The sequence below is a fragment of the uncultured Nocardioides sp. genome (assembly GCF_947488025.1).
GTDB lineage: Bacteria > Actinomycetota > Actinomycetes > Propionibacteriales > Nocardioidaceae > Nocardioides.
The window spans coordinates 511,612-567,778 of sequence record NZ_CANKYS010000002.1 but is presented as its reverse complement, the minus strand read 5'-3'; the positions used below and the strand labels follow the sequence as shown (position 1 = coordinate 567,778).

Annotated in this window: 52 protein-coding genes and 1 riboswitch (2 of these 53 running past the window's edge); of the genes, 36 read left to right on the top strand and 16 right to left on the bottom strand. The window is 72.9% G+C overall.

What is annotated here, in order from left to right; genetic code table 11:
- From rpmA to proB, 3 genes are all read left to right on the top strand, one after another.
- Positions 1-48, top strand: partial view of a 50S ribosomal protein L27 gene (gene rpmA, locus Q1B24_RS06105; protein ID WP_056908627.1) — the final stretch only. Its footprint begins 207 nt before the window's first position; the window shows 48 of its 255 coding nt (coding positions 208-255); its start codon lies off the left edge, out of view; its stop codon occupies positions 46-48.
- Between the two features lie 158 nt (positions 49-206).
- Complete coding sequence (gene obgE, locus Q1B24_RS06100; RefSeq protein WP_299924774.1) at positions 207-1,772, top strand: GTPase ObgE; 1,566 nt, start codon at positions 207-209, stop codon at positions 1,770-1,772.
- Positions 1,762-2,895 (top strand): glutamate 5-kinase, encoded by a 1,134-nt coding sequence (gene proB / locus Q1B24_RS06095; RefSeq protein WP_299924771.1) that lies wholly within the window; start codon positions 1,762-1,764, stop codon positions 2,893-2,895. The genes obgE and proB overlap by 11 nt, the downstream gene beginning before the upstream one ends.
- On the opposite strand, the gene Q1B24_RS06090 is transcribed toward proB, so the two are convergent.
- Positions 2,892-3,212 carry a MazG nucleotide pyrophosphohydrolase domain-containing protein gene (locus Q1B24_RS06090; protein ID WP_299924768.1) on the bottom strand — a complete coding sequence of 107 codons (321 nt, stop codon included), beginning with the start codon at positions 3,210-3,212 and terminating at the stop codon, positions 2,892-2,894. The two genes, proB and Q1B24_RS06090, sit on opposite strands and share 4 nt — an antisense overlap.
- A 25-nt stretch (positions 3,213-3,237) precedes the next feature.
- Complete coding sequence (locus Q1B24_RS06085; protein WP_299924763.1) at positions 3,238-3,714, bottom strand: HIT domain-containing protein; 477 nt, start codon at positions 3,712-3,714, stop codon at positions 3,238-3,240.
- A 92-nt stretch (positions 3,715-3,806) separates the two neighbouring features.
- Here Q1B24_RS06085 and Q1B24_RS06080 point away from each other — a divergent pair, with 92 nt between their 5' ends.
- Genes Q1B24_RS06080 through Q1B24_RS06070 form a run of 3 tightly spaced genes read left to right on the top strand, consistent with a single transcriptional unit; the run spans position 3,807 to position 7,088 of the window.
- Positions 3,807-4,988: a cysteine desulfurase family protein gene (locus Q1B24_RS06080; protein ID WP_299924760.1), complete on the top strand. Its 1,182-nt coding sequence runs from the start codon at positions 3,807-3,809 to the stop codon at positions 4,986-4,988.
- Positions 4,989-4,998: 10 nt separating this feature from the next.
- Positions 4,999-6,102 carry a tRNA 2-thiouridine(34) synthase MnmA gene (gene mnmA, locus Q1B24_RS06075; protein WP_299924757.1) on the top strand — a complete coding sequence of 368 codons (1,104 nt, stop codon included), beginning with the start codon at positions 4,999-5,001 and terminating at the stop codon, positions 6,100-6,102.
- A complete protein-coding gene (locus Q1B24_RS06070) occupies positions 6,099-7,088 on the top strand; it encodes a methionine synthase (protein WP_299924754.1) in 990 nt (329 codons plus the stop codon). The genes mnmA and Q1B24_RS06070 overlap by 4 nt, the downstream gene beginning before the upstream one ends.
- Positions 7,089-7,105: 17 nt before the next feature.
- On the opposite strand, the gene Q1B24_RS06065 is transcribed toward Q1B24_RS06070, so the two are convergent.
- The 3 genes from Q1B24_RS06065 to Q1B24_RS06055 form a co-directional block, all read right to left on the bottom strand.
- Positions 7,106-7,744, bottom strand: a complete 639-nt coding sequence (locus Q1B24_RS06065) for an alpha/beta hydrolase (protein ID WP_299924750.1) — start codon at positions 7,742-7,744, stop codon at positions 7,106-7,108.
- Between the two features lie 55 nt (positions 7,745-7,799).
- On the bottom strand, positions 7,800-9,419 hold the full coding sequence (locus Q1B24_RS06060; protein WP_299924747.1) for an MFS transporter: 1,620 nt from the start codon (positions 9,417-9,419) through the stop codon (positions 7,800-7,802).
- Between the two features lie 72 nt (positions 9,420-9,491).
- Positions 9,492-10,100 (bottom strand): TetR/AcrR family transcriptional regulator, encoded by a 609-nt coding sequence (locus Q1B24_RS06055; protein ID WP_299924744.1) that lies wholly within the window; start codon positions 10,098-10,100, stop codon positions 9,492-9,494.
- A 165-nt stretch (positions 10,101-10,265) separates the two neighbouring features.
- Here Q1B24_RS06055 and ligA point away from each other — a divergent pair, with 165 nt between their 5' ends.
- Genes ligA through Q1B24_RS06035 form a run of 4 tightly spaced genes read left to right on the top strand, consistent with a single transcriptional unit; the run spans position 10,266 to position 16,721 of the window.
- Positions 10,266-12,458: an NAD-dependent DNA ligase LigA gene (gene ligA / locus Q1B24_RS06050; RefSeq protein WP_299924741.1), complete on the top strand. Its 2,193-nt coding sequence runs from the start codon at positions 10,266-10,268 to the stop codon at positions 12,456-12,458.
- 54 nt (positions 12,459-12,512) lie between these two features.
- The gene (locus Q1B24_RS06045; RefSeq protein ID WP_299924738.1) at positions 12,513-13,760 is read left to right on the top strand and encodes a calcium-binding protein; all 1,248 of its coding nucleotides are present in this window, start codon (positions 12,513-12,515) and stop codon (positions 13,758-13,760) included.
- Positions 13,761-13,817: 57 nt separating this feature from the next.
- Positions 13,818-16,046: a sensor histidine kinase gene (locus tag Q1B24_RS06040; protein ID WP_299924736.1), complete on the top strand. Its 2,229-nt coding sequence runs from the start codon at positions 13,818-13,820 to the stop codon at positions 16,044-16,046.
- Between the two features lie 30 nt (positions 16,047-16,076).
- Positions 16,077-16,721 (top strand): response regulator transcription factor, encoded by a 645-nt coding sequence (locus tag Q1B24_RS06035; protein ID WP_299924733.1) that lies wholly within the window; start codon positions 16,077-16,079, stop codon positions 16,719-16,721.
- A gap of 34 nt (positions 16,722-16,755) precedes the next feature.
- Here Q1B24_RS06035 and Q1B24_RS06030 read toward each other — a convergent pair whose 3' ends face one another.
- The 3 genes from Q1B24_RS06030 to Q1B24_RS06020 are packed head-to-tail and all read right to left on the bottom strand — an operon-like array spanning position 16,756 to position 19,887.
- On the bottom strand, positions 16,756-17,667 hold the full coding sequence (locus tag Q1B24_RS06030; protein ID WP_299924730.1) for an LCP family protein: 912 nt from the start codon (positions 17,665-17,667) through the stop codon (positions 16,756-16,758).
- Entirely contained in the window at positions 17,664-18,281 is a 618-nt protein-coding gene (locus Q1B24_RS06025; RefSeq protein WP_299924727.1) for a hypothetical protein, read from the bottom strand. Before Q1B24_RS06025 ends, Q1B24_RS06030 begins: the two co-directional genes overlap by 4 nt.
- Before the next feature lie 34 nt (positions 18,282-18,315).
- A complete protein-coding gene (locus Q1B24_RS06020) occupies positions 18,316-19,887 on the bottom strand; it encodes a N,N-dimethylformamidase beta subunit family domain-containing protein (RefSeq protein WP_299924724.1) in 1,572 nt (523 codons plus the stop codon).
- 126 nt (positions 19,888-20,013) lie between these two features.
- On the opposite strand from Q1B24_RS06020, the gene gatC reads away from it, so the two are divergent.
- The 9 genes from gatC (at position 20,014) to Q1B24_RS05975 (ending at position 31,804) form a co-directional block, all read left to right on the top strand.
- Positions 20,014-20,313, top strand: coding sequence for an Asp-tRNA(Asn)/Glu-tRNA(Gln) amidotransferase subunit GatC (gatC, locus tag Q1B24_RS06015; protein ID WP_268112728.1), 300 nt, complete (start codon positions 20,014-20,016; stop codon positions 20,311-20,313).
- Positions 20,313-21,824 (top strand): Asp-tRNA(Asn)/Glu-tRNA(Gln) amidotransferase subunit GatA, encoded by a 1,512-nt coding sequence (gene gatA, locus Q1B24_RS06010; protein ID WP_299924716.1) that lies wholly within the window; start codon positions 20,313-20,315, stop codon positions 21,822-21,824. Before gatC ends, gatA begins: the two co-directional genes overlap by 1 nt.
- A complete protein-coding gene (gatB, locus tag Q1B24_RS06005) occupies positions 21,824-23,329 on the top strand; it encodes an Asp-tRNA(Asn)/Glu-tRNA(Gln) amidotransferase subunit GatB (protein ID WP_299924713.1) in 1,506 nt (501 codons plus the stop codon). Before gatA ends, gatB begins: the two co-directional genes overlap by 1 nt.
- A 165-nt stretch (positions 23,330-23,494) precedes the next feature.
- On the top strand, positions 23,495-24,904 hold the full coding sequence (locus Q1B24_RS06000) for a prenyltransferase/squalene oxidase repeat-containing protein (protein WP_299924710.1): 1,410 nt from the start codon (positions 23,495-23,497) through the stop codon (positions 24,902-24,904).
- 108 nt (positions 24,905-25,012) lie between these two features.
- A riboswitch (cobalamin riboswitch) is annotated at positions 25,013-25,152 on the top strand.
- 76 nt (positions 25,153-25,228) lie between these two features.
- Positions 25,229-27,124, top strand: a complete 1,896-nt coding sequence (locus Q1B24_RS05995) for a hypothetical protein (protein ID WP_299924707.1) — start codon at positions 25,229-25,231, stop codon at positions 27,122-27,124.
- The gene (locus tag Q1B24_RS05990) at positions 27,121-28,248 is read left to right on the top strand and encodes a hypothetical protein (protein ID WP_299924704.1); all 1,128 of its coding nucleotides are present in this window, start codon (positions 27,121-27,123) and stop codon (positions 28,246-28,248) included. The genes Q1B24_RS05995 and Q1B24_RS05990 overlap by 4 nt, the downstream gene beginning before the upstream one ends.
- A 6-nt stretch (positions 28,249-28,254) precedes the next feature.
- On the top strand, positions 28,255-29,355 hold the full coding sequence (locus Q1B24_RS05985; protein ID WP_299924701.1) for an energy-coupling factor transporter transmembrane component T: 1,101 nt from the start codon (positions 28,255-28,257) through the stop codon (positions 29,353-29,355).
- Positions 29,352-30,971, top strand: a complete 1,620-nt coding sequence (locus tag Q1B24_RS05980) for an ABC transporter ATP-binding protein (RefSeq protein WP_299924698.1) — start codon at positions 29,352-29,354, stop codon at positions 30,969-30,971. Before Q1B24_RS05985 ends, Q1B24_RS05980 begins: the two co-directional genes overlap by 4 nt.
- Positions 30,968-31,804 (top strand): ECF transporter S component, encoded by an 837-nt coding sequence (locus Q1B24_RS05975; RefSeq protein ID WP_299924696.1) that lies wholly within the window; start codon positions 30,968-30,970, stop codon positions 31,802-31,804. Before Q1B24_RS05980 ends, Q1B24_RS05975 begins: the two co-directional genes overlap by 4 nt.
- Before the next feature lie 24 nt (positions 31,805-31,828).
- On the opposite strand, the gene Q1B24_RS05970 is transcribed toward Q1B24_RS05975, so the two are convergent.
- Genes Q1B24_RS05970 through Q1B24_RS05960 form a run of 3 tightly spaced genes read right to left on the bottom strand, consistent with a single transcriptional unit; the run spans position 31,829 to position 34,513 of the window.
- Positions 31,829-33,013 (bottom strand): PQQ-dependent sugar dehydrogenase, encoded by a 1,185-nt coding sequence (locus Q1B24_RS05970; RefSeq protein WP_299924693.1) that lies wholly within the window; start codon positions 33,011-33,013, stop codon positions 31,829-31,831.
- Complete coding sequence (locus tag Q1B24_RS05965) at positions 33,010-33,921, bottom strand: EamA family transporter (RefSeq protein WP_299924690.1); 912 nt, start codon at positions 33,919-33,921, stop codon at positions 33,010-33,012. The genes Q1B24_RS05970 and Q1B24_RS05965 overlap by 4 nt, the downstream gene beginning before the upstream one ends.
- Before the next feature lie 13 nt (positions 33,922-33,934).
- Positions 33,935-34,513: a PadR family transcriptional regulator gene (locus Q1B24_RS05960; protein ID WP_299924687.1), complete on the bottom strand. Its 579-nt coding sequence runs from the start codon at positions 34,511-34,513 to the stop codon at positions 33,935-33,937.
- 64 nt (positions 34,514-34,577) lie between these two features.
- Here Q1B24_RS05960 and Q1B24_RS05955 point away from each other — a divergent pair, with 64 nt between their 5' ends.
- The 8 genes from Q1B24_RS05955 (at position 34,578) to Q1B24_RS05920 (ending at position 41,789) form a co-directional block, all read left to right on the top strand.
- A complete protein-coding gene (locus Q1B24_RS05955; RefSeq protein WP_299924684.1) occupies positions 34,578-35,681 on the top strand; it encodes an exo-alpha-sialidase in 1,104 nt (367 codons plus the stop codon).
- Positions 35,682-35,709: 28 nt separating this feature from the next.
- Entirely contained in the window at positions 35,710-36,168 is a 459-nt protein-coding gene (locus tag Q1B24_RS05950; protein WP_299924681.1) for an SRPBCC family protein, read from the top strand.
- Between the two features lie 312 nt (positions 36,169-36,480).
- Entirely contained in the window at positions 36,481-37,131 is a 651-nt protein-coding gene (locus tag Q1B24_RS05945) for a helix-turn-helix transcriptional regulator (protein ID WP_299924678.1), read from the top strand.
- A gap of 65 nt (positions 37,132-37,196) precedes the next feature.
- Positions 37,197-38,888: a dihydroxy-acid dehydratase gene (gene ilvD, locus Q1B24_RS05940; RefSeq protein ID WP_299924675.1), complete on the top strand. Its 1,692-nt coding sequence runs from the start codon at positions 37,197-37,199 to the stop codon at positions 38,886-38,888.
- A gap of 43 nt (positions 38,889-38,931) precedes the next feature.
- Positions 38,932-40,137 carry a kynureninase gene (gene kynU, locus Q1B24_RS05935; RefSeq protein WP_299924673.1) on the top strand — a complete coding sequence of 402 codons (1,206 nt, stop codon included), beginning with the start codon at positions 38,932-38,934 and terminating at the stop codon, positions 40,135-40,137.
- Positions 40,134-40,913: a GNAT family protein gene (locus Q1B24_RS05930; RefSeq protein WP_299924670.1), complete on the top strand. Its 780-nt coding sequence runs from the start codon at positions 40,134-40,136 to the stop codon at positions 40,911-40,913. The genes kynU and Q1B24_RS05930 overlap by 4 nt, the downstream gene beginning before the upstream one ends.
- 1 nt (position 40,914) lies before the next feature.
- The gene (locus Q1B24_RS05925; RefSeq protein ID WP_299924667.1) at positions 40,915-41,331 is read left to right on the top strand and encodes a VOC family protein; all 417 of its coding nucleotides are present in this window, start codon (positions 40,915-40,917) and stop codon (positions 41,329-41,331) included.
- Positions 41,328-41,789: a deaminase gene (locus tag Q1B24_RS05920; RefSeq protein WP_299924664.1), complete on the top strand. Its 462-nt coding sequence runs from the start codon at positions 41,328-41,330 to the stop codon at positions 41,787-41,789. The genes Q1B24_RS05925 and Q1B24_RS05920 overlap by 4 nt, the downstream gene beginning before the upstream one ends.
- Here Q1B24_RS05920 and Q1B24_RS05915 read toward each other — a convergent pair.
- Positions 41,773-42,225, bottom strand: coding sequence for a hypothetical protein (locus Q1B24_RS05915; protein WP_299924661.1), 453 nt, complete (start codon positions 42,223-42,225; stop codon positions 41,773-41,775). The genes Q1B24_RS05920 and Q1B24_RS05915 overlap by 17 nt on opposite strands.
- Before the next feature lie 25 nt (positions 42,226-42,250).
- On the opposite strand from Q1B24_RS05915, the gene Q1B24_RS05910 reads away from it, so the two are divergent.
- The 7 genes from Q1B24_RS05910 to Q1B24_RS05880 all read left to right on the top strand — a co-directional run bounded on the left by Q1B24_RS05910 (position 42,251) and on the right by Q1B24_RS05880 (position 50,016).
- Positions 42,251-43,267 carry a S66 peptidase family protein gene (locus Q1B24_RS05910; RefSeq protein ID WP_299924658.1) on the top strand — a complete coding sequence of 339 codons (1,017 nt, stop codon included), beginning with the start codon at positions 42,251-42,253 and terminating at the stop codon, positions 43,265-43,267.
- 57 nt (positions 43,268-43,324) lie between these two features.
- Positions 43,325-44,008, top strand: a complete 684-nt coding sequence (locus Q1B24_RS05905; protein ID WP_299924655.1) for a 4a-hydroxytetrahydrobiopterin dehydratase — start codon at positions 43,325-43,327, stop codon at positions 44,006-44,008.
- A gap of 247 nt (positions 44,009-44,255) precedes the next feature.
- Entirely contained in the window at positions 44,256-46,013 is a 1,758-nt protein-coding gene (locus Q1B24_RS05900; protein WP_299925121.1) for an acetolactate synthase large subunit, read from the top strand.
- Positions 46,013-46,570, top strand: coding sequence for an acetolactate synthase small subunit (gene ilvN, locus Q1B24_RS05895; protein ID WP_299924652.1), 558 nt, complete (start codon positions 46,013-46,015; stop codon positions 46,568-46,570). Before Q1B24_RS05900 ends, ilvN begins: the two co-directional genes overlap by 1 nt.
- 44 nt (positions 46,571-46,614) lie before the next feature.
- Positions 46,615-47,643: a ketol-acid reductoisomerase gene (gene ilvC / locus Q1B24_RS05890; protein WP_299924649.1), complete on the top strand. Its 1,029-nt coding sequence runs from the start codon at positions 46,615-46,617 to the stop codon at positions 47,641-47,643.
- 93 nt (positions 47,644-47,736) lie between these two features.
- Positions 47,737-49,236 (top strand): cytosine permease, encoded by a 1,500-nt coding sequence (locus tag Q1B24_RS05885; protein WP_299924646.1) that lies wholly within the window; start codon positions 47,737-47,739, stop codon positions 49,234-49,236.
- 63 nt (positions 49,237-49,299) lie between these two features.
- Positions 49,300-50,016, top strand: coding sequence for a DsbA family oxidoreductase (locus Q1B24_RS05880; RefSeq protein WP_299924643.1), 717 nt, complete (start codon positions 49,300-49,302; stop codon positions 50,014-50,016).
- Positions 50,017-50,019: 3 nt separating this feature from the next.
- Here the strand turns inward: Q1B24_RS05880 and Q1B24_RS05875 are convergent, their stop codons facing one another.
- Positions 50,020-50,592: a YdeI/OmpD-associated family protein gene (locus Q1B24_RS05875; RefSeq protein WP_299924640.1), complete on the bottom strand. Its 573-nt coding sequence runs from the start codon at positions 50,590-50,592 to the stop codon at positions 50,020-50,022.
- A gap of 167 nt (positions 50,593-50,759) precedes the next feature.
- Between Q1B24_RS05875 and serA the strand changes: the two genes are divergently transcribed.
- Positions 50,760-52,370, top strand: coding sequence for a phosphoglycerate dehydrogenase (serA, locus tag Q1B24_RS05870; RefSeq protein ID WP_299924637.1), 1,611 nt, complete (start codon positions 50,760-50,762; stop codon positions 52,368-52,370).
- 6 nt (positions 52,371-52,376) lie between these two features.
- Here serA and Q1B24_RS05865 read toward each other — a convergent pair whose 3' ends face one another.
- Complete coding sequence (locus Q1B24_RS05865) at positions 52,377-53,828, bottom strand: PLP-dependent aminotransferase family protein (RefSeq protein WP_299924634.1); 1,452 nt, start codon at positions 53,826-53,828, stop codon at positions 52,377-52,379.
- 61 nt (positions 53,829-53,889) lie between these two features.
- On the opposite strand from Q1B24_RS05865, the gene Q1B24_RS05860 reads away from it, so the two are divergent.
- Positions 53,890-54,585, top strand: coding sequence for a hypothetical protein (locus Q1B24_RS05860; protein WP_299924631.1), 696 nt, complete (start codon positions 53,890-53,892; stop codon positions 54,583-54,585).
- Here Q1B24_RS05860 and Q1B24_RS05855 read toward each other — a convergent pair.
- Both Q1B24_RS05855 and Q1B24_RS05850 read right to left on the bottom strand, forming a co-directional pair.
- Positions 54,551-56,074: a gamma-glutamyltransferase gene (locus Q1B24_RS05855; protein WP_299924628.1), complete on the bottom strand. Its 1,524-nt coding sequence runs from the start codon at positions 56,072-56,074 to the stop codon at positions 54,551-54,553. The genes Q1B24_RS05860 and Q1B24_RS05855 overlap by 35 nt on opposite strands.
- 49 nt (positions 56,075-56,123) lie before the next feature.
- Positions 56,124-56,167, bottom strand: partial view of a class I SAM-dependent methyltransferase gene (locus tag Q1B24_RS05850; protein ID WP_299924626.1) — the final stretch only. Its footprint extends 523 nt past the window's final position; 44 of the gene's 567 nt are visible here — the last part of the coding sequence; its start codon lies off the right edge, out of view — the gene reads right to left on this strand; its stop codon occupies positions 56,124-56,126.

The following is a 56,167-nucleotide window of genomic DNA, read 5'->3' as shown; positions in this document are numbered from 1 at the left end:
GGCACCCGCCGCGGTCGCAAGGTCGTCAACATCACGCCCGTCGACTGAGCCTGCGAAGTCGACACAGGGCGGGAGATTGAGGAGAGCTCGGCTCAGGTCCGAGCTTGCGAGGAGCTGAGCGACTCGTCTCGAAATCCGTCTCACCACTGGGCGTCCCACCTGGGGCGCCTTTTGTGGTTTCAGCACCACTGACAGCAAGGAATCTGATGGCCATCCCCACGTTCGTCGACCAGGTCACGCTGCACCTCGCGGCCGGACGAGGTGGCAACGGCGTGGCCTCGGTCAAGCGGGAGAAGTTCAAGCCGCTCGGCGGCCCCGACGGCGGCAACGGCGGCCAGGGCGGGTCGATCATCCTGCAGGTCGACACGAGCGTCACGACGCTCGTCGACTACCACCACAGCCCGAAGCGGCGGGCCGACAACGGCGGCCAGGGCGCGGGTGACCACAAGAACGGCGGCAACGGCAAGGACCTGGTCCTGGCCGTCCCCGACGGCACCCTCGTCAAGGACGCCGACGGCTCCGTGCTGGCCGACATGGTCGGCCACGGCACGACCCTCGTCGTCGCTGCTGGCGGCCGCGGGGGCCTCGGCAACGCCGCCCTCGCCTCCTCCAAGCGCAAGGCCCCCGGGTTCGCCCTGCTGGGCGAGCCCGGCGACGAGCTCGTCGTACGTCTCGAGCTCAAGGTCGTCGCCGACATCGGCCTGGTCGGGTTCCCGAGCGCCGGCAAGTCGTCGCTGATCGCGGCGATCTCCCGGGCGCGGCCCAAGATCGCCGACTACCCGTTCACCACCCTGATCCCCAACCTCGGTGTGGTCACCGCGGGCGAGACGACCTTCGTGGTCGCCGACGTGCCCGGCCTGATCGAGGGCGCCGCGGAGGGGCGCGGCCTCGGCCACGACTTCCTGCGCCACATCGAGCGCTGCGCGGCGCTGGTCCACGTCGTCGACACGGCCTCGATCGAGCCCGGCCGCAACCCGCTCGACGACCTGGAGGTCATCGAGGGCGAGCTCGCCCGCTACGGCGGGCTGGAGGACCGGCCCCGGCTGGTCGCCCTCAACAAGGTCGACGTCCCGGACGGCCAGGACATCGCCGACATGGTGGTCGAGGAGCTGCGCGGCCGCGGGATGCGGGTCTTCGAGGTCAGCGCCGCCTCCGGCGCCGGGCTCCGGGAGCTCACCTTCGCCATGGCCGAGATCGTCGTCGCGTCCCGCGAGGTCGCGCCCGCTGCCGAGCCCGAGCGGATCGTGCTGCGACCGAAGGCTGTCGACGGCGGGGACGACTTCCAGGTCGTCGAGACCGAGGACGGTTGGCGGGTGCGTGGCACCAAGCCCGAGCGCTGGGTGCGGCAGACCGACTTCAGCAACGAGGAGGCCGTGGGCTTCCTGGCCGACCGTCTCAACCGGCTGGGCGTGGAGATCAAGCTGGCGCAGATGGGGGCGCAGGAGGGCGACGCCGTCATCATCGGGCCGGAGAACAACTCGGTCGTCTTCGACTTCAAGCCCAGCATCGAGGCCGGTGCCGAGATGCTCGGCCGTCGCGGTGAGGACGAGCGGCTTCGCGAGAACCGACCGGCCCGCGACCGACGACGCGACATCGCCGAGGCGATGGAGACGAAGTCGGAGGAGGAGGCCCGCGCCGACGTGGCCCGCCGCCTCGACGAGGAGCGCCGGAAGAAGGGACCCAACCGCAGCACCGGCAGCTCCGGCGTCGGTCCGATGGCCTACGAGATCGGCAGCAAGGACGACCCCGACTGGGACGGCAGTGACGACTGACCGCTCGGCCACCCGGCTGAGCCTGGTGGACGGTGCCCGTCGCATCGTCGTCAAGGTCGGCTCGTCGTCGCTGACCACCGCCGCCGGCGGCATCGACCCGGCACGCGTACGTCAGCTGGTGGAGGTCCTCGCTGCCGCACGCGGCAGCGGTGCCGAGGTCGTGCTCGTCTCGTCGGGCGCCATCGCCGCCGGCCTGGCCCCCCTCGGGCTGACCCGGCGCCCGCGCAGCCTCGCCGCACAGCAGGCCGCGGCGTCGGTCGGTCAGGGGCTCCTCGCGCACCGCTACCAGGAGGAGTTCGCCCGGCACGGCATCGTCACGGGCCAGGTGCTGCTCACCGTCGACGACGTCACGCGGCGCGCGCACTACCGCAACGCCCACCAGACCTTCGCCAAGCTGCTCGAGCTCGGTGTCGTGCCGATCGTCAACGAGAACGACACGGTCGCGACCTCCGAGATCCGCTTCGGCGACAACGACCGGCTGGCGGCGCTCGTCGCCCACCTCGTGCACGCCGACCTGCTGGTGCTGCTCTCCGACGTCGACGGCCTCTACGACGGTCCTCCGTCGCGCCAGGGCACGCAGCTGGTCCCGGTCGTCCGCTCCGAGGACGACCTGGCGGCGGTGACCATCGGGTCGGCCGGCGCCGCCGGTGTCGGCACCGGCGGCATGACCACGAAGGTCGACGCGGCGCGGATCGCGACCGGCGCCGGCATCGACGTCGTGCTGACCTCCGCAGACCAGGCAGCCGCCGCGCTGTCAGGTGCGGTGGTCGGCACCCACTTCGAGGCCACCGGCAAGCGCCGTCCCACCCGGCTGCTGTGGCTGGCGCACGCGACGTCCGGGCAGGGCACGCTGTCCCTCGACGAGGGCGCCGTGCGCGCGGTCGTCGAGCGGCGCGCGTCCCTGCTCCCGGCGGGCATCACGGCCGTCGACGGCACGTTCGTCGCCGGTGACGCGGTCGACCTGCTCGACCCCGACGGCACGGTGGTGGGCCGCGGGCTCGTGAACTTCGACGCCGACGAGCTGCCCGCCCTCCTCGGCCGCTCGACCCGGGAGCTGAAGCACGCGCTGGGGACGGCGTACGAGCGCGAGGTCATCCACCGCGACGACCTCGTCGTGCTCTAGGGTTCCTCGGCCAGGACCTCGTCGAGCTCGTCCATCGTGCTGGTGAAGGCGGCGGCGAGGTCGACGTCGTACGCGTCGGCGAGGGTCAGGACGCTCCACAGGCAGTCTGCCAGCTCATGTGCCAGCGCCTCGTCGAGGTCGTCGCGAGGGCGCACCCCGGCCTTGCCCTGCACGAGCTTGGCCAGGTCGCCGACGTCGCCGAGGAAGCCGAGCATGACCTCCTCGACCGTCCACGACCGGCCGTAGGTGGAGGCCTCGACCTCGGCGTAGCGGGCCCGGACCTGTCGGGCGCGCTCCTGCATCTGCTGGAAGTCCATGCGGTGATCCTGCCGCAGGGTCCGGTCAGGCGAAGTGGCGCGGGAGGTCGAGGGCGGCGGCGAGGCGCTCGGCGTACGGCGCACGCTCGGCGGCCGTCGCCCACCGCGTCGACCGGTGCTGCTCGTAGAGGCGGTCGTCGGCGTGCCGGGGGAAGACGTGGACGTGCAGGTGCCAGACGTCCTGGTTGCCCGACGGCTCGTTGTGCTGCCGGGTCGAGATCCCCTCGCAGTCGTACGCCGCGCGCATCGCGACCGCGACCCGCTGGGTGAGGTCCCACACGGCGTGCCCGACGACGGCGGGGATGTCGTACAGGTTCTCGTGGTGCCCGCGCGGGATGACGAGCGCGGCGCCCGGATTGGCCGACCACCACTTCGGCGAGATGCGCGCGTAGGCGAGCTCGGTCACGGCGACGACGTCCCCGGGCTGGTTGTGCTCGTTGTGCACGCCTCGCTGCAGGCGGCAGAACGGGCAGTCGTATCCGGCGGGCTCGTGGGTGTGCACGGGCACACCCTTCCACCGGCCCGGGGCCTCCGGTGTGAAGGTGGCCACGCGGGGCGGGTGGGCGAAGGTCGGCCCCGTAGGCTTGGCAGGTCATGAACCAGCCGCTCGTCTACCTCGACCACGCCGCGACCACGCCGATGCTCCCGGTCGCGGTCGAGGCGATGACACGCCAGCTCACCGGCGTCGGCAACGCCAGCTCGCTGCACGCCTCGGGGCGCGGCGCCCGGCGGGTGGTCGAGGAGTCCCGCGAGACCATCGCGCGCGTGATCGGCGCCCGGCCGGGCGACGTCGTCTTCACCTCCGGCGGCACGGAGTCCGACAACCTCGCGTTGAAGGGGATCTTCTGGGCCCGGCGCGCCGAGGACCCCCGTCGTACGCGCATCCTCGCCACCGCCGTCGAGCACCACGCGGTGCTCGACCCGCTCCACTGGCTGGCGGAGTCCGACGGAGCCGAGGTGGAGCTGCTGCCCGTCTCGTCCGAGGGTGTCCTCGACCTCGACGCCCTGCGGGACTCGATCGCGCGCGACCCGGCGTCCGTGGCCCTGGTGTCGGTGATGTGGGCCAACAACGAGGTCGGCTCGCTGCAGCCGATCGCCGACGTGGTCGCCATCGCCGCCGAGCACCAGGTCCCCGTGCACACCGACGCCGTGCAGGCCCTCGGACAGGTGCCGGTCGACTTCGCCGCCTCGGGTGTCGACGCGCTGACCTTCACCGGCCACAAGGTGGGTGGCCCCTACGGTGTGGGAGCGCTCGTCGTACGACGTGACCTGGCCGTCAGCGCGCTGGTGCACGGCGGTGGCCAGGAGCGCGACATCCGCAGCGGCACGCTCGACGTGCCCGCCATCGCCAGCCTCGCCGCGGCCGTCGAGGAGTCGGTCAAGCACCAGCACGAGCACGCGGTGCGGGTCGCCGCCCTGCGCGACGACCTCGTGCGCCGCGTCATCGAGGTCGTGCCGGACGCCCACCTGCACGGTGCGCCGGCGGGACCGCTGCGGCTGCCCGGCAACGCCCACATCGGCTTCCCCGGCTGCGAGGGCGACTCCCTGCTGATGCTGCTCGACGCCCGCGGCATCGAGTGCTCCACCGGATCCGCGTGCTCGGCAGGCGTCCCGCAGCCCTCGCACGTGCTGCTCGCGATGGGCTGCGACCCTGACCAGGCGCGGCACTCGCTCCGCTTCTCGCTCGGCCACACCACCACGCCGGCCGACATCGACGCCGTCGTCGAGGCCATCGGACCCGTCGTGGAGCGCGCCCGCGCTGCCCGGGCTCGCTGAGGAGCCGGGGATGAAGGTCGTCGCCGCCATGTCGGGCGGGGTGGACTCCGCCGTCGCCGCCGCCCGGGCCGTCGAGGCCGGGCACGACGTGACCGGCGTGCACCTCGCGCTGAGCCGCAACCCGGCGTCCTACCGCTCCGGGGCGCGGGGCTGCTGCACGATCGAGGACAGCAACGACGCGCGCCGCGCTGCCGACGTCATCGGCATCCCGTTCTACGTCTGGGACCTCTCCGACCGCTTCCACGAGGACGTCGTCGAGGACTTCATGGACGAGTACGCCGCCGGGCGCACCCCCAACCCGTGCCTGCGCTGCAACGAGAAGATCAAGTTCGCCGCGGTGCTCGACCGGGCGCTCGCGCTCGGCTTCGACGCGGTCGCGACCGGCCACTACGCCCAGCTGCGCACCGGAGCCGACGGCCTCATCGAGATGCACCGCGCCGCCGACCATGCCAAGGACCAGTCCTACGTCCTCGGCGTGCTCGACCAGCAGCAGCTGCGGCACTCCCTGTTCCCGCTCGGCGACACCGACAAGCCGGCCGTGCGCCGCGAGGCCGAGGCGCGCGGCCTGCTGGTGGCCGACAAGCCCGACTCGCACGACATCTGTTTCGTCGCCGACGGTGACAACGCCGGCTGGCTGCGCGAGAAGCTCGGCGATCGCGCGCCCAACCACGGTGGCGACATCGTCGACGCGACGACGGGGGAGACGGTCGGCAGCCACACCGGCACGTACGGCTTCACCATCGGCCAGCGCCGGGGCCTCCGGCTCGGTGTGCCCGCGGCCGACGGCAAGCCCCGGTTCGTGCTCGACATCGAGCCGGTCAGCGGCACCGTCACCGTCGGGCCGCGCGAACGCCTCGCCGTCGACCACGTGTCGGGCATCCGGCCGCGCTGGTGCGGCACCGTGCCCGACCGGGTCGAGGGCACCGTGCAGCTGCGTGCCCATGGTGCCGAGCACCGGGCCGTCGTGCTCGTGGCGGGGGACCGCGTCGAGATCGACCTCCTCGACCCTGCGGAGGGCATCGCGCCGGGGCAGGCAGCCGTGATCTACGACGGCACCCGCGTCGTCGGCTCCGCCACCATCGCCTCCACCCGCTCCGTCGACGGCGCCGCATGACGCGCGCCACCGGGGTGGGCTCGATGCCCGGCACGACCGACGCCGACCACGTCGAGGCGACCCGTCTCGTCCTGGGCGAGCTGCCCGACCTGCCGCACGTGCCGGAGGTGCCCGGTCGCGGTGTCACGGCCGCGATGACCGGTCGGGGGCTCGCGGTCGTCGCGGGTCTCGGTGCCGACCTGCAGCCCGCGGGCTGGCGGCTCACCGACGCCAGCGGGGTCGACCACCGCCGGGCCCGCTCGCTGCTCGCGCAGGACCTCGACACCGTCGAGGAGCTCGCCCAGGACTACGAGGGTGCGTTCAAGACCCAGGTCACCGGTCCCTGGACGTTGGCCGCCACGGTCGAGAAGCCGCGCGGTGACAAGGTGCTCGCCGACCACGGCGCGCGTCGCGAGCTGGCCCAGGCGCTCGCGGAGGGGGTGCGCATTCACCTCGCCGACCTGCGTCGGCGCCTCGGGGGCGTCGACCGCTGGATCGTGCAGCTCGACGAACCGGCCCTGGCCGCGGTCGTGGCCGCCCAGGTGCCGACGGCCAGCGGCTTCGGCCGGCACCGCAGCGTCGACCTGCCCGAGGCCTCGGCCCACCTGGAGTGGGTCGTCTCCGCCGTCGTCGACGCCGGGGGCGAGGCGTGGGTGCACTCCTGCGCCCCGCAGACGCCGTGGTCGCTCGTCGCGGGCACCGGGGTGCACGGGCTCTCCGCCGACCTCGACATGCTCGGCCCGGCCGACCTCGACACCTTCGCGGAGGCGCTGGAGTCCGGCCGCACCGCCGCCCTCGGCGTCGTACCGTCCAGCGCTCCTGCCGGGGGTCAGTCCGAGGTCGGCACGACCGAGCGGGTCCAGCGCTGGCTCGACATGCTCGGCCTGGACCCCGACGGCGTCGGTGACCGCCTCGTCATCACGCCGACCTGCGGCCTCGCCGGAGCGACGGCCGAGTGGGCGGGTCGGGCCGTACGGCTCTCGGCGACGGTGGCCCGCAACCTCTGACCGCCCGCTGGGGCCGGTCACCGCTCGGCGCGGGGGACCCTGGCGGCGAGCACCTCGAGGACCGACCCCAGCGCGACGTCGTGCCAGTGCCCGGACCCGGCGAGCATGTAGTGGCCGAGGCCGCCCATGTCGTGGAGCTCGGCGCTGGCGGCGACGCTGCGCGCCCGGTCGACGTAGCGGCTGGTCTCCCGGAAGGACGTGATGCGGTCGCGGCGCCCGTGCGCGGCCCGGAGGTCGCGACCCGCGAGCGTGGTGACGGGGTCGTCGGCGGACCACCACGGGGCCAGGCCGACCACCCCGACGACCGAGGGGTCGTCGGCCACGTGCACCGCGACCCGGGCGCCCATCGAGTGCCCGAGGAGCACGACGGGTACGTCGCCGTGCGCGGACCGCAGCTCGTCGAGCGCCCACCGGGCGTCGTGCACCGGTCCGGCGCCGCCGTTCCACCCGCGCACCCGGTAGCGCGCGAGCCACACACCGACGCCGGCCTCGTGCGCCTGCGGCACGATCGAGCGCTGGAGCCACGCGGCCCGGCGCCACGACGCACTGGTCGGGCCGATGACCCGGTCCGACCGGGGCTTGCCCCCGTGGAGGACGAGGACCATGGCGCGCGGGTCGCCCGGGACGTCGGCGGTGGTCAGGAGGGGATCACTCACGTTTCTCCTTCGAGACGGTGGCGACGTCGGATGGGCGGGCGGGCCGGACGCCGGGTCAGTGGACGCCCACGCCCTCGGGTGCGGACTCGGTCGCGAGCTCCTCGTGCTTGACGTCGAGGAAGATCCACACGATCGCCGAGGCGGCGATCATCATCAGCGAGCCCACGAAGAACGCCATCGTGGCGCCCTCGGTGAACGAGCCCAGCGAGGCGAGCTGGCCCAGCGCCGCCTCGTCGAGCTGGGGTGCGGCCGCGGCGATCGACGGAGCGATCTCGTCGGCCCGCGTCTGCGCGAAGTGCAGCGACACCGTGCTGAGCGTCGCCAGGCCGAGCGCGCCGCCCACCTGCTGCATCGTGTTGAGCACGCCGGAACCGATGCCGGTGTCCTGCGCGCGCAGGTGGTGCACCGCGACGAGGGTCAGGGGCACGAAGTTGAGCCCCATGCCGAAGGCCATCAGCACGACGAACGGCAGGATCTGCGTCCAGTAGTTGACGCCGTCGCCCAGCGCGACGCCCTGACCGCCCATCGACGCGGGGAGCGAGGCGAGGATCGATCCCGGGTCCTCGGGGACCGTGATGCGGCTGAACCCGTAGAGCGCGGCGGCCGAGAGTAGCGTGCCGACGCCGGAGAGGTAGCGCGGGTCGACGAAGGCGATCAGCCTGGAGGCGGCCGTCGCCGAGATGATCATGGCGATCGAGAACGGGAGGAAGGCCACGCCGGTCTGGAGCGGGGAGTAGCCCACGACCAGCTGGATGAACAGCGACAGGAAGAAGAACATCGCGAACATCGCGGCGGGGACGATCATCATGACCGCGAAGGCGGCCGCGCGGTTCTTGCTCCTGAAGATCCGGAACGGCATCAACGGGTGCTCGACGCGGCTCTCGATCAGCAGGAACACGCCGAGGAGCGCGAGGCCGAGCACGAGGCTGGCGATGGTCGTGGTGTCGTCGAAGCCGTAGCGTGAGTCGCCCGCACGGGAGAGGCCGTAGACGATGGCGAGCAGGGCACCCGTGCCGGTGATGGCGCCGGGGACGTCGAGCCAGCCGGTGTGGCGCTCGGACTCGTCGAAGAAGCGGGGTGCGAAGAACGCCGCACCCAGTCCGATCGGGACGACGATGAGGAACGTGTAGCGCCAGCCCTCGAGGCCGAGGATCGGGTCGAGCCCGGTGAGCCAGCCGCCGAGGAGGAGACCGACGGCCGCGCCGACGCCGGCCATCGCCGCGTAGATCGCGAAGGCACGGTTGCGCTCCTTGCCCGCGGGGAACGTGGTCGTGATCAGTGCGAGGGCGGCGGGGGAGGCGAGCGCCGCTCCCAGGCCCTGGAGGGCCCGGGCCGACAGCAGCATGAACTCGTCCTGGGCGAAGCCGCCGACGAGCGAGGCGACTGCGAAGACCAGCACGCCCACCATGAAGATCAGCCGGCGGCCGTAGAGGTCCGCCAAGCGGCCGCCCAGCAGCAGGAAGCCGCCGAAGGTCAGGGCGTAGCCCGTGACGATCCACTGCAGGTTGGCCTGGTCGATGTCGAGGTCGGCGCCGATGTAGGGGAGGGCGATGTTGGCGATGGTGCTGTCGAGCACCACCATCAGCTGCGCCAGCGAGATGAGCACGAGCGCCCAGCGCAGGCGCTTGTGCTGCTCGGGGGTCACTTCGTCGGCGACCAGGGTGCTGTCGGTCATGGAACGTCCTTCGTGGAGGGTGGTGCGCGTCAAGTGGATCAGAGGGGTCCGACAGTGGGTCGGACGTGATGGTCAGTCGGTGCGGGACGTGGGTCCGTTGAGCGCCGCGGGGAGGATGACCTCGTCGAGCACCCGTCCGACGAGCTCGGGGGTGACGGGCTCACCGAGCAGGAAGGCGCGGTGCAGCACGATGCCGGCGAGTGAGGGGCCGAGGATCGTGAGGTCGGCGTCCGGGTGGACTTCTCCTCGTGCGCGGGCCCGCTCGTAGATGGCCCGGGACGTCGCGATCTTGGGCCTGATGAAGTCGCGGCGGTAGACCTCGGCGAACTCCGGGTCGCGCCCCATCGCCGTGACGACGGCGGCGAGGACGGACTGGGCCTGGGTGTCGTTGAGGCCGCCCTGCCCGCAGTAGGCGGCGAGCAGGTCACCGCGCAGGGTGCCGGTGTCGGGGGCCGAGGACGTGGTGGCGTGGTGGTGGGTGACCGCGGCGACGACGAGCTCGGGCTTTCCCTTCCAGCGACGGTAGAGCGTGGCCTTGGACGCCTTCGCCCGGGTGGCGACGGCGTCCATCGTGAGCAGGTCGTAGCCGACGTCCGCGAGCACCTCGAGGGTCGCCTCCAGGATCTCCAGCTCGCGCTCTCCCGCCACACGGGGGCGGGTGCCGGTCTCGGTCGGGGTCACGCATGCTCCTCGGTCGTCCTGGGTGGAACGGGTGTGATGAAACGGAACGGTTTCGTTTCAACAACGTCAGGGTAGGCAGATCCATTCCGATGGAACAAAGGCGTTTCATCCGGTCCAGACCACTGCGTCGCGCCAGGTGTCCGAGGTGACCGGCAGACTGTGCGCATGAGCACGTCCGAGCAGCCCGACCCCGAGCTCGCCGAGGTCACCGAGGTCACCGCGGCGTCGGTGGCGTCCGCCCCGCCCGAGGCGCGCGAGCGCCACCAGGACCTGAGCGAGCAGGTGGACGACGCCCGCTGGCGCTACTACGTCCTCGACGACCCGACGCTGTCCGACGCCGAGTTCGACGTGCGGCTGCGCGAGCTCGAGTCCCTGGAGGAGGAGTTCCCCGAGCTGCGCACCCCCGACTCGCCCACCCAGAAGGTCGGGGGAGCGGTCTCCACCGAGTTCACGGCGGTCGACCACCTCCAGCGGATGGAGAGCCTCGACAACGCCTTCTCCTTCGAGGAGCTCGCCGCGTGGCACGCCCGCATCCTGCGCGAGGGCATCGAGTCGCCCGCGCTGCTGTGCGAGCTCAAGGTCGACGGCCTCGCCATCAACCTCCTCTACGAGCAAGGCCGCCTCGTGCGTGCGCTCACCCGCGGCGACGGGCGCACCGGCGAGGACGTGACGCCCAACGTGCGGACCGTCGCCTCCGTGCCGCACCGGTTGACCGCGACCGACGAGCACCCGGTGCCCGCTCTGCTGGAGGTCCGTGGCGAGGTGTTCCTGCCCACCGACGCCTTCGAGCGGCTCAACGCCTCCATGGTCGAGGCGGGCAAGCCGATGTTCGCCAACCCTCGCAACGCCGCCGCCGGCTCCCTGCGCCAGAAGGACCCTCGGGTCACCGCGACCCGCGACCTCGGCATGGTCTGCCACGGCATCGGTGCGCGCGAGGGCTTCGAGCCGACCTCGCAGAGCACGGCGTACGACGCCCTGCGGGCCTGGGGCCTGCCCACCTCCGAGCAGGTCAGGGTGGTCGCCACGCTCGCGGAGGTCGAGGAGTTCATCACCCACGTCGGCGAGCACCGCCACACCATCGTCGGCCACGAGATCGACGGGCTCGTCGTCAAGGTCGACGACGTTGCGCTGCAGCGTCGGCTCGGCTCCACGAGCCGGGCGCCGCGGTGGGCGATCGCCTTCAAGTATCCCCCCGAGGAGGTCAACACGCTCCTCAGGTCGATCGAGGTCAACGTCGGCCGCACCGGGCGCGTCACCCCCTACGGCGTCATGGAGCCCACGAAGGTCGCCGGCTCCACGGTCGAGAACGCCACCCTCCACAACGCCCACGAGGTCAAGCGCAAGGACGTGCGCCCCGGCGACACCGTCATCCTGCGCAAGGCCGGCGACGTGATCCCCGAGATCCTCGGCCCGGTGCTGGCGCTGCGACCGAAGGGCCTGAGGCCCTGGCGGATGCCGACGAGGTGCCCCGCGTGCCGCACGCCGCTGGCGCAGCAGAAGGAGGGCGACAAGGACCTCCGCTGCCCCAACCACGAGAAGTGCCCGGCCCAGGTGCGCGAGCGGGTCTTCCACGTCGCCGGCCGGGGTGCCTTCGACATCGAGGGTCTGGGCTACGAGGCGGCGGTCGCGCTGCTCGACGCCGGCGTGATCACCAACGAGGGCGACCTGTTCGACCTCGACGAGGCAGCCCTGCTGAGGGCGCCGTTGTTCACCCGGGCGCCGAAGAAGGGGGAGGAGGGGCCGCAGCTGTCGGCCAACGGCGCGCGCCTGCTGGCCAACCTCCGCGAGCGCAGGGCGGCCGTGCCGCTGTGGCGGGTGCTGGTGGCGCTCTCGATCCGCCACGTCGGGCCGACCGCAGCGCGGGCGCTGGCCACCGAGTTCGGGTCGATGACCGCGATCCGCGAGGCCTCCGAGGAGGCGCTGGCGGCCACCGACGGCGTCGGGCCGACGATCGCGGCATCGGTGCGCGAGTGGTTCCACGGCGCGAGCGTCGGCGACGCCGAGTCCGAGGAGGTCGGCGACAACGCCGAGTGGCACAACGCGATCGTCGACGCCTGGGCCGCCGCGGGCGTGTCGATGGCCGACGAGCGCGACGAGTCCGTCCCCCGCACGCTCGAGGGCCTCACGATCGTGGCCACCGGTTCCCTGCAGCACTACACGCGCGACTCGGTGAAGGAGGCGATCATCAGCCGGGGCGGCAAGGCATCGGGGTCGGTGTCGAAGAAGACCGACTACGTCGTGGTCGGCGACAACGCCGGGTCGAAGGCCGACAAGGCCGAGCAGCTCGGCGTGCCGGTGCTCGACGAGGACCAGTTCGTGGTGCTGCTGGAGAAGGGACCCGACGCGCTGGAGGTTTGAGAAGGGCCGGGGGCGGTCATCAACCCAGGAACGAAACCATTCCTGGGAGTCTGCATGCGCCTCATCCGTCACCTCGTGCCCGCCGTCGTCGCGGCAGCCGGTCTCGCGGCACCGCTCGCCGTCGCGCCCACCGCGCACGCCGCCCCGAGCTGTGCCGGCCTGCGGGCCACCATCGTGGGCAACGACAAGGCCAACACCATCACCGGCACGCCGCAGCGCGACGTGGTGGTCGCGCGCGGCGGCAACGACACCGTCCGCGGACTCGGTGGGAACGACGTGATCTGCGGCGGCGACGGTGCCGACACGATCCTCGGCGGTGAGGGCAACGACCGCCTCCACGGCGAGACCGACCTGGTGCGGCTCGACCAGTTCGGCCGGGTCGTCAAGAAGGGCGACACCATCTCCGGCGGCGCAGGCGACGACACGATCGACCTCGGCCACGACCCGCGGCCCGCCAGCGAGGGCACCGCCGTGCTGCTCGACGGCGTGACCTACGTCAACGCGATCGCCCCGGTGGTGGTCGACTTCCGCGCCGCCGCGACAGTCCCGATCGCCGCCGACGGCAACGACACCGTCACCGGGTTCGACGGCGGCATCCGGCTTGTCGGGTCACCCCTCGGCGACACGGTCAAGGGAACCAACTCCGCCGACGTCATCACTGCGCGCGGCGGCGACGACACGATCTTCGGTCGGGGCGGTGACGACACGGTCGTCGCCGACACCACTGGCGCCCTCGGCAACGACCGGCTCTACGGCGACGCGGGTGACGACACGCTGACCGGCGCCTCCGGGATCGACACGTTCGTCGGGGGCAGCGGCAGCGACACGCTGTCCACGACGTCGGAGAGCCACCAGGTGTGGCGGGGCGGGAGCGGCAGCGACACCATGATCTTCCCGATCCCGGGCGAGTCCGGCTTCGTCGCGAAGGGCTACGGCGGGCAGGACAAGCTGCGGCTGCTGCCGCACTCCAACCCGGCCCTCAAGCCGACCCTGCGCATCGACCAGCTGAAGAAGACGACCATCCGCGGCCTCCAGCCCTTCACCCTGGAGGGCAAGGTCACCGGCTTCAGCGACGTGGTCCTGCCCCCGCGGGCGTCGTCGATCTTCAAGGGCAGCAACGACTCCGAGATCGTCACCGCCCACCCCGACTACCGCGTCATGCTCTACGGCCGCGGCGGGGCCGACGTCCTCACCGGCTCCGACGAGCCCGACCGGCTCGACGGTGGTCGCGGGTTCGACATCGCTCGCGGTCGGGGCGGCAACGACACCTGCAAGGCGGCCGAGAAGCGCTCCAGCTGCTGAGCCTCCCGCGCAGCGCGTCTTCTTCCCCGCAGCGCCGGACGGGGGCACGATTCCTCCATGGCGCGCACCAGCAGGCTGCTCGTGCTCGCAGTGGCCTGGGCGGTGCCGGTCTGCTGGACCGTCCTCGCGCTGCTGGCCGGCCCGTCCGACGGCACCAGCCTCTCCTCGAGGCTCCTGCCGTCGGCCGGCGCGAGCTGGGGCGAGACCGTGCGGGTCGCGACCACCTACGGCGAGACCCCGCTGCGGCCCGGTGACGTGGTGCAGGCCGTCGACGGGCGCTCGCCGGCCGACTGGGTCAGCGACGGCGTACGACGTCAGGTGGGCGACGTGGTCCGCTACGAGGTGCGCCGCACCGGGTCCGGCCTCGACCTGATCCAGCAGGTCGACGTCACGCTGGCCCGCTACCCGCTCGGGGCCGCCACGCGGAGCGCCCCGCACGTAGTGCTCCTGCCCGCCCTGCTGCTCGCGCTGGGCTCCCTCGTCTTCTGGGCGCGACCGGGGGCAGCTCCCGCCCGGGCGTTCCTCGCGGCCGCTGCCCTGCTGCCGGCCGCCATCACGTCCACCCCGCTCGGTCTCGGCGTCATCGACCTCACCGGCGCCCGTGGCGCCTGGCCCCAGCTCGTCGGGGAGGCCATGGCCGCTCTCGGGCTGGTGGCGCTCCTGCTCTCGGTCGCGCTCCTGACCCGAGCCGCTGCCCGCGACCGGTGGGCGACGCTCGCGCTCGTCACCGTCCCCCTGCTCGGGTACGCCGCCTGGGTGGCGGTGCGTCTCGGGAGCGCCGGGTCGCCCCTGGCGCGGCTGTCGGTGTGGGCGACCGTCTGGGCGCCCGCCCTCTGGGCCACCGCCCCGGCCCTCCTCGTGGTCGCGACCATGGCGTACCTCAGGGCTCGAGAGCGCACCGACGTGCTCGCCACCCGGCTCGCGCTCCTCGGCATCGCTGCCGGCGCCACGGCCTGGTTCGTCCTCGGCCCAGCGCCGGCCCTGCTCACCGGCGCCCCGTTGCTGCGCCAGGACGTGCTCGTCCTGCTCGGCGGGGCGCTCGGGCTGGCCGGCATCGCGGCTGCCACCGGGCGCTACCACCTCGCCGAGATCGAGCCGCGGGTCCGGCGCGGGCTCGTCCAGGCGCTCGTGCTGGTCGTCGTCGCCGCCGCCTTCGTCGCCATGGTGCGGGCCGTGGACGCCGCGGCGGACATCTCGGTCGGCTCGATGCTCGCCGGTGGTCTGCTGGCGCTGCTGCTGCTGCCGGCGGCCGTCGCGGTGCAGCGGACGGTGCGCCGCGTGGTCTACGGCGACCGGGAGTTCCCGCACCGCGTGGTCTCGGACCTGCGCAGGCTCGACGCGCTGACCGCTCCGGAGGACGCGTTGCGGGAGGCGCTCGAGCTGCTCGCGCGCCGCCTCCACCTGTCCTTCGCGGCCGTCGACGTGCTGGCCACCCCGACCTCCGGGCCGGTGGCCGCCTCCGTCGGTGCTCCGACGGGGACGCCCGCGACCGTCGACCTGTCCGTCGGCGGCACCACCGTGGGCCGTCTCCGGCTGGAGGTGGATGCCGGCCACGACCCCTTCGGACCCGGTGACCGCCGGCTGCTGGAGGACGTCGGCACGCAGGTGGGTGCCCTGGTCCAGGCCGTCACCGCCAACCGCGAGCTCCAGGTGTCCCGGCAGCGGCTGGTCGCAGCGAGGGAGGAGGAGCGACGCAGGCTCCGGCGCGACCTGCACGACGGCCTGGGGCCGTCGCTCGCGTCGCTCGCGATGCGCCTCGAGGCGGCCACCGACCTCATCGAGGACGACCCCGGGCAGGCAGCCGACCTGGTCGCGCGGCTCTCCGACCAGGCCCGCGAGGGCATCGGCGAGGTACGCCGGCTCGTGGAGGGCCTGCGCCCGCCGGCGCTCGACCAGCTCGGCCTCGTCTCGGCGTTGCGCCACCGGGCTGCCGAGCACGGCGCCGGGGCGGGCACGGTGCCGTGGACCGTCGAGGCCGAGGACGACATCGAGCCGCTCACCGCGGCGGTGGAGGTCGCGGCCTACCGCATCGTCGTCGAGGCGGTGACCAACGCGCAGCGCCACAGCGGCGCCGACCGGTGCGTCGTACGCCTGTCCCGCGACGCCGGCGACCTGCGCATCGAGGTGTCCGACACGGGGTCGGGGCTGGCAGCGGACCGCCGTCCGGGTGTAGGCCTGTCCTCGATGCGGGAGCGGGCCGAGGAGCTCGGAGGGACGTTCGAGGTCGACGACCGCCCCGGTGGCGGCACCGTGGTCCGGGTGGGTCTGCCGCTCGACCAGGGATGAGGAGTCCGAGCACGAGTCAGGAGGAGCCCGATGGACGGCTACCGGGTGTTGATCGCCGACGACCACGAGGAGTTCCGGCGCGGGCTGGAGGCCCTGCTCGCCGCGACGCCGGACGTGGAAGTGGTGGGCACGGCCTCCGACGGCGCCATGGCGATCGCCCTGGCCCTCGACCTCCAGCCCGACGTGGTGTTGATGGACCTGCACATGCCGCGGGTCAACGGCATCGACGCGACCGCGCAGATCGTCGGCTCGTCGCCCCACATCGGGGTGCTCGTGCTGACGATGATGGAGGACGAGGAGTCCGTGTTCGCGGCCGTGCGCGCCGGGGCACGTGGCTACCTCCTCAAGGGCGCGCGGCGCGGTGAGATCACCCGGGCGGTCCAGGCCGTCGGCGCCGGCGAGGTGATCTTCGGGCCGGGCATCGCCGACCGGGTGATGGCCTACTTCGCGGGTGCCCGCAGCCGACCGGCCGCCGACGCGTTCCCCGACCTCACCGAGCGTGAGCGGGTCGTGCTGGGGCTCATCGCGGAGGGCAAGGAGAACGGGGAGATCGCCCGGCAGCTGGGCCTGTCGATCAAGACCGTGCGCAACCACGCCAGCAACATCTTCACCAAGCTGCAGGTGGCCCACCGGGCGCAGGCGATCGTCAAGGCCCGCGAGGCGGGACTGGGCTGAGCGGCGACGCTGGGCTGAGTCGTGCCGGGGAGGGTCAGCCGGTGTCGTCGCGGCAGCCGCCCTGGAGCCGCGCGTCGTCGCGGGCGTCGTCACCCACGGCTCGGGCCTGGGCCAGGTCGGGGTAGACGACGGACGCGCCGTCCTCGGTGCCGAAGGTGCCCGTGATGATGCAGCCCGTCGTGCGCCCCGGGTCGACCAACGTCAGGGCCTGGACGAGGCGGTAGACCTCCGCGGGCGACATGTCGGTCTCGAGGCCGCCGAGCGCGGACAGCGCCACCCCCTCCAAGAAGCCCTCCTCGTCCTCGGCGCTCCGGAGCCGCTCCAGCGTCCCGAGGAGCAGCCGCTGGTGGTTGGCCACCCGCTCGAAGTCGCTGCCGCCCGGGAGCGTCTCGCGGGTGCGCGCGTAGGACAGCGACTGGTCGGCGTCGAAGGTGTTGCGCCCTCGCTCCACCCGGACGTCGCCGTCCTCGGTGGTGAAGGCCTGGGGCGAGTCCACGCGGACGTCGCCGACGGCGCCCATCATCGTCAGGAACCCCTCGAACCCGGTCACCAGGACCACGTCGGGCTCGATCCCGAGCAGGTCGTCGACCTCGCGCGCGATCCCCTCGGGGCCGTCGTCGCGCAGGGCCGTGTTGAGCCGGGCCCGACCGTCGTCCAGCTCGACGTAGAGATCGCGGGGGAGGCCGACCGCGACGGCGCGGCCGGTGTCGAGGTTCACCCCGACGAGCTGGATCGCGTCCGTCAGGCCCACCATCACGTCCTCGCCGGCGGCGGCCTCGGAGCCGAGGGCGAGGACCCAGACGACCCCGTCGCCGGCGTCGACCGCCTTGGCCGTGCCGATGGTCGTCAAGCTGATGGTCGTGGGGTGCACGGCGCCGGCCGGCACGACGAGCGCGATGCCGGCCAGGAGCGCCAGCCGTGCGGCCGTGCGCCGCAGCCACCTCATGACCCGGCCTCCGACTCCGTCTCGGCGGATGACTCGTCACCGTCGTCGAACGTGACGTCGTAGCCGAAGATCGACCAGCTGTCGTCGTCACCGGCCTCGAGCATGAACCGTCCGTCGAGCGCCAGCGGCCGCGTCGAGCCGTCCTCCATGGTCGCCTCGAAGGTGAAGTGCACCGCGGCGGTCCCGCCGTGCACCTCGCCGGCCTCGTCGAGGAACGACAGCCGGGCGTCGAGCTCGGTGGCGCGCACCGCGGTCGCGTCGCGCACGGTGGCCGCGGTGAGCAGGTCGATGTCCCGGGTCGCCTTGCGCGCGGCCACGCTGGTGAAGGACTCGAAGGCCCGGACGAAGTCCTGGCGGGGGAACTCCCCGAGGAACCCCTCGACCACGTAGTCGGAGAGGACGTCACCGACGGCGCCCTCGACCTCGGCGCGGGCGGCCTCGTCGAGGCTCTCGGCCCCGGTGACCGTCTGCACGCGGAGCGCGGCGGACTCGGCGCTGGGGGTCTCCTCGTCGTCGGGCGGGCTGCCCGTCGAGCAGCCGGAGACGAGCAGCGCCACCCCGACCGCGACGCCGGTGCGTGCGGTCCGCCCGACGTGGCGTCGAGTGTGGCCCATGTCGATCATCATGGCCGACGCAGCCTGCGCTGTCTCAGCTCGCCGGGACCGTGTTGACGGGGGAGAGGTCGAACCGCGCCACGTTGTCGTGGGCCGGGTGCCGTGTGCCGACCGGGCCGCGGGCGAACTCGGTGACCAGGGTCCCGGTGACCGTGCGGGTGAACTCCAGCGTCCGGGCGCCGAGCGGGCGCTCGCACCGGTCGACCATCGCGCAGCCCCAGCGCAGCGTGCCGGCCGCGAAGACCCCGGCACCCGACCCGGCCGTGTAGTAGACCGACTGCGTCGTGGTCGTGACGCCCCGGCACGAGTACGGCGAGTGGCTGAGCACCTGCAGCGGTCGCGGCAGCCGCCCGTCGGGGTAGACCCGGTCGGCCTCCGGGCCGACGAGGCCGTGGACACGGGTGCCGCGGCGTACGCCCGTCCCGCGGAAGCCCCACCAGCCCGGGGTGGCGATGACGTAGTCGGTGTCGACCGGGTAGCACTCGTACTGCATGCCCAGCAGGTCGTGCTCGGGGCGGGGCACCGGCGGCTCGCGGAACAGCGCGGTGGCGTCGACCGAGCCCTGCGCGTAGAGCGGGTCGAGGTGGGCCGAGTGGCGGTAGCCGACGACGACGCGGGCGGGGCCCTCGGCGCCCGGCTCCAGCCGGATCCGCCAGTACATGGTGTTCGCCCCGAGGAAGGCCAGGTTGGTCCCGGCGTCGCAGGCGCCCATGACGACGTCACGCATGGTGTTGGTCCAGTACTCGTCGTGACCCGTCGAGACGTAGCCGCGGGCGCCGGCCAGCGCGCCCGGCGTGGTGTGGAGGTCGACGTTGGTGAAGTAGGACAGCGGCACGCCGGTCCGCTCCGCGCGCACGACGACCGGGATCGCGGCGGTGCGGTAGTCGTTGGCCCCGGTCGCCCCGTTGTAGGGCCGGTCGAAGCTCACCGCGTGGCTGGGCGCGTCGCCGTTCGCGCCGGCGTACAGGCTGTAGCCGCCCCACTCGTTGTAGGCCTGCCACGTGGTGACGGGAGCGACGAGCGCGACGGTGCCCCGCGCCGACTCCGAGCTGACGACGTAGGGGACCTGCGTCTCCCACCCGGTGTCGGTGCGCAGCCGGAAGACGTAGAAGCCGGGCGTCCAGGTGGAGGTGTCGACGGTCAGGTCGCGCTCCCACGGGGCCACCAGGGTGCGCCGCTCGTACGACGACCACCGGGGCGCCGGCTGCCGGCGGCCGCGACGGAACCCGGACTCCCACACGAAGGCCCCGGTGCCGCCCTCGTAGGACCCGATCCGGAACGCCGCCGCCTCCCAGCCGCCCTCGGTCGTCGACACCTTCAACCCCACCTGCGTGCCCGGCACGCCGCTCGCGTGCGTGGTGTAGGCCGCGACCTCGCCCCGGGACGACGGCCGGCTCACCCGCCAGTCCTCCGTGCCGCGGGGCTCGGGCGTGGGCTCCGGCTCCGGCGGCTCGGTCGCCTCCGCGTCCGCCTGCGCCCGTGGCGGGCCGATCGCGACCCCCGGGTCGGCGCCGCCGTCCCGACCGGTCCGCGCGTCGGGTGCGCACCCGGTCGCCAGCACCATGAGCGCCATCAGGACTGTCATCGGCCGTGCCAGGATCGTCATGCTGTCGACGCTCGTCGGGAGGCACATCCCGGCACATGGGGCGGCGATCCCGGACGGTCGGGACGTTGCGGACCACGTCCCGACCGGGGGCGGGCGCTGCCGAGGCGGGGACCTAGGATCAACCCCATGCCCGAGATCTCCAGGGACGAGGTGGCCCACCTGGCCATGCTCGCCCGCATCGACCTCTCCGACGCCGAGCTCGACCACCTGGCGCCCCAGCTGAGCGTCATCCTGGAGTCGGTGGCCTCCATCAACGGGGTCGCAGGCGACGACGTGCCGCCCACCTCGCACGCCCTGCCGCTGACCAACGTCTTCCGCGAGGACGTCGTGGTGCCGGGCCTGACGGCCGAGGAGGCGCTGTCCGGCGCACCCGCCGTGGAGGACCAGCGCTTCTCCGTCCCGCGGATCCTGGGCGAGGAGGCCTGATGAGCGAGATCACCCGCAGCACGGCTGCCACGCTCGCCGAGGGGCTCGCAGCCGGCGACCACACGTCGGTCCAGCTCACCGAGGCCCACCTCGACCGCATCGACGCCGTCGACGGCGCGGTCCACGCGTTCCTCCAGGTCGACCGCGACGGAGCGCTCGCCGACGCCGCGGAGTCCGACGCCCGGCGCGCCCGCGGCGAGGCACGCGGGCCGCTCGACGGCGTACCGATCGCGGTCAAGGACGTCCTCGCCACGAAGGGACTCGCGACGACCTGCGGCTCGAAGATCCTCGAGGGGTGGATCCCGCCCTACGACGCGACCGTGGTGTCACGGCTGCGTGAGGCCGGGCTGCCGATCCTCGGCAAGACCAACATGGACGAGTTCGCGATGGGCTCCTCCACCGAGCACTCGGCCTACGGCCCGACCCGCAACCCGTGGGACCTCGACCGGATCCCCGGCGGGTCCGGTGGCGGCTCGGCAGCCGCGGTCGCGGCCTTCGAGGCTCCGCTGGCCATCGGCACCGACACCGGCGGCTCCATCCGCCAGCCCGGCGCCGTGACCGGCACGGTCGGCGTGAAGCCGACCTACGGCGGCGTCTCGCGCTACGGCCTGGTGGCGCTCGCCAACAGCCTCGACCAGGCCGGCCCGGTCACCCGCACGGTGCTCGACGCGGCGATGCTGCACGATGTCATCGGCGGGCACGACCCGCGTGACTCCACCTCCATCCAGCAGGAGTGGCCGTCCTTCACCGAGGCGGCGCGGGCCGGCTCGGTCGGCGACATGAGCGGCGTCAAGGTCGGTGTCATCACCGAGCTCGCCGGCGAGGGCTGGCAGGCCGGCGTCATGGCGCGCTTCCAGGAGTCGGTCGACCTGCTGGTCCGGGCGGGGGCTGAGGTCGTCGAGGTGTCGTGCCCGTCGTTCGTGCACGCCCTCGCCACGTACTACCTCATCCTCCCCGCCGAGGCGTCGAGCAACCTCGCGAAGTTCGACGCGATGCGCTACGGCCTGCGGGTGACGCCGGACGGCGACCCGAGCGCCGAGGAGGTCATGCGGGCCACCCGCGACGCGGGCTTCGGCGACGAGGTCAAGCGCCGCATCATCCTCGGCACCTACGCCCTGTCGAGCGGCTACTACGACGCCTACTACGGCCAGGCCCAGAAGATCCGCACGCTCATCAGCCGCGACTTCGACGCCGCCTTCGCCGGTGTCGACGTGCTCGTGTCGCCGACGGCACCCACCACAGCGTTCAGGCTGGGGGAGAAGCTCGACGACCCGATGGCGATGTACCTCAACGACCTCGCCACCATCCCCGCCAACCTCGCCGGCGTGCCCGGGATCTCGGTCCCCAACGGCCTCGCCGACGAGGACGGCCTGCCCAGCGGCTTCCAGGTGCTCGCCCCCGCGCTCGCCGACGACCGCGTCTACCGCGTCGGAGCCGCGCTCGAGGCCCTCCACGCCGACCAGTGGGGCGGACCGCTGCTCGACCGCGCCCCCGGACTGGAGACCAAGTGATGACTTCCCTGATGCCTTTCGACGACGTGCTCGCGGCCTACGACCCGGCCCTCGGCCTCGAGGTCCACGTCGAGCTCAACACGGCCTCGAAGATGTTCTGCGGCTGCCCGGCCGTCTTCGGTGGCGAGCCCAACGCCGGCGTGTGCCCGACCTGCCTCGGCCTGCCCGGCGCGATGCCGGTCGTCAACGGCAAGGCCGTGGAGTCGGCCATCCGCATCGGCCTCGCCCTCAACTGCGACATCGCCGAGTGGTGCCGGTTCGCCCGGAAGAACTACTTCTACCCGGACATGCCGAAGAACTTCCAGACGTCGCAGTACGACGAGCCGATCGCCTTCGACGGCTACATGGACGTCGACGTCGATGGGGAGACCTACCGTGTGGAGATCGAGCGTGCCCACATGGAGGAGGACACCGGCAAGTCGCTGCACGTCGGCGGTGCCACCGGTCGCATCCACGGCGCCGACCACTCCCTGGTCGACTACAACCGCGCCGGGATCCCGCTCATCGAGATCGTCACGCGGCCCATCCTCGGCGCCGGCGAGCGGGCGCCCGAGGTCGCCAAGGCCTACGTTGCGCAGCTGCGCGAGCTGATCGTCGCGCTCGGCGTCTCCGAGGCGCGGATGGACCAGGGCAACCTGCGCGCCGACGTCAACCTGTCGCTGTCGCCCAAGGGCAGCGGCACCCTGGACAGTCCGAAGCTGGGCACCCGCACCGAGACCAAGAACGTCAACTCGTTCCGCTCCGTCGAGCGGGCCGTGCGCTTCGAGATGCAGCGGCACGCCGCGATCCTGAGCGGCGGCGGCTCGATCCTGCAGGAGACGCGCCACTGGCACGAGGACACGGGGATCACCACGAGCGGGCGGGTGAAGTCCGACGCGGAGGACTACCGCTACTTCCCCGAGCCGGACCTGGTGCCGGTCGCGCCGAGCCGCGAGTGGGTCGAGGAGCTGCGCGGCACGCTGCCAGAGAACCCGACCGTACGCCGCGCGCGGCTGCAGGCCGAGTGGGGCTTCAGCGACCTCGAGATGCGCGACACCATCGGTGCCGGCGCGCTCGGCCTGGTCATCGAGACGATCGCCGAGGGCGCCGCCCCGCAGGCCGCCCGCAAGTGGTGGCTCGGTGAGCTCGCCCGGCGCAGCAACGAGGACGGGGTCGACCTCGTCGACCTGCCGATCACGCCCGCCCAGGTCGCCCGCATCCAGGCGCTGGTCGACGAGAAGGTCGTCAACGACAAGCTGGCCCGCCAGGTCTTCGAGGGCGTCCTCGCCGGTGAGGGGACCCCCGACGAGGTCGTGGAGAAGCGCGGCCTCGCGGTCGTCTCCGACGACGGTGCGCTCGGTGCCGCGGTCGACAAGGCCATCGCCGCCAACCCCGACGTGGCCGACAAGATCCGCGACGGGAAGGTCGCCGCCGCCGGTGCCTTGATCGGTGCCGTGATGAAGGAGATGCGGGGCCAGGCCGACGCCGGACGGGTCCGGGAGCTGATCCTGGAGAAGCTCTCCTGACCCCTACTTTGGTCGGAAGATGCGGCCGGGGCACGGTCTAGACAACTTGTTAGTGTGCTGGGGAGTCCCATTGGTCACATCGCCAACCAAGACGCTCGCAGCATCGGGGGAAGTGGTCGGCCGCGGCATGCGGTCGTGACGTCCCCGGCGAGCGGAAAGGAAGTCATGCACCATCGCATTCGACCCATCCGATCAGCAGCGGTCGTCCTGTCGACCGTCGCCCTGGGCGCCGGAGTGCTCGCCGCTCCGCCGGCCACGGCCGACCCGTCGTCGGCCCTCCGGGCTGCCAAGGCAGGCGTGAAGACCGACAGCACGCCGTCGAACATCGCCGCCGACTGGATCACCGACGAGCTCACCAACGGGCTCATGGTCGGCTCCGGCGGCCCGGACTTCGGTCTCACCCTCGACACCGGTCTCGGCCTGGCGAGCGTGCCGGGACACGAGGCCGGCGTCGCCGCGATCAACGCCGCCTTCGAGCCGCGCGTGAACGAGTACGTCGGCGACGGGACGAAGGAGTCCTACGCCGGACCGCTCGGCAAGGCGGCCGCGTTCGCCCGTGCGGCCGGGGAGAACCCGATCGACTACAACGGGACCAACCTGATCACGCGCCTCGAGGAGCGCACGGCCAACGTGCCGGCCGACCCGGCCGCGGAGCCGCAGGCCGCGGCGTTCGCGGGGCGGATCTTCGACAAGTCGGAGTTCGGCAACTACGCCAACGTCGTCGGGCAGTCCTACGCCGTGCGTGCCCTGGCGCGCGCCGGGTCCACGGAGGCGGTCGCCGCCCGCGACTTCCTGCTCAAGCAGCAGTGCGCCTCGGGCTACTTCCGGCTCAACTTCGCCAAGGCCAACGTGCCCAACCAGTCGTGCACCGAGGGTGAGGCCGGCAGCGAGCTGGACCCGGACGCGACCGCGCTCGCGATGATCAACCTGATCGAGTCGCACGACAGCTCCCCGGCGGTCAAGGCCGCCCTCGACAAGGCCAGCGCCTGGCTGGTCGACCGGCAGCGCAACAGCGGTGCCATCCGCAGCTCCGGCGCCAACGCGCAGATCAACACCAACACCACCGCCCTCGGTGGTTACGCCCTCGGCCTGATGCGCCAGTCCGACGCCGCGCAGAAGGCGGCGCTCTGGGTCCGCAAGAACCAGCCGGTCGACAAGTACAAGTGCCGCACGGCACTGACCAAGGACACCGGTGCCGTCGCCTTCCGCAAGGACCGGTCCAAGGCAGCCAAGGCCACCGGCATCCCTGCCGAGGGTCGCGACGAGTGGCGCCGCGCCACGGCCCAGGCGATCCTCGGCCTGCAGTTCGCCCCGGCGAGCAAGGACAGGTTCCGCATCGAGTCCGTGCGCAAGCAGGCCCGTGCCGGCGAGCGCGTCCAGTTCCGCGTCTACGGGCTGGCGCCCGGCGAGAGCGCCTGCATGCAGGTCAAGGGTGACTTCCGCCGCGTCAAGGGCAAGACGAAGGGCACCAAGATCGTGCGCAAGCTCCGCCTGCCGACCGGCAACCAGCGTCGTGTGGGTCTCGTGAAGACCTCGGACGACGAGGCGCGTACCTGGATCCGGGTCCGCAACTGACCCACTGCTCCATCCGATCCACAGCCCCACCGCTGCGGCCCGGCGTCCACGGATCATCTCGTGGCGCCGGGCCGCAGTGCGTCCCGGGTGGATCTGGGCGTAGGCTGCGCAAGCCGCACCCGACCGGGTCGGCACCACACACGCCCGAGCTGGGGAAAGCCGGTCCGAAACCGGCGCTGACCCGCAACCGTGGGCACGGGAGTGATCCCGTGCGAGCCGGAACACCTGCCTCGACGCGTCTTGATCACCATCGCTGTCGAGGAATGCAGCGGGGGCGGGCCGGTGCATGCCGCCTCCCTCGCTGTCGCAGCGAGGGAAGGAACCATGAAGTTCTCCACGTCGAGGACCGCCCTGTCGGGCCTCGCCCTCTCGGTCGCCGCCACCGCGCTGGCGCAACCGCTGCTCGCCCCCGCCGCCCATGCCGCGACGGACGCCCCGCCCACGAGCGCCGCACGCACCGGCACGGGGTGGCTCGCCACCCAGCTCACCAACGGTGTCATCCACAACGACACGTATGACTTCGACGACCTCGGCATGACGATGGACATCGGCCTGAGCATGGACGAAGTGGGTGGCGACCAGGCCATGGTCCGCCAGATCCGCTCGTCGCTCTCGAGCCGCGTGCAGGAGTACGCCGCGCCGTCGGCCGCCGAGCGCTACTCCGGCTCCCTGGCCAAGTCGCTGGTCTTCGCCCAGGTCTCCGGCGCCGACCCGCGGACCTACGGCGGGCTCGACCTGGTCGCGGAGACGGAGGCGCGGGTGACCGAGGGCGGTCCCAGCGCGGGCCGTCTCCAGGACCTCTCCGCCTACGGCGACTACGCCAACACCTTCGGCCAGGCGCTCGCCGTGCGCGGCCTGTCCGTGGCCGGATCCGCCAAGGCCGCCCCGGCGACCGACTTCCTGCTCCAGCAGCAGTGCTCCTCGGGCTACTTCCGCGTCTTCTTCTCCACCGACGCGTCCGCGGCCGACCAGTCGTGCGTCGAGGGCACCGACCCGACCGACACCGACACGACGGCGTACGTCGTCAACCAGCTCGCGGCCACCTCGCCCCGCTCGGCTGCCGTGGACGCCGCGATCGCGCGGGCTGTCTCCTGGCTCGGCGCGACCCAGAGGGCCGACGGCTCGTTCGTCGGCAGCCCCTTCACCCCGGACCCCAACACCAACAGCACCGGGCTCGCGGCCAGCGCGCTCGCCGCTGCCGGGACGTGCGAGCAGGCCGGCCGCGCCGCCGAGTGGCTCGCCTCCCTGCAGGTCGGCCCGCAGCCCTCGACCTCGCCGCTCGCCGGCGAGGAGGGCGCCATCGCCTACGACCGGGCCGCGATGGACGCTGCCGCCGCCAACGGCATCGGAGCAGGTCGCGACCAGTGGTGGCGCGCGACCGTCCAGGCCGTCGCCGGCCTCACCCACGCCCGTGGCTCGGCGAAGGCGCTCGCCGTCACCTCCACCGGCAGCGAGCCCGGTGGCACGGCGAGGCTGTCCGCGACCGGCGGCACCGCGGGCGACCGCTTCTGCCTCACCGGTCCCGGCATCGCCGGCAGCCGTACGGTCGTCGTCGGCGCCGACCGCGTCCTCGACGCCACCGTCACCCTGCCTGCGGCCGCCGGCCCGGCGACGTACACGCTCACCGGCCGCGACGGTGCGACCACCCACACCGTCGCCGTCCGCTCGTCGGCGCAGCCGAACCAGCCGGCCCAGGTCGACGCCGCACGCGGCTCGGTCGCGGGCGTCCGCCTCGTCGGACCCGCCGGCTTCCGCAAGGCCGGCAGCAAGATCGCCCTCGAGGTGCTCGGCGCTGCTCCCGGTGCCCGCTTCGCGCTTCGTGGCCCCGGTGTCGCCGACGCCACCATCGTGGCTGCGTCGGACGGCGTCCTGACCCGCACCGTCACGCTGCCGCAGGCGACGACGACCGCTGCCTACGTGCTGCTCGGCTCGGACGGCCAGGTCGGCGACGAGACCCGGGTGCTGGGGAAGCGGAAGTTGAAGGTGTCCACGCTCAAGAGCGACGGTCCCCGCACCCGCGTGCTGGTCCGCCGCCTCGTCGCCCGGGAGAAGGTGCGCCTGGTCGTCGCCGGCCGGACGCTCGCCAAGGGCCGCGCCAACGCCAAGGGCCGCTTCCTCGCCCGCGTCGCGTTGCCGGACGGGCGCGCCAAGGTCCGCGTCCGTGCCGTGGGGCAGTTCCCCGCGCTGCGCTCCGGCTCGACGAGGGTGACGCTGCGATGACGACGTACGCCGTGCGCCGTGTGCTCACCGCCCTGCTGCTGGTGGCCGCCCCGGGGTTCGTCCTCGGGTCGGCCCAGGCGGCCGGCGCCGCCACGTGCGCGTCCTCGGGCGGCGTCAGCGTCGTCGTCGACTACCGCGAGCTCGGCGGCGGCGCGGTCACCGCCTGCGCCGCTGACGGGGGCGGCAAGAGCGCCGCGGCGATCTTCGCCTCCGTCGGGGTCGACATCTCCTACGCGACCCGGCAGCCCGGGTTCGTGTGCCGCGTCAACGGCGTCCCGGCGAGCGACCCTTGCGTCAACACGTCCCCGGCCAATGCCTACTGGGGCCTGTGGTGGGCCGACGGGTCGAAGGCATCATGGACCTACGCGTCCTACGGCGTCGGCTCGCTCACCGTGCCGGCCGGTGGCTCGGTGGCCTGGTCCTGGCAGCAGGACCGCACGGCCTCGACGAGCGTCCCGCCCGGCGTCGCCCCGCCGGTGACGAAGTCGACGCCCACCTCGTCGCCCTCGCCGACGGCGACCTCGTCCCCGTCGCAGACCTCCTCGCCGACCGCCTCGCCGACCGCCTCGCCCAGCTCGGGTGGCAGCGGGTCCGGCAGCGGGTCGGGCGGCGGTTCCGGGAGTGGGTCCGGCAGTGGGGGCTCCCAGCCCAGCAGCCCGTCCTCCCCGTCGGCGGGCAGCGGGAGCGGCTCGGGCGGCTCGGGGTCCAGCCCGTCGTCCAGCCCTTCGTCGGCGTCCTCGCCGTCGGAATCGGCGTCCGCCGACCCGTCGGAGGAGCCCGTTGCCGGTGAGTCTCCTGGAGACTCACGCCGCTCAGCGGGCGCCGGCGAGGCCGGCGACAAGGGCGACGCCGGGTCGGGCAAGGGGTCCGGGAAGGGGCCCGGGAAGGGCTCCGACGACGGCGAGTCTCCCAGCGACTCACCGTCCACTGCCGGCGACGACCCCTCCGGAACCGCCTCTGAGTCGCCCGCAGGCTCAGCGTCGAACGTGTCCTCCGAGGCGGTCGACCCGCAGGCCGACGACCCCGCCCGGGTGCCGGCCGCTGTCACTTGGGGCGTGCTCGGGCTGCTCCTGGTCGCGATCGCGGTCAGCGCGGTCGTGGCGCGTCGTCGACGGGGGGTCTGACGCGTCGTGATCGGACCGGCGGCCCTGCCGCGTGACCTGCACCCGATCGCCTGGTGGTCCTGGGCGATCGGGCTGGCCACCGCGGCGTCGTTCACCACCAACCCGCTGCTTCTGGCCCTCATCATGGGGTCGGCGACGGTGGTGGTGATGGCACGTCGGTCCGGTCATCCCTTCGGCCGGTCGTTCCGGCTCTACGCCATGCTGGCCGCGTTCACGGTGGTCGTCCGGGTGGTCTTCCGGATCATCTTCGGCGGCCAGGAGGTCGGCAACGTGCTCCTCGACCTGCCCGAGATCCCGCTGCCCGACTGGGCGGCCGGCATCCGGCTGCTCGGCCCGGTGACCAGCGAGGCACTGCTGGCCGGGTTGTACGACGGGCTGCGGCTCGCAGCGATCATCCTGTGCGTGGGCGCCGCGAACTCGCTCGCCAACCCCAAGCGCCTGCTCGCCTCCGTGCCGCCGGCGCTCTACGAGATCGGCGCCGCCCTCGTCGTGGCGGTGACGATCTTCCCGCAGCTCGCCGACAGCGCCCGTCGGGTCCGTGCCGCCCAGGCGCTGCGCGGCGGCGCGACGTCGGGCGTCGGGCGCCTGCGCCGCTTCCTCGTGCCGGTGCTCGAGGACGCGCTCGAACGGTCGCTGGCGCTCGCCGCCGGGATGGACACCCGCGGCTACGGCCGCTCCGGCGGCGCGACCGTCCGGGAGCGGTGGGTGACGGGTTCCCTGCTGCTCCTCGCCCTCACCGGCATCTGCGTCGGGACCTATGCCTGGCTCGACCCGACGGCCCCGCAGGTCCTGGCGCTGCCCATGCTCGGCGTCGGCGTCTCGGTGGCCGTCGTCGGGCTCGCCAGCGCCGGACGTCGGGTGCAGCGCACCCGCTACCGCCCCGACGCGTGGCGCGGTGCCGAGTTCTTCACCGTCGGCGTCGGCGTCGTGGTCGCGGGCCTCGGCTGGTACGTCGGCCGTACCCAGGTCGTCGTCGCCTACCCGGGTGTCGACATCGTCCCCTACCTCTCGCCCCTTGCGCTCGCGGTGGGCGTGCTGGGCGCACTCCCCGCCGTCGCGACCCCGGTGCCCGCCAGTGCACCCGTCCGCCAGGAGGTGGTCGCATGAGCGGGCACGGCGTGATCGAGCTGCGCGACATCGCCTTCCGCTACGACCAGCACGAGGTGCTGGCCGACGTCGACCTCACCCTCGACGAGGGGGAGCTCGTGCTCGTCTCCGGTCGCACGGGAGTCGGCAAGTCCACGCTCCTCGGCATCGTCACCGGGCTGGTGCCGCGCTTCACCGGCGGTGTGCTCACGGGCGACGTGCTGCTCGACGGGCGGAGCATCGTCGACCAGCCGCCGCGGGAGCGCGCCCACCTGGTGGGCTACGTCGGACAGGACCCGCTGGCCGGCTTCGTCGCCGACACGGTCGAGGAGGAGCTCGCCTACGGCATGGAGCAGCTCGGCACCGCACCCGAGACCATGCGGCGCAGGGTCGAGGAGACCCTCGACCTGCTCGGCATCGCCGAGCTGCGGTCGCGCGACCTGCGCACCCTCTCCGGCGGGCAGCAGCAGCGGGTCGCGATCGGCGCGGTCCTCACCACCCACCCCCGCGTGCTGGTTCTCGACGAGCCCACCTCGGCCCTCGACCCAACGGCCGCCGAGGACGTGCTCGCGACGATCACCCGCCTGGTCCACGACCTCGGACTGACGGTGCTCCTCGCCGAGCACCGGCTCGAGCGGGTGGTCCCGTTCGCGGACCGGATCTGCCTCGTCACCGGCGACGGCGGCATCCGGGTGGGTGACCCGCACACGGTCCTCGTCGACTCGCCGGTCGCTCCGCCGCTCGTCGAGCTCGGTCGCCTCGCCGGGTGGGAACCACTGCCGCTGACCGTGCGCGACGCCCGGCGCCGGGCTCGTTCGCTGCCGGAGATCGTCCCGTCCGAGCCGACGCCGAGCCCCGCTGCTGAGCCGCTGCTCGCAGCGCGGGGGGTGACGGTGGTGCACGGCGCCCACGTCGCCGTGCGCGACGTCGACGTCACCCTGTCCTCGGGACGCGTCACCGTGCTCATGGGCCGCAACGGCTCGGGCAAGTCCAGCCTGATCTGGGCGCTGCAGGGCTCCGGCAAGCGTCGCTCCGGGACGGTCCACGTCGCGGGCGACGACCCGGCCGACCTTGCCCCCGCCCAGCGACGTACGCACGTGGGGTTGGTGCCGCAGACCGCCGCCGACCTGCTCTACCTCGAGACCGTCGTGGAGGAGTGCACCGCCGCCGACGTCGGCTCGGGGGCCGACCCCGGCACCTGCCGCGGCCTCCTCGACCGGCTCGTCCCTGGCATCGACGAGACGACCCACCCGCGCGACCTGTCCGAGGGGCAGCGGCTCGCCCTGGCGTTGTCGATCGTCCTCACCGCCCGCCCGCCGGTCGTGCTCCTCGACGAGCCGACCCGCGGGCTCGACTACGCCGGCAAGGCGGAGCTGGCGCGCATCGTCGCCGACCTCGCCGCCGACGACCACGCCGTGCTGCTCGCCACGCACGACGTCGAGTTCGCCGCCCACGTCGCCGACGAGGTCGTGGTGATGGCCGAGGGCGAGGTCGTGTCCAGCGGTACGCCGCGACGGGTCCTGGCCGAGTCGCCTTCCTTCGCCCCGCAGGTCACCAAGGTCCTCGGACCGCCCTGGCTGGTCGTCGACGAGGTCGCCGTGGCGCTGCGCGCCCGGGTCGGGGAGGAGCACCGATGAGCATCCAGGAGCGAGTGCTCGAGCGCACGCGGACCCGGGCCGAGCTGCCGGTGGCCCTGCCGATCGGCCCGCGGACGGCGGCCGTGCTGGTCCTGGCGTCCATCGCCGGCCTGATGATGCTGTGCTGGCCACTGCTGCTGGCGGCGCGACCCGGCGAGCGGGTCGAGCCGCCGTTCCTCTTCCTCGCGCTGCTGCCGCTCGTGATGGTGGTCGTGCTCGCGGAGATGGGCGAGGGCGGCATGGACTCGCGCGTCCTGGCCGTGCTGGGCGTGTTGTCGGCCATCAACGCGGTGATGCGCGGGCTCGGGGCCGGGACGGCCGGCATCGAGATGGTGTTCTTCCTGCTTGTGCTGGGCGGACGCGTCTTCGGTGCCGGGTTCGGCTTCGCGCTGGGCTGTACGTCGTTGTTCGCCTCGGCGCTGCTCACCGCGGGCGTCGGACCGTGGCTGCCGTTCCAGATGATCTGTGCGGCGTGGGTCGGCATGGGGGCGGGCCTGCTGCCGCGGCGGGTCGGTGGCCGCGCCGAGATCACGATGCTCGTCGTCTACGCGGTGGTCGCGTCCTACCTCTACGGCCTGCTGATGAACCTCAGCTTCTGGCCCTTCGCGCTCGGCATCGCCGTGCCGGGTCACGAGGGCTCGCTGGCCTACGTCGCCGGGGCGCCGGTGCTCGAGAACGCCCACCGCTTCCTCATCTACACGCTCCTGACCTCGACGGGCGGCTGGGACACCGGGCGTGCGATCACCACCGGCATCGCGATCGTGGTGCTCGGGCCGGCGATCCTCACCACGCTGCGCCGGGCGGCCCGCCGCGCCGTCGTACGTCCCGGCTGACCGACCCCGGTCGCCGCCGGCCGGTCAGGGCCGGACGCGGAGGATGCGGTCGTCGGCCGGAGTCGGCTCGCCGCGACCGTCGCGGTTGGAGGTCGTCAGCCAGAGCAGCCCGTCGGGCGCGGCGGCCACGGTGCGCAGCCGCCCGAAGTCCTCGGTGAAGAACGCCCGCGGCTTCGACGCCTCGCCGCCGGGGGAGACCGCGATGCGCCACAGGCGCTGTCCGCGCAGGCCCGCCATCCACAGGTGGCCGTCGGCGAAGGCGAGCCCGCTCGGGGAGGCCTGGTCGACCGGCCACACCAGCTGCGGGTCGACGTACGACGCGTCGCCACCGGCTCCCTCGACCCGCGGCCAGCCGTAGTTGCCGCCCTTCTCGACCAGGTTGAGCTCGTCCCACTCGGAGTCGCCGAACTCGGAGGCCCACAGGCGCCCCTCGTCGTCCCAGGCCAGGCCCTGCACGTTGCGGTGGCCGAGCGACCAGACCGGTGAGTCGGGGTCGGGGTTCCCGGGGGCGGGTCGGCCGTCGGTCGTGATCCGGAGGATCTTGCCGGCGAGGCTCTGGGGGTCCTGGGCCAGCTCGGGGTCACCGGTCTCGCCGGTCGTGACGTAGAGGTGGCCGTCGGGGCCGAAGGCGATGCGGCCGCCGTCGTGGATGAAGCCGGCGGGGATGCCGTCGAGGACGACCGTCGTCCGTTCCAGGCGCGTGCCGTCGAGCTGGGCCCGGACCACGCGGTTGTCGGTGCCGGTGGTCAGGTAGAGGTAGAGGGCCCGGTCGGTCGCGAAGTCGGGGGAGACGGCGACGCCCAGGAGGCCGGCCTCGCCCTGGGGGACGGCGCCGGGGACCGTGCCCAACGGGGTCACTGCGCCGTCCGTGCCGATGCTGAGGACGCGACCGGAGATGCGCTCGGTCACGACCGCCCGGCCGTCGGGGAGGAAGTCGACGCCCCACGGCACCTCGAGCCCTTCGACGAGGGTGTCGGCGACCTCGGGCAGGCCGCTGCCGCCGTCGGGGGAGCCGGGGGAGCTGGACGGCGTCTCGGTCCCGGCGTCGGCCTCGGGCTCGCTGGGGGTCGGCTGGCTCGGCAGGTCGGTGGGCTGGGTGACCTGCGGGATCGGTTCGGCATCGGTGCCCGAGCAGCCCGTGGCCGCGGCGCCGAGCGTGAGCACGAGCGCGCCGAGGGCGAGCCTGGATGTCCTGTCGCCCCCGGTCATGTGGCCAGTGTGCCGTGCGCCGCCGAATGGTCGTCGTCGTGATGGCCTGGCGGTTCACTGGGGTTCGCGCCCGAGCGGGTCGCGCCGATCGACGCGGCGACGACGCACGCGATGGCCAGCCACTGCACCGGCGACAGGTGCTCCTGGAGCACCACGATCGCGGCGAGTGCGGCGGCAGCCGGCTCCAGGCTCATCAGGATCCCGAAGACCGCCGGCCGCAGGCTCCGCAGCGCGACGAGCTCGCAGCTGTAGGGGATGACCGAGCTGAGCAGGCCCACGAGCGCGCCGATCAGCAGCACGCGGCCGTCCCACAGCGACGTACCGGCCGCCAGCAGTGCCGGCAGCGTCATCGCGGTCGCGGCCACGATGCTCGCGACCGCGAGCCCGTCGAACCCGGCCCACCGGCGCCCGGTGCTCGCGCTGAGCAGGATGTACGCCGCCCAGGCCGCGCCCGCGAGCAGGGCGTACGCCACGCCGACCGGGTCGAGTCCGGTGCGCTGGAAGCCGAGGAGGGCGACCCCGACGCCCGCCAGCAGCACCCACACGAGGTCGCGGGCGCGCCGCGAGCCGAGGACGGCCAGGGTCAGCGGTCCGATGAACTCGATGGTCACCGCGATGCCGAGCGGGATCCGGGAGAAGGACTGGTAGATCCCCCAGTTCATCGTGGCGAGGCTGGCGCCGAAGGCGAGCACGACCAGCCAGTCGCGTCGCGTACGGCCGGCGAGCCGGGGCCGCGCGACGAGCGCCAGCACCAACGCACTGGTCACCAGCCGCAACCACACCATCGCGGTGGGGGAGATCTCGCCGAACAGGCCCTTCGCGATCGCGGCGCCGAGCTGGACCGACAAGATGCCCACCAGGACCAGGCCCACGGGGCCGAGCAGGGTCTGGCTCGGTCGCTGGGTCACCGGGCAAGCCTATTCAGCCCGCTGCGCCCTCCTCGAGGCTGCCCTCCTCGAGGCTGTCCAGTGCCCGGCGGGCGTGGCGCCCCTCGGCGGCGAAGTAGTCGAGGCCCCAGTCGGCGACCAGGGAGGGGAACCGGAACGGGTCGCCCGGTCGGTCCGCGCCCCGGAGCGCCTCGCGGACCTCGGCGAGGTCGACGACGGCGCGCTCGAGCTCGTCGAGGTAGTCGAGCAGCATCCGCCGGGTCTGCCCGGGCTCGCTCGCGTGGCCGATGAGCAGCCGCAGGAGCACGGTGTGCTTGAGGACGGGGAAGCCCGCCGGTGTCCGGTCCATCCACTCCCGCAGCGCTTGCTGCCCGGCGTCGGTGATGGCGTACGTCGTCACCTCGCGACCACCGTCGGGACGGGCGTCGGCTCGCACCAGCCCGAGCCCGGTGAGCCGCCTCAGCTCGGTGTAGATCTGGCTCATCGCGGGGGAGACCCAGTAGAAGCGCAGCGTCACGTCGGCGCGCTGCTTGACCTCGTACCCCGTCAGCTCGTCGCCGAACGTGAGGAGGCCGAGGATCGCATAACCGGTCACCGGTACGTCTTGACTCATCGCCCTCCGAGAGTAGTGTTCCTAATCGGAATAGTCATGCTCCTCGGCGTCCAGGAGGCATTCGATGTCGCGCACCCTGCTCATGGTCGGCACCCGCAAGGGCCTGTGGCTCGGGACGTCCGACGAGGACCGGACGTCGTGGGACTGGACGGGGCCGCACTTCCCGATGGAGGAGGTCTACTCCGCCATGGTCGACACCCGCGGCGCGTCGCCGCGGCTGCTCGCCGGTGCCTCGTCGAGCTGGCTCGGCCCGCAGGTGTGGCGCTCCGACGACCTGGGTGCCACGTGGGACGAGACCCCCAACGGCGCGGCCCGCTTCCCGGAGGACACTGGCGCCACGCTGGCCCGGGTGTGGCAGCTGCAGCCCGGTCTCTCGGCCGACGGCGGCGACGGCGTGGTCTGGGCCGGCACCGAGCCCGGTGCGGTCTTCCGCTCGGAGGACCGGGGCGAGACCTTCTCGCTCGTCCGGGGGCTGTGGGACCACCCGCACCGCCCCGAGTGGAACGAGGGCTTCGGCGGCCAGGCCTTCCACACGATCCTCCCGCACCCCTCCGACCCCGCGCGTGTGCTCGCCGCGCTGTCCACCGGCGGCGTCTACGTCACCGAGGACGGCGGGTCTTCGTGGCGGGCCTCGAACACCGGGGTGAAGGCGGAGTTCTTCCCCGGCGAGCGCAACTACCCCGAGTTCGGGCAGTGCGTGCACAAGGTGGCGCGCGACTCCGCGGACCCCGACCGGCTCTACCTGCAGAACCACGGCGGCGTCTACCGCTCCGACGACGGCGGTGCCTCCTGGCAGGACATCGCCCCGGGTCTGCCGACCGAGTTCGGCTTCGCCATGGTGGCCCACCCCCACCGCGCGGACACGGCGTACAACTTCCCCATCACCGGGGCGGAGGCCCGTTGGCCCGTCGACGGCAGGGCGCGGGTCTACCGCACCACCGACGCCGGCTCGTCCTGGGAGCCGCTGGGTGAGGGGATCCTGCCCGACGGCTACTACACCGCCGTCATGCGCGACGCGCTGTGTGCCGACGACCACGACCAGCCCGGTCTCTACTTCGGTGGCCGCAACGGCGGGGTCTGGGCCTCGCCGGATGAGGGAACGTCGTGGCAGGAGATCCACAAGGACCTCCCCGACGTCCTCGTCGTCCGTGCCGCGCGGATCGCCTGACCGGATCGCGCCGGACTGAAGCCCCGCCATGGCCGACTTCTCGCTCTCGCGCAGCACCCACGTCCAGGCGCCCCCGGACCGCGTCCATGCGCTCCTCGACGACTTCCGTGAGTGGCAGAAGTGGTCGCCCTGGGAGGGCGTGGACCCCGACCTGGACCGTGAGTACTCCGGCCCCGACCACGGGGTCGGATCGACCTACCGCTGGGCCGGCAACAAGAAGGCCGGCGAGGGCGAGATGACCATCACCGGGTCCACCCCGACCTCGGTGGTCGTCGACCTGGTCTTCCTCAAGCCCTTCAAGGCCACCAACGTCACGCGCTTCGACCTCGTCCCGGCCGGCGAGGCGACCGACGTCACCTGGACGATGACCGGCACCCGCAGCGTGGTCATGTCCGCGGCAGGCAAGCTGTTCTTCGACAAGGCGATCGGCAAGGACTTCGACCGCGGCCTCGCTGCCCTCAAGCGCGAGGCCGAGCGCGCCCCCTGACCGCTGCGGACTCTTGCCGGTGAGTCTCTGAGGGACTCACGTCCTCGATCCGTCGCGCGCCCCGCCGCCGGCGAGCCTTGCCGGTGAGTCTCTCAGCGACTCGCCGGCAAGTGCGCGGCTCCGCGGCCGGGGTGCACGCCTTCGGCGGAACGGGGGGACGTTTGGGCCCGGAAGTGTCCACAGACGAACGAATCCAGGGGCACAAGGGGCGTCTGTGGACGAGGGCTGCCTCGATGTCGGCGCAGGGGTCTGTGCTGGAGGTACGAGGTGCCCGACCGCGGGTGCCGGGGCGGCAGACGAGGGGTGGACCCGATGGAAGACGTGGACGGGGCGGATGAAGGCGGCGAGGAGCTCGAGGTGGGGGAGATCGACCGCGCGTCCTGGGACTCGATGGCGAACTGGACGCAGGCCGAGAGGGACTACTGGTTCATGGGTCCGTTCGACGGCGGGCTGCCGGGCATGATCCGGCGCGTCAGAAGGATCCTGGACGTCTCGCAGCGGGGTCTTGCGGCGCTCCTCAAGGTGTCCCAGTCGGTGGTGGCGCGGTGGGAGACCGGGCGCACGAGCCCGCGAGCGTGCGTGGTGGAGCAGCTGTTGCGGATGGCCCGGCTGCGGGCGACGGTCCGCGACGAGAAGGGCGAGGAGGTGGGGCCGATGCGTGCCGATGGGGCCAGGACCCACGCCGGCAGCCGCTACCCCGCGCACGTCGACCTGCGGGCGACGGGGTGGTGGGTGCCGCGCCGCTTGCGGTCGATGACCTCGGTCGAGGCGTTCGCCTGGCGCGACCGGTCGAGACGGGTCGGCGACCCGGCCATCCGCTACAACGGCTCGCCCTTCTGGAAGGCGGTCGAGCGGGAGCTGCACGGCACCCCGGACGATCATCCTGCGGTGCACCAGCTCGCCGCCGAGGTGCGCCACCTCGACGAGCGTCGGGAGGAGCGATTCCGGCCGCGAGCCGCGTGAGACCGCCGCAGGATCGGGATGAGACACGACGCGGCGCCGCCACACGTGACCACTAACCTGCAGGCATGAGCCACGCAGCCGACGGACCCGACATCAAGCCTCGCAGCCGCGACGTCACCGACGGGCTCGAGAAGGCCGCGGCCCGGGGCATGCTCCGGGCGGTCGGCATGGGTGACGACGACTGGGAGAAGCCGCAGATCGGGGTCGCGTCGAGCTGGAACGAGATCACCCCCTGCAACCTGTCCCTCGACCGGCTCGCGAAGGCCGTGAAGAACGGCGTGCACGCTGGCGGCGGGTTCCCGCTGGAGTTCGGCACCATCTCCGTCTCCGACGGCATCTCGATGGGCCACGAGGGCATGCACTTCTCGCTCGTCAGCCGTGAGGTCATCGCCGACTCGGTCGAGACCGTGATGATGGCCGAGCGCCTCGACGGTTCCGTCCTGCTCGCCGGGTGCGACAAGTCGCTCCCCGGGATGCTGATGGCCGCAGCCCGCCTCGACCTGGCCAGCGTCTTCCTCTACGCCGGGACGATCATGCCGGGTCAGGTCGACGGCAAGGACGTGACGATCATCGACGCCTTCGAGGCCGTCGGCGCCTGTCTCGCCGGCAAGATCAGTCGCGAGAAGGTCGACGAGATCGAGCGTGCCATCTGCCCGGGCGAGGGCGCGTGCGGAGGGGCGTACACCGCCAACACGATGGCCAGCGTCGCCGAGGCCCTCGGCATGTCGCTGCCAGGCAGCTCGAGCCCGCCCGCGGTCGACCGGCGCCGCGACGGCTTCGCGCACAAGTCCGGCGAGGCGGTGGTCAACATGCTCCGCCAGGGCATCACCGCGCGCCAGATCATGACCCGCCCCGCCTTCGAGAACGCGATCGCGATGGCGATGGCCCTCGGCGGCTCGACCAACGCGGTCCTCCACCTGCTGGCCATCGCGCGCGAGGCCGAGGTCGACCTGACCCTGGACGACTTCACCCGCATCGGCCGCACGGTCCCGCACCTGGCGGACATGAAGCCGTTCGGGCGTTTCGTGTGGACCGACTTCGACCGCGTCGGCGGGATCCCGGTCCTGCTGCGAGCCCTGCTCGACGCCGGCCACCTGCACGGCGACGTGCTGACCTGCACCGGCAAGACGATGGCGGAGAACCTCGCCGACCTCGACCCCAAGCCGCTCGACGGCGAGATCCTGCGCCAGCTCGACCGGCCGATCCACGCCACCGGCGGGCTGACCATCCTCAAGGGGACGCTCGCGCCCGAGGGCGCTGTGGTGAAGAGCGCCGGCTTCGACGACTCCACCTTCACCGGCACCGCCCGCGTCTTCGACGGTGAGCGCAAGGCGCTCGACGCCCTGGCCGAGGGCGCCATCACCGCGGGCGACGTCGTCGTCATCCGCTACGAGGGCCCCAAGGGCGGTCCGGGGATGCGCGAGATGCTCGCCATCACCGGTGCCATCAAGGGCGCCGGCCTGGGCAAGGACGTCCTGCTGATCACCGACGGCCGCTTCTCCGGAGGCACCACCGGTCTCTGCGTGGGCCACATCGCCCCGGAGGCGAGCGACGGCGGCCCCATCGCGTTTCTCCGCGACGGTGACCAGATCACCCTCGACGTGGCCAACATGACGCTCGACGTGCACGTCGACGAGGCCGAGCTGGCCGCCCGGGCGGAGGGCTGGGAGCCGCTCCCGCCGAAGTACACCCGCGGCGTGCTCGGCAAGTACCGCAAGGTCGTGCAGAGCGCCGCCCACGGAGCGGTTTGCTACTGACGCGGGGAGGGGCGGCGGGGCGTCGACGGATAGGTTGCGGAGCGTGAGCACCGCAACAGACCTCGACGCCGCCGACCCGCTCGCCCGATTCCGCGACCGCTTCGTCGGCGCCGCCAGTGACCTCGTCTACTTCGACGGCAACTCCCTCGGACGACCCGTGGCGGCGACGGCGGACCGGCTGGGCGCCTTCGTCCAGCAGGAGTGGGGCGGACGACTGATCCGCGGCTGGGACGAGCAGTGGATGGACCTGCCGACGACCCTGGGTGACGACCTGGCCCGCGTGTGCCTCGGGGCGGCCGCCGGCCAGACGGCGATCGGCGACTCGACCACGGTGTGGCTCTACAAGCTGATGCGCGCCGCAGTGGACCACGCCGTACGCACCGATCCGGACCGCACCGAGATCGTCATCGACACCGACAACTTCCCCACCGACCGCTACGTCGCCGAGGGCATCGCCGCCGAGCGTGGGCTGACGCTGCGCTGGATCGAGGTCGACACCTCCGAGGGCGTCACCGCCGACCAGCTCCGCGAGGCGGTCGGCGAGCGCACCGCCCTCGTCGTGCTCAACCACGTCGCGTACCGCTCGGCCTGGCTGGCCGACGCCCCGGAGCTCACCCGGATCTGCCACGACGCGGGTGCGCTGGTCCTCTGGGACCTGTGCCACTCCGCCGGCTCCGTGCCCGTCGCCCTCGACGAGTGGGACGCCGACCTGGCCGTCGGCTGCACCTACAAGTACCTCAATGGCGGTCCCGGCTCCCCGGCGTTCGGCTACGTCAACCCCCGCCTCCAGGAACAGCTGACCCAGCCGATCCAGGGGTGGATGGGGCACGCCGACCCGTTCCTGATGGGCCCGGGCTACACACCCGCGCCGGGCATGCGCAGGTTCATCTCCGGGACGCCTCCGATCCTGGGCATGGTCGCCATGCAGGACATGCTCGCGCTGGTCGAGGAGGCCGGCATCGAGGCGATCCGCGCCAAGTCCGTCGCCCTCACGTCGTACGCCGTCGAGCTCGCCGACGCGACGCTGCCCGAGGTGACGCTCGCCTCGCCGCGCGACCCGGCCCGGCGTGGCGGCCACGTGACGCTGCACCACGACCGGATGCGCGAGGTCACCGCGCTGCTCTGGGAGCGCGACGTGATCCCCGACTACCGCGACCCCGGCGGCCTGCGGATCGGCCTGTCCCCGCTGTCGACGTCCTTCGACGAGGTCGAGCGCGGCCTGGCCGCCGTCGCGGAGGCGCTGCGATGACCGGGCCGGTGGGCGTACGGCTCTCGGCGACCCGGACCCGGTCGACCAACGACCACGGCCAGCCCCTGGGCCGCCCCGTCGAGTGGACGGGGGCGGCGGCGCCTGCTAGTGACACGGTCCTGGAGGGGAAGGGAGTCCGGCTCGAGCCGATCGGACCGCAGCACGTCGACGACCTGTTCGCCGCCCTGTGCCGCGAGGCCGACGATCCGCTGTGGACCTACTTCGTCTGGGATCGACCGCGGACGCGCGAAGAGCTGGCCGCGATCGTCGAGGACATGGTCGACGCGCCGGACGTCGTCTCCTTCGCGATCGTGCCCGTCGAGACGGAGCGAGCAGCAGGGTTCTGCTCGCTGATGCGCATCGATCCCGCGATGGGCTCCATCGAGGTCGGCGGCATCGCCTTCGGCCGCCAGCTCCAGCGCAGCCGCGCCGCGACCGAGGCGATGGCGCTGCTCATGCGGCACGCCTTCGACGACCTCGGGTACCGCCGCTACGAGTGGAAGTGCGACAGCCTCAACGGTCCGTCGCGCCGCGCCGCCATCCGGCTCGGCTTCATCTGGGAGGGCCGCTTCCGCAACGCGGTCGTCTACAAGGGCCGCAACCGCGACACCGACTGGTTCTCGATCACCGACCGGGAGTGGCCGCGCGTGCGCGCGGCTCTCGACGCGTGGCTCGACGACGACAACTTCGACGACATGGGACGCCAGCGGGCCCGCCTGGCCGCGCGCCCGCCGGAGCAGCAGCCCGACCAGCAGCCCGACCAGAAGGAGCAGTGACATGGACCAGCGCGTCAGCTTCATCACCCTCGTCGTGACCGACCTCGCGGCGTCACGCCGGTTCTACGTCGAGGGCCTCGGGTGGGAGGCCGAGGTCGACGTGCCGGACGAGGTCCTCATGTTCCGGGTGGCGGACAAGGTGGTGCTGAGCCTCTGGGACGAGCGCGGCTTCAGCGCGGAGGTCGGGCACCGGCCCGCACGCGGCGGCGTACCCCCGGTCACGCTGTCGCACAACCTCGCCACCACGCAGGGCGTCGACACCGTCCTCGAGCAGGCCCGCGCCGCCGGGGCGTCGCAGGTCGGCGAGGCGAGCGAGCGCGACTGGGGCGGCTACTCGGGCTACTTCGCCGATCCCGACGGCTTCCGCTGGGAAGTGGCCCACAACCCGGGTGAGATCGGGCAGTCTGTGCTGCCGTGAGCACTGTCAGCACCGGTAGCGCCGACCACGTCGTCCCCGGGTGGGACGACTACTTCCTCGGCATCGCCGACGCCGTCGCCGCCCGGGCCAAGTGCACCCGCCGACGGGTGGGTGCGGTCCTCACGATCGAGCACCGGATCATCGCCACGGGCTACAACGGGGCCGCACCGGGTGAGGACGACTGCCTGGCCGGGGCCTGCCCTCGCGGCCAGCTCGGGTACGACGACGTACCCGGTCTCGGCGACTACGACCGGCCCGGCACCCCGGGCTTCTGCATCGCCATCCACGCCGAGGTCAACGCGCTGCTCTTCGCCACGCGCGACACCAAGGGAGCCACCGCGTACATCACCGACCCGCCCTGCCCGGGCTGCCGCAAGGCGCTCGCCGCGGCGGGCGTCGTACGTGCCGTGTGGCCCGGTGGCGAGCACGACCGCGCGGGCCTCACCGCCTGGGAGTGACCCAGACCAGCTCGCCCGACTCCCACATCGCCAGCGCGACCGGCACCAGGCTCGTCATCGCCTCGGACGGGGTGAGCCCGGCGAGGTCGTCGGTGTGCGCCGCACCGTAGGCCTGCCCGGCTGCGTTGTTGTGCGCGTCGGCGCGGGAGTCACTCCTGTTCGGGGTGCCGGCCTCCTGGGCGGCAGCGATCGCCCGGGCGGCGTCCGCCCCGAACCGCGCGGTGAGCGTCGCCTGCCACATGAAGTGACGCATCGCGTTGGTGCGCCCGGGGACGCCGCGCCCGTGGGTCGCGGCGGCCTGAAGGGCAGCCTGCGAGATGCGCAGCACCTCGAACGCGCCCGACGGCCCGAGGCCGGCGCGGGTCGCGGCGGCGTACAACCGCGGCACCCCGGTGCCCGCGTGGATGGCCTGCTGCACGACGTCGCCGAAACCCATGGACACAGACTGTCAGAATCGGTGCATGGCCCCGCCGATCCGCTTCCCCCGCCCCCTCCGACCGGGTGACCGCGTCGCGGTGACCGCACCGTCCGCCGGCGTCGAGGGTCCGTCGGCGGCCCGCATCGACTTCTGCCTGGACTGGCTGCGCGGTCGCGGGTACGACGTCGTGGTGGGGGAGTGCCTCCACGGCGGCGGCCTCACGTCCGCCCCCGCGGGGCAGCGGGCCGCCGAGCTGACCCGCATGCTCGCCGACCCGGAGATCCACTGCGTCGTCCCGCCCTGGGGTGGCGAGACCGCCATCGACATGGTCGACCTGCTCGACTGGGACGCGCTCGCCGACGCCGAGCCGACGTGGCTCGTGGGCTACTCCGACCTCTCGACCCTCCTGGTGCCGATCACCACCCGCCTCGGCTGGGCCACGCTCCACGGCGACAACCTCGCGGACACGCCGTACGCCGTCCCCGACGGGCTGCTGCACTGGCTCGACCTGGCAGGCGGACCCGGCCCGTTCGTCCAGCGCGACTCCGGCCTGGTCGCCGAGTGGGTCCGCTTCGAGCACGACCCCCGCGCCACCGAGTGGGGCCACGTCGGGGAGGGCCGCTGGGAGGTGCAGGGCGGCGGGAGCCTCGACGTCAGCGGGCGCCTCGTCGGTGGCTGCACCGAGACGGTGGCCAACCTCGCCGGCACGCCGTACGGCGACGTGCGCGCGTGGGCCGAGGCACTCGGCGAGCCCACGATCGTCTACCTCGAAGTGTGCGAGGAGCACGCCGTCAGCAACTGCCGCTACCTCCACTCCCTGCGGCTGGCCGGGTGGTTCGACCGGGCGGCTGCCGTGCTCATCGGCCGGACCAGGGCGCCCGACCACCCGGACCTCACCCAGCGCGAGGCGGTGCTCGACGCCCTCGGGCGGCTCGACGTGCCGATCGTGTGGGACCTGGAGATCGGCCACGTGCCACCGCACCTGCCGCTGGTCAACGGGGCGCACGCCCGGGTCGTCGTCGACGGCGACACCCGCGAGATCACGCAGACGCTGGCCTGACCCACCTCGACGACCACGGGGGTGGTCGCTGTCGGTGCCCCGTGGCAGGGTCGGGCCATGAGCGATGCGACGACGGACCCCCAGGCGCGACTCACCCACGACCAGGTCCTCGAGGCGGGCCTCGACGACTGGCGCAAGGTCCTCGACCGGCTCAAGGTGCGCTTCCGCACCGGCGACTTCGCGACCGGCGTCGCGCTGGTGGACCGGATCGGTGCCGCTGCCGACGAGGCCGACCACCACCCCGACGTGTCGCTGACCTATCCCGAGGTCATCGTCACCCTCAGCAGCCACGACGTCGGCGGCATCACCAGCCGCGACATCGACCTGGCCCGCCGCATCAGCGGCTTCGCGGCCGACCTGGGGGCCGAGGCCGACACCTCCGGACTGACCGAGCTCGAGCCCGGTCTCGACACCGGCGCGGGCGAGCGGCTCGGCCCGTTCTACGCAGCGCTCCTCGGCGGCGAGGCCGGGCCGGGCGGCCTCAGGGACCCCAGCGGGCAGGTGCCCGGCGTGTGGTTCCAGGAGCCAGGTGACGAGGGGTCGGAGCTGCCTCCCCAAGAGCCGGAGCAGCGCTGGCACCTCGACGTCTGGGTGCCGCACGACGAGGGGGAGCGGCGGCTCGCGGCCGTGCTCGCGGCCGGCGGGCGGCTGGTGAGCGACGCCGAGGCCCCGTCGTACTGGGTCGTGGAGGACGCCGACGGCAACCGCTCCTGCATCTGCACGCCGCTCGACCGCGGCTGACGCCACGCTCGCGGTGCCACATCGCGAGACCCGCGTTCCAGATACTGGGACGCCTGTCACACTTGCTTGACGCCGGACCACCCCGGCGACGACGGTTGTCGCATGCGCACCGAGATTCTTGTACGCACGCGACGCGTGAGCTGAGGCCGACCGGCCAACGCACGCGCGTCACCCCTCGTCGCCCACCGGGCCGAGGGGTTTTTTCATGGGCTCATCGCTGGACACCGCAGACGCAGGAGAGAAGGACATGACGGAGCAGGGCGCACACGGAAGCGGGTCGGTCACGGGCGCACAGAGCCTGGTGACGTCCCTCGAGGCGGCCGGTGTCACCGACATCTTCGGCATCCCCGGCGGCGCGATCCTCCCGGCCTACGACCCGCTGATGGACTCGACCCGGATCCGGCACATCCTGGTCCGCCACGAGCAGGGAGCGGGCCACGCCGCCCAGGGCTACGCCGCCGCGACCGGCCGGGTGGGCGTGTGCATGGCAACCTCCGGCCCGGGCGCGACCAACCTGGTCACGCCGCTCGCGGACGCCCACATGGACTCGGTGCCGATGGTGGCCGTGACCGGGCAGGTGGGTGCCGCGATGATCGGCACCGACGCCTTCCAGGAGGCCGACATCCGCGGCATCACGATGCCGATCACCAAGCACAACTTCCTGGTGACCGACCCGGCCGACATCCCGCACACGATCGCCGAGGCCTTCCACATCGCCTCGACCGGCCGTCCGGGACCGGTGCTCGTCGACGTGGCCAAGTCGGCCCTGCAGGCGCAGACGACGTTCGCCTGGCCCGACGAGCTGCACCTGCCCGGCTACCGTCCCGTGACGACGCCGCACGCCAAGCAGATCAAGGAGGCCGTGCGCCTGGTCCGCGAGGCCCGGCGTCCCGTGCTCTACGTCGGCGGCGGTGTCATCCGCGCCGGCGCGTCGCGCGAGCTGGCGCAGCTGGCTGCGCTGACGGGCATCCCGGTCGTCACGACGCTGATGGCGCGCGGTGCGTTCCCCGACAGCCACCCGCAGCACCTCGGCATGCCGGGCATGCACGGCACGGTCGCGGCTGTCGCCGGCCTGCAGAAGAGCGACCTGATCATCAGCCTCGGCGCGCGCTTCGACGACCGCGTGACCGGGAACCTCGACTCGTTCGCACCGAACGCGCTCGTCATCCACGCGGACATCGATCCCGCCGAGATCGGCAAGAACCGTCACGCCGACGTGCCGATCGTGGGCGACTGCAGGGAGGTCATCGCCCAGCTGGTCGCGCTGCTGCAGGCCGAGGGCGCCGACGGCGACTACGAGGCGTGGGTGGCCTTCCTCGCCGGGCTGAAGACGCGCTACCCGCTCGGCTACGACACCCCGGCCGACGGCTCGCTCGCCCCGCAGTACGTCATCGAGCGGCTCGGCGCGATCGCCGGCCCCGAGGCGATCTACGCCTCCGGCGTCGGCCAGCACCAGATGTGGGCGGCCCACTACGTCGGCTACGAGAACCCCAACACGTGGATCAACTCCGGCGGCCTCGGCACGATGGGCTTCTCGGTGCCGGCAGCGATGGGCGCCAAGGTCGGCATGCCCGACACCACGGTCTGGGCGATCGACGGCGACGGCTGCTTCCAGATGACCAACCAGGAGCTCGCGACCTGCGCGATCAACGACATCCCGATCAAGGTCGCGATCATCAACAACGAGTCGCTCGGCATGGTGCGGCAGTGGCAGACGCTCTTCTACAACGAGCGCTACTCCAACACCGACCTGCACTCCAAGCGCATCCCCGACTTCGTCAAGCTCGCCGAGGCCTACGGCTGCGTCGGCCTGGCCTGCGAGTCGCCCGAGGACGTGGACGCGACCATCGAGAAGGCCATGGCGATCGACGACCAGCCCGTCGTGGTCGACTTCCGCGTGCACCGCGACGCGATGGTGTGGCCGATGGTGGCCGCCGGCACCAGCAACGACGAGATCAAGTACGCGCGCGACCTGGCGCCCCAGTTCGACGAGGACGACATCTGATGACGAGCCCCAGCAACAAGCACACCCTGAGCGTGCTGGTCGAGAACAAGCCCGGCGTCCTGGCCCGCATCGCGAGCCTGTTCTCCCGCCGCGGCTACAACATCGACAGCCTCGCCGTCGGCCCGACCGAGCACCCCGAGATCTCGCGGATGACCATCGTGGTCAACGTCGACGAGTCCCCGCTCGAGCAGGTCACCAAGCAGCTCAACAAGCTCGTCGAGGTCATCAAGATCGTCGAGCTCGACGGCGCCGGGTCGGTCAACCGCGAGCTGCTCCTCGTCAAGGTCCGCGCCGACGCCACCACCCGTGGCGCCGTCCTCGACGCCGTCCAGCTCTTCCGGGCCAAGGTCGTCGACGTCGCACCCGACGCGGTGACCGTGCAGGCCGTCGGCAACGCCGACAAGCTCGCCGACCTGCTGCGCGTGCTCGAGCCCTTCGGCATCCGCGAGCTCGTGCAGTCCGGCATGGTCGCCATCGGTCGCGGATCGCGCTCGATCAGCGAGCGCACCCACCGGCCTGTCGCCGTACCCGCCCCTGTTTCCGCCATCGCCAACTGACCACCCGAACAGACCCAGAGACACAACCCGAAGGAGAGCCCCCAGTGGCTGAGATGTTCTACGACGACGACGCCGACCTGAGCCTGATCCAGGGCAAGAACGTCGCGGTGATCGGCTACGGCAGCCAGGGCCACGCCCACGCGCTGTCCCTGCGCGACTCCGGCGTCGACGTCCGGATCGGGCTGCAGCCCGGGTCGAAGAGCCGCGACAAGGCCGAGGCCGAGGGCCTGCGCGTCCTCACCCCGCGCGAGGCAGCGGAGGAGTCCGACCTGATCGTGATCCTCGCCCCCGACCAGCACCAGCGGAAGCTCTACGCCGAGGAGATCGAGCCCGCGCTGACCCCGGGCGACACCCTCGTCTTCGGCCACGGCTTCAACATCCGCTTCGGCTACATCACCCCGCCCGAGGGTGTCGACGTCTTCATGGTCGCTCCCAAGGGTCCGGGCCACCTCGTGCGCCGGGAGTACGTCGACGGCCGCGGCGTGCCCGTGCTGGTCGCGGTGGAGAAGGACGAGTCCGGCAAGGCCTGGGACCTCGCCCTGTCCTACGCCAAGGCGATCGGCGGTCTCCGTGCCGGCGGCATCAAGACCACCTTCACCGAGGAGACCGAGACCGACCTGTTCGGCGAGCAGGCCGTGCTCTGCGGCGGAGCGTCGCAGCTGGTGATGTACGGCTTCGAGGTGCTGACCGAGGCCGGCTACCAGCCCGAGGTGGCCTACTTCGAGTGCCTCCACGAGCTCAAGCTCATCGTCGACCTGATGTACGAGGGCGGCATCGCCAAGCAGCGCTGGTCGGTCTCCGACACCGCCGAGTTCGGCGACTACGTCTCCGGCCCGCGCGTGATCACGCCGGACGTGAAGAAGAACATGGAGGACGTGCTCGCCGACATCAAGAACGGCGCGTTCGCCGAGCGCTTCATCAACGACATGGACAACGGCTCGCCGGAGTTCACCGAGTTCCGCAAGAAGGCCGAGAGCCACCCGATCGAGCAGACCGGTCGTGAGCTCCGCAAGCTCATGGCCTGGGTGAAGTCGCACGACTCCGACTACGTCGAGGGCAGCTCCGCCCGCTGAGCCGTCGCCTGTCACGAGACCCGGCCACCGGGTCTCGTGACAGGCGCCAGAGCGCCTTCCTCGACCACCGGCCGGTCGTGCGACGATGCGGACATGAGTGACACAGCGACCACCGGGTCGGGGCTGGAGCAGACCCGTCGGCTCGGCGTCGAGACGACCGGCATCGAGATCATCGAGGAGTCGCAGCGCACGGCGCGCCCGCGCGACCTGTTCTGGCCGTGGTTCGCGGCCAACGTGTCGGTCTTCGGTATCAGCTACGGCTCGTTCGTCCTGGGCTTCGGCATCTCCTTCGTCCAGGCCCTGGTCGTCACGGTCGTCGGCATCGTCGTGTCGTTCGCGCTGTGCGGGATCATCGCGATCGCCGGCAAGCGCGGCTCGGCGCCGACGATGGTGCTGAGCCGGGCGGCCTTCGGCGTGAACGGGCAGAAGGTGCCCGGTGTCGTGTCGTGGCTCGTCTCGATCGGCTGGGAGACGTTCCTGGCGATCCTCGCCGTGCTCGCGACGGCAACGATCTTCGACCAGCTCGGCTGGTCGGGCGGCACCACGACGCAGGTGGTGGCCACCATCGTCGTCGCGCTGCTCATCGTCTCGGCGAGCGTCGCCGGCTACCACGTCATCATGCGGATGCAGTCGGTGCTGACCTGGATCACCGGCATCGCCACCATCATCTACGTGGCCCTCACCCTCGACGAGATCGACTGGTCGGCGGTCAGCGCCATCCCCGACGGCAGCGTGCAGCAGATGGTCGGCGCGCTCGTCATGGTCATGACCGGCTTCGGCCTGGGCTGGATCAACATCGCCGCCGACTGGTCGCGCTACCAGCACCGCGACGCCCCGGGCGCCGCCATCGTCGCCTGGAACACCTTCGGCGGGGCGGTCGCCCCGGTGCTGCTGGTCGTCTTCGGCCTCCTGCTCGCGGGCTCGTCCGACGACCTGTCCGCCGGCATCGTCGCCGACCCGATCGGCACGCTCGGCACCTTGCTCCCGACGTGGTTCCTCGTGCCGTTCCTGCTCGCCGCGATCCTCGCGCTCGTCAGCGGCGCGGTGCTCGGCATCTACTCCTCGGGCCTGACGCTGCTCTCGCTGGGCGTACGGATCCCGCGGCCCGCTGCGGCGTTCGTCGACGGCCTCATCCTCACCCTCGGCACGATCTGGGTGGTCTTCTTCGCCGAGGACTTCCTCGGACCGTTCCAGAGCTTCCTGATCACCCTCGGCGTCCCGCTCGCCGCGTGGGCGGGGATCATGATCGCTGACATCGCGCTGCGCAAGCGTGACTACGACGAGGTCGCCCTGTTCGACCCGGCCGGTCGCTACGGGTCCTTCGACGTCACCTCGATCGCGACGATGGTCGGTGCGTCGGTCGTCGGCTGGGGACTGGTCGTCAACAACTTCGCCACCGACGCCGCCTGGAACAACTGGCAGGGCTTCCTGATCGAGCCGCTGGGCCTCGGCACCTACGTCGACGACCCGGCCGGTCCGTACTGGGAGGGACCGTGGGCCTACGCCAACCTCGGCGTGCTGCTCGCCCTTGTCCTCGGCTTCGGCGTCACCTTCGTCGCCCGGCGCGCCACGGTGCGCCGCCAGGAGTCCTGAGCCCGGGACCAGCCGGAACACCGGCCGGGAACACCGGGGCCGCGGCGCGCGTTGGGGCCGGGCGTGAAGATCGAGATCTGGTCCGACGTCGTCTGCCCCTGGTGCTACATCGGCAAGCGGCGCATCGAGAACGCCCTGGCCACCTTCGAGCACGCCGACGAGGTGGAGGTGCACTGGCGCTCCTACCAGCTCGACCCGGGCGCGCCGACCGAGCCGACGGAGACCACGACGACGATGCTGGCGCGCAAGTACGGCCAGTCGCCCGACGGTGCCCAGCAGATGCAGGACCGGGTCGAGGCGGTCGCGGCCGAGGAGGGCCTGGTCTACCGGCTCTCGCAGACGCTGCACCTCAACACGGTGGACGCCCACCGCCTCATCCACCTCGCGCACGAGCAGGGTGGCGACGAGCTGCAGGGCCGGGTGAAGGAGGCGCTGCTCGCGGCGTACTTCACCGAGGCCCGCAACGTCGCCGACCACGGCGTGCTGCGCGACGTCGCGCTGGCGGCCGGGCTCGACGCGGCACGCGTCGAGGAGGTGCTCGGGTCCCGCGAGTTCGAGGACGCCGTCCACGCCGACGCCGCGCAGGCCCAGGCCTACGGCGCGAGCGGGGTGCCGTTCTTCGTCGTCGACGAGAAGTACGGCATCTCCGGCGCCCAGCCGACCGAGGTCTTCACGCAGGTGCTCGAGCGCGCGTGGTCGGAGTCCCGCCCCGCGATCGAGGTGCTCGCGACGGGCAGCGCAGGCGGGCAGGAGTGCGGCCCGGACGGCTGCGCCGTCTGAGGCCTACTGCGACCTGATCCCCCTCGCGGCCTTCTCGGCCGTCGTCCCGACGCGCGTGGCGCGGGTCTCCGGGCGCTTGGCCAGCACGATCCAGGTCAGGATGAGCTTCTGCGCCGATGCCGACCACGACTCCCAGTGCTCGCGCGAGCCCGGGTGGCGGTCGAACGCCTCCGCCAGGTCGTCCGGCACGACCAGGTCCTCGACCTGGTCCATGAGGGTCCACATGCCCGACTCCTGGGCGGCCGCGACGGCGGCGGCGCCGGCGGGCTCCAGGAGCCCCGCCTCCTCGAGACGGGCGACCCGGCCCTTGTTGATGCGGGTCCACATGCTGCCCGCGCGGCGTGGGGCGAACCACTGCATCGAGCGACCCTCGTCGACGGGCTTCACCGTCGAGTCGACCCAGCCGTAGCGCAACGCCTCCAGGACCGACTCCTCGTAGGAGAACGGGCGGTCGGCGGCCCTGCGCGGGGCCACCAGCCACACGCCCCGGGGCTGCTCGTGGTGCTCGCGCAGCCAGGCACTCCACTCCTCGCACGTCCCCGGTTCGAGCCGCTCCGCGTCGTCCATCGCGCCCATGGAGCGATCGTAGGAGTGCCCTCCGACAGTCGGGTCCTGAGCCGCTCCGGGGGCGGCCGCTGAGGGGTGGGACGGGTTCAGGCACCGACTGACCCGCGGGTAAGGTGGGCCGGGCACAGCGTCGTGCAGTCCCGGACACACCCTTGATACGCCACGAGGACCCCGCTGTGAACGCACCCGCACCCTCCACGCACGCTCGGCCGGTCGTGCTCATCGCCGAAGAGCTGAGCCCCGCCACGATCGAGGCGCTCGGCCCGGACTTCGAGATCCGCAGCTGCAACGGTGCCGACCGCGCCGAGCTCATCCCCGCGATCGCCGACGTCGACGCGATCCTGGTCCGCTCCGCGACGAAGGTCGACGCCGAGGCGCTCGCCGCGGCCCAGCGGCTGGAGGTCATCGCACGCGCAGGCGTCGGCCTCGACAACGTCGACGTGCGGGCTGCCACCCAGGCCGGCGTCATGGTCGTCAACGCGCCGACGTCCAACATCGTCAGCGCCGCCGAGCTCGCCGTCGCGCTGATGCTCGCGGCGGCCCGCCACATCAGCCCCGCCCACGCCGCCCTCCGCGGCGGCGAGTGGAAGCGGTCGAAGTACACCGGCATCGAGCTCTACGAGAAGACCGTCGGCATCGTCGGCCTCGGCCGCATCGGCGTCCTCGTCGCCCAGCGCCTCAGCGCCTTCGGCATGAAGGTCATCGCCTACGACCCCTACGTGCAGGCCGGTCGTGCCGCCCAGATGGGCGTACGCCTCGTCGACCTCGACACGCTCCTGGCGGAGTCCGACTTCATGAGCGTCCACCTCCCCAAGACGCCGGAGACGGTCGGCCTGATCGGCTCCGAGCAGCTCGCCCGGGCCAAGCGCAGCCTGGTCCTCGTCAACGCCGCCCGCGGCGGGATCGTGGACGAGGCCGCGCTCTTCGACGCCCTCAAGACCGGGCAGATCGCCGCCGCCGGGCTCGACGTCTTCGCGAGCGAGCCCTGCACCGACAGCCCGCTCTTCGAGCTCGAGAACGTCGTCGCCACGCCGCACCTCGGCGCCTCCACCGACGAGGCCCAGGAGAAGGCCGGCGTCGCCGTCGCCCGGTCGGTCCGGCTCGCCCTGAGCGGGGAGCTGGTGCCCGACGCCGTCAACGTGCAGGGCGGGGTCATCGCCGAGGACGTCCGCCCCGGCATCCCGCTCACCGAGAAGCTCGGTCGGGTCTTCACCGCCCTCGCCGGCGAGGTCGCCCAGCAGCTCGACGTGGAGGTGCGTGGCGAGATCACCGAGTACGACGTCAAGGTGCTCGAGCTGGCCGCGCTCAAGGGGGTCTTCGCCGACATCGTGGAGGAGCAGGTCTCCTACGTGAACGCCCCGCTCCTCGCCGCCGAGCGTGGCACCGAGGTACGCCTGGTGACCGAGGCCGAGAGCCCCGACCACCGCAACCTGATCACCCTCCGCGGCACGCTCGCCGACGGCACCCAGGTGTCGGTGAGCGGCACGCTCGTGGGCATCTCGCAGAAGGAGCGGCTCGTCGAGGTCAACGGCTTCGACGTCGACATCGAGCCGACCGACCACCTCGCGTTCTTCACCTACGTCGACCGGCCCGGCATGGTCGGCACGGTCGGGGGGATCCTCGGCGACGCCCAGGTCAACATCGCGGGCATGCAGGTCTCCCGCCAGGGCAAGGGTGGCGAGGCGCTCGTCGCGCTCAGCGTCGACTCCGCGATCCCGGCCGAGACGCTCGGCGAGATCGAGGCCGCCATCGACGCGGTCTCGGTGCGCGCCGCCGACCTGGTCTGAGCAGACCTACGCGACCATCACCCGGCCGGCAGCGCGACGTGTCGCCGGCCGGGCTGCGTCGGTGGACACGTGCTCCCACGCGGCGGCGAGACGTCGTACGGCCTCGGTGAGGTCGTCGGGGGAGGCGGTCCAGGGGATCCGGACGAAGCGGTCGAGGCCGCCCTCCACCGCGAACACCGGCCCCGGCGCGACGACCACCCCGCGGCGCTCGGCCTCGGCCGTCGTCGCGGTGCCGAGCGCCTCCGGCAGCTCGCACCACAGCGCGAGCCCGCCGTCGGGGACCCGGAAGCGCCACGAGGGAAGGTGCTCGTGGACGGCCGCGACGAGGGCGTCGCGGCCGGTGAGCAGCCGTTCGCGGTGCACCGGCAGCACCTCGTCGGCCCGGTCGAGCAGGTCGGCGAGCACCAGCTGCTCGAAGACCGGAGCGCCCAGGTCGAGGCCGATGCGCGCCTGCAGCAGGCGGTCCATCTCGGCGAGCGGCGCCCGCACCCAGCCCAGGCGCAGCCCGCCCCAGAACGACTTGCTCGCGCTGCCGATCGTGATCGCGTCGGGGGCGTAGGCCGCCAGCGGCCGCGGCATGTCATCGGCCAGGCCCGGTCGCAGGGCGAGCGCCTGGTGGGCCTCGTCGGCGACGACCGTGGTGCGCGTGCGGGCCAGGGCCCGGGCGAGCTCCTCGCGCTGGCCGTCGCTCATCAGCTGCCCGGTCGGGTTCTGGAAGTCGGGGATCAGGTAGGCCAGGCGGGGCGAGGTCTGGCGGAGCGTGGCGGCCAGCGCGTCGAAGTCCCAGCCGTCGGGATCGACCGTGGCTGGGACCAGGCGCGCCCCCGCGTGCCGCACCGCCTGGGTGGCGTTGGGATAGGTCGGCGACTCGACGACGACCCGCTCGCCCGGTGCGGTGAAGGCCTGCGCCACGACGGACGCCGCCGCCAGGGCGCCGGCGGTGACCATCACCTGCTCGGGCACGGTCGGCACCCCGCGGGCCGCGTAGGCAGCGGCGATCCGCGCCTGGAGCGCGGGCACGCCGAGCGGGAAGTAGCCCGGTCCGCTGAGGTAGGCCGGCAGCTGCTCGGTGGCGCGCTGGTAGGCCTCGACGAGCCCGGGCGGCGCGGAGTGTGCCGCGCAGTTCAGGTCGATGACGTCCTCGCCACCGGTGCCGGGCATCAGCGACCGGTCGTGCGCGCGGCGCTGCCCGCCCGGCACGGTGGTGAACGTGCCCGACCCGCGGCGCGCCTCGGCGTACCCGGACTCCCGCAGCACCTCGTAGGCCCGCGTCACCGTGGTGCGCGAGACGTCGAGGGCGGCGGTGAGGTCGCGCTCGCTCGGCAGTCGTACGTCGATGCCGATCCGGCCGTCGCCGATGAGGACGCGCAGGCTCTCGGCGAGCCCGAGGTAGGCGGGGGAGCGCGGGAACTCACCGACGAGGGTGGCTACGCGTTGTGACGTGACGACCCGGCTCATGCAGGCCACTGTTCCACGATTGGCTATGTCCGACAAGGCCAATCAGGGTCAAGATGGCGTCATGACCCGCACCACCCCCTCAGGAGCCACCACCGCCACCGCCAGCGCCCCCCGCGGCGTCCTCGTCGACCTCGGGCCGGTCGCCCAGCTGCGCGCCGGACGTCTGGCCCGGCGCCTGCCCCAGCTCTACGTCGGGCTCTTCCTCTACGGCGTCTCGCTGGCGCTGATGGTGCGCGGCGCGCTCGGCCTGGCGCCGTGGGACGTCCTGCACTCCGGCTTCGTCCGCCACGTCCCGATGACCCTCGGCCAGGCGGTCGTGCTCTTCAGCTTCGTGGTGCTGGTGCTGTGGATCCCGCTGCGCGAGACGCCGGGTCTCGGCACGATCAGCAACGCCGTCGTCGTCGGCCTCTCCGCCGACGCCACCCTCGCCGTCCTCGACCGCCCCGAGGCGATCGCGGGCCGGCTCGGTCTGATGGTGGGCGGCGTGCTGCTGTGCGGCCTGGCGAGCGCGCTCTACATCGGTGCGCAGCTCGGGCGCGGCCCGCGCGACGGCCTGATGACGGGGCTCGCGCGACGTACCGGCCTCTCGCTGCGACTCGTCCGCACCGGCCTCGAGGTCGCCGTCGTGGTCATCGGCCTGCTCCTCGGCGGCGTCCTCGGCGTGGGCACGGTGGTCTACGCCCTCGCGATCGGTCCGCTCACCCAGCTGATGCTCCCGTGGTTCACCGTCGACCTGATGGCCCCGGCCGAGGGCTGATCCCGCCCGCACCGCCCGCCCCGACCACCCGGGCCTCGCCCTCGCGGCGCGGGTCGGCGACGGCCTCGAGCGTCCCGTCGGCCCGGGTCAGTGCGGCTCCGACGCCACCGAAGTACATCGACAGCTCGTCCTCCATGCGCACGACCTCGTCGGGCAGCCCGGCCCGGTGGACGTGCACCCGGGGATGCGCCACGGCGGCCCCGAGGTCGAGCCCGCCGTTGACGAAGCCCGCCAGGGCACACACGACGGCGGTGGTGATGCGGTCGGCGCCCGGCGAGCCGATCGCCAGCGTCGCCCCGTCGTCGTGGCGTCCGACGACCGGGGCCATGTTGGACAGCAGCCGCGAGCCCGGAGGCACGTGCCGGGCGGGCGGGTTGAGCTCCTGCTCGCCGAGGCAGTTGTTGAGCCAGATCCCGGTGCCGGCGGCGATCATGCCGGCGCCGTAGCCCGACGACACCGTGAGGGAGCAGGCCGAGCCGTCGGCGTCCGTGACCGACACGTGGGCCGTCGAGCTCGACTCGAGCACCGCCCTGTGGTCGGCGTCGACCCGGTCGAGCCACGCGCGCGACGCGTCGGTGAGGTCGGTGGCGACCTCGAGGACCTCGCGACGGTGGCCGAGGACGGCCCGCTGCACCCGGACGAGGTGGGCGACGTCGTGGGCGTCCCACCCGGCCCTCGGCCGGTCCTCCATCAGGCGCAGCATGGCCGCGAGGACGACGCCACCGACCGAGGGCGCCGTCGTGGTCGCCAGGCTCCAGCCGTGGACGCGGGTCGTCAGCGGCTCGCGGACGACGGGTGCGTACGCCGCCAGGTCGGCGCGGCCGAGCAGGCCGCCGCGGGCGCCGACGTCGGCCGCGATCGCGTCGGCGAGGTCTCCCTCGTGGAGCGCGCGCGGGCCGACGGACGCGACGTGCTCCAAGGTCGTCGCGAGGTCGGCGACGACGACACGCTCCTTCGTCAGCCGGCCCGCGGCGTCGTGCAGGGCATCGTGGCTGGCCGGGTCCCACCCGAAGATCGACTCGTGGACGTGGCGCAGGTAGTAGCGCGACGCCGAGCCCAGGACGAAGCCGTCGCGCGCGACGTCGATCGCCGGCCCCACGAGCTCCGCCCACGGGAGGCGACCGTCGCGCGCGTGCGCCTCGCCGAAGGCCGCCAGGGAACCGTGCGTGGCGACCGAGCCGGCGCCGATCGTGATCTCCACCCCGCCGCCGTACTCCGTCGACACGTCCCAGGTCCGGGGCGGGGGAGACGCGGGGTCGCGGCCGATGCCGGGCCGGTCCATCCAGCCGTCGACGGTGTAGGCGGCGCCTGCGGCCGGCTGCACCGTGACGAAGCCGCCCGAGCTCAGCGAGACGAGCCCGACCTCGGTGACCATGGCGACCAGCGCGGCCGCGATCGCGGCATCCACCGCCGAGCCGCCCGCGCGGGCGATCACCTCGGCTGCGTCCGCGGCCTCCGGGCTCGGAGCCGCGACGGCGAGGGGTCTCACGACAGGCGCTCGGCGGGTCTCGGCGGGTCTCGGCGGGTCTCGGCCGGGCTCAGCGCCGGGTGGCGATGACGGCGGACGCGTCGGCGGCGACCA

What these genes read in the sequence shown, in the direction of transcription:
- gatB (WP_299924713.1), top strand. Translation starts at nt 21,824, where the DNA reads ATGACTTCCCTGATGCCTTTCGACGACGTGCTCGCGGCCTACGACCCG.
- mnmA (WP_299924757.1), top strand. Translation starts at nt 4,999, where the DNA reads ATGAAGGTCGTCGCCGCCATGTCGGGCGGGGTGGACTCCGCCGTCGCC.
- Q1B24_RS05945 (WP_299924678.1), top strand. Translation starts at nt 36,481, where the DNA reads ATGGAAGACGTGGACGGGGCGGATGAAGGCGGCGAGGAGCTCGAGGTG.
- Q1B24_RS05975 (WP_299924696.1), top strand. Translation starts at nt 30,968, where the DNA reads ATGAGCATCCAGGAGCGAGTGCTCGAGCGCACGCGGACCCGGGCCGAG.
- Q1B24_RS06070 (WP_299924754.1), top strand. Translation starts at nt 6,099, where the DNA reads ATGACGCGCGCCACCGGGGTGGGCTCGATGCCCGGCACGACCGACGCC.
- Q1B24_RS05970 (WP_299924693.1), bottom strand. Translation starts at nt 33,013, where the DNA reads ATGACCGGGGGCGACAGGACATCCAGGCTCGCCCTCGGCGCGCTCGTG.
- Q1B24_RS05960 (WP_299924687.1), bottom strand. Translation starts at nt 34,513, where the DNA reads ATGAGTCAAGACGTACCGGTGACCGGTTATGCGATCCTCGGCCTCCTC.
- gatA (WP_299924716.1), top strand. Translation starts at nt 20,313, where the DNA reads ATGAGCGAGATCACCCGCAGCACGGCTGCCACGCTCGCCGAGGGGCTC.
- obgE (WP_299924774.1), top strand. Translation starts at nt 207, where the DNA reads ATGGCCATCCCCACGTTCGTCGACCAGGTCACGCTGCACCTCGCGGCC.
- Q1B24_RS05930 (WP_299924670.1), top strand. Translation starts at nt 40,134, where the DNA reads ATGACCGGGCCGGTGGGCGTACGGCTCTCGGCGACCCGGACCCGGTCG.
- Q1B24_RS06035 (WP_299924733.1), top strand. Translation starts at nt 16,077, where the DNA reads ATGGACGGCTACCGGGTGTTGATCGCCGACGACCACGAGGAGTTCCGG.
- Q1B24_RS05925 (WP_299924667.1), top strand. Translation starts at nt 40,915, where the DNA reads ATGGACCAGCGCGTCAGCTTCATCACCCTCGTCGTGACCGACCTCGCG.
- Q1B24_RS05885 (WP_299924646.1), top strand. Translation starts at nt 47,737, where the DNA reads ATGAGTGACACAGCGACCACCGGGTCGGGGCTGGAGCAGACCCGTCGG.
- Q1B24_RS06020 (WP_299924724.1), bottom strand. Translation starts at nt 19,887, where the DNA reads ATGACGATCCTGGCACGGCCGATGACAGTCCTGATGGCGCTCATGGTG.
- Q1B24_RS05995 (WP_299924707.1), top strand. Translation starts at nt 25,229, where the DNA reads ATGAAGTTCTCCACGTCGAGGACCGCCCTGTCGGGCCTCGCCCTCTCG.
- Q1B24_RS05905 (WP_299924655.1), top strand. Translation starts at nt 43,325, where the DNA reads ATGAGCGATGCGACGACGGACCCCCAGGCGCGACTCACCCACGACCAG.
- ligA (WP_299924741.1), top strand. Translation starts at nt 10,266, where the DNA reads ATGAGCACGTCCGAGCAGCCCGACCCCGAGCTCGCCGAGGTCACCGAG.
- Q1B24_RS06000 (WP_299924710.1), top strand. Translation starts at nt 23,495, where the DNA reads ATGCACCATCGCATTCGACCCATCCGATCAGCAGCGGTCGTCCTGTCG.
- gatC (WP_268112728.1), top strand. Translation starts at nt 20,014, where the DNA reads ATGCCCGAGATCTCCAGGGACGAGGTGGCCCACCTGGCCATGCTCGCC.
- Q1B24_RS06060 (WP_299924747.1), bottom strand. Translation starts at nt 9,419, where the DNA reads ATGACCGACAGCACCCTGGTCGCCGACGAAGTGACCCCCGAGCAGCAC.
- ilvD (WP_299924675.1), top strand. Translation starts at nt 37,197, where the DNA reads ATGAGCCACGCAGCCGACGGACCCGACATCAAGCCTCGCAGCCGCGAC.
- Q1B24_RS05950 (WP_299924681.1), top strand. Translation starts at nt 35,710, where the DNA reads ATGGCCGACTTCTCGCTCTCGCGCAGCACCCACGTCCAGGCGCCCCCG.
- Q1B24_RS06025 (WP_299924727.1), bottom strand. Translation starts at nt 18,281, where the DNA reads ATGGGCCACACTCGACGCCACGTCGGGCGGACCGCACGCACCGGCGTC.
- Q1B24_RS05990 (WP_299924704.1), top strand. Translation starts at nt 27,121, where the DNA reads ATGACGACGTACGCCGTGCGCCGTGTGCTCACCGCCCTGCTGCTGGTG.
- Q1B24_RS05875 (WP_299924640.1), bottom strand. Translation starts at nt 50,592, where the DNA reads ATGGGCGCGATGGACGACGCGGAGCGGCTCGAACCGGGGACGTGCGAG.
- Q1B24_RS06030 (WP_299924730.1), bottom strand. Translation starts at nt 17,667, where the DNA reads ATGAGGTGGCTGCGGCGCACGGCCGCACGGCTGGCGCTCCTGGCCGGC.
- Q1B24_RS06040 (WP_299924736.1), top strand. Translation starts at nt 13,818, where the DNA reads ATGGCGCGCACCAGCAGGCTGCTCGTGCTCGCAGTGGCCTGGGCGGTG.
- Q1B24_RS05910 (WP_299924658.1), top strand. Translation starts at nt 42,251, where the DNA reads ATGGCCCCGCCGATCCGCTTCCCCCGCCCCCTCCGACCGGGTGACCGC.
- Q1B24_RS05955 (WP_299924684.1), top strand. Translation starts at nt 34,578, where the DNA reads ATGTCGCGCACCCTGCTCATGGTCGGCACCCGCAAGGGCCTGTGGCTC.
- ilvN (WP_299924652.1), top strand. Translation starts at nt 46,013, where the DNA reads ATGACGAGCCCCAGCAACAAGCACACCCTGAGCGTGCTGGTCGAGAAC.
- Q1B24_RS06080 (WP_299924760.1), top strand. Translation starts at nt 3,807, where the DNA reads ATGAACCAGCCGCTCGTCTACCTCGACCACGCCGCGACCACGCCGATG.
- Q1B24_RS05900 (WP_299925121.1), top strand. Translation starts at nt 44,256, where the DNA reads ATGACGGAGCAGGGCGCACACGGAAGCGGGTCGGTCACGGGCGCACAG.
- Q1B24_RS05865 (WP_299924634.1), bottom strand. Translation starts at nt 53,828, where the DNA reads ATGAGCCGGGTCGTCACGTCACAACGCGTAGCCACCCTCGTCGGTGAG.
- Q1B24_RS05860 (WP_299924631.1), top strand. Translation starts at nt 53,890, where the DNA reads ATGACCCGCACCACCCCCTCAGGAGCCACCACCGCCACCGCCAGCGCC.
- Q1B24_RS05915 (WP_299924661.1), bottom strand. Translation starts at nt 42,225, where the DNA reads ATGGGTTTCGGCGACGTCGTGCAGCAGGCCATCCACGCGGGCACCGGG.
- Q1B24_RS06045 (WP_299924738.1), top strand. Translation starts at nt 12,513, where the DNA reads ATGCGCCTCATCCGTCACCTCGTGCCCGCCGTCGTCGCGGCAGCCGGT.
- Q1B24_RS06090 (WP_299924768.1), bottom strand. Translation starts at nt 3,212, where the DNA reads ATGGACTTCCAGCAGATGCAGGAGCGCGCCCGACAGGTCCGGGCCCGC.
- Q1B24_RS05980 (WP_299924698.1), top strand. Translation starts at nt 29,352, where the DNA reads ATGAGCGGGCACGGCGTGATCGAGCTGCGCGACATCGCCTTCCGCTAC.